We start from the raw sequence: 56,307 nt of genomic DNA, 5'->3' as shown, positions 1-56,307 counted from the left end.
CCGGGCGAGATCCGCGCGAAAGCCGGGCGGAACCGTGCCGAGATCCTCGGCAATGACGATCGCGTTCGCCCGCTGCGCCTCGATCGCGACGATGCGCTTCAGATGCGCGCCGGGCATGGTGAGATAGGCGCCTTCCGCCGCCGTCACGCCTTCGGGAATGACCCACAGGCGATCGAGGCCGAGCGCGTGATCGATACGGATCCCGCCGGCGTGCGCGAGTGTAGCACGGATCGTCTCGATGAAGGCGGTGAAGCTGGTGCGCGCGAGCGCGAAGGGATCGAGCGCGGTGATGCCCCAGTTCTGCCCCTGCGGGCCGAGCGGATCGGGCGGCGCGCCGATCGTCAGCCCCGACAGCAACTCGTCGCGGCGAGACCAGGCGTGGCTGCCGTCCGCGATCATGCCGACGGCAAGATCGGCTATGAGGCCGATCGGCATGCCCGATAGCGCGCGCTGCTGCGCCTCGGCGAGGCCGTCGTCGGCGAGCCACTGCAGAAAAGCGTGAAAGTCGATCGCGTCGCGATGGCTGCCTGCGAAGTCGGCGACCGCCGGGCCAGCAGGATCGTGGTAGGCGCTCGGCCAGCCGCGCCAGCCGCCGCCGAAATGCGCGTGGAGCGCCTCGAACAGCGCGTGTCGATCGAGTGCCGTCGCGCGCGGCGTGCGATAGGTCTCGACCGCCGTGCGAACGTCGTCGGATCGTGTGTCGAACGCGCGGCGCAGATCGGCGAGTCGATCGGGAATGGCCCGATGCCAGTCGATCAGCGGATCGATGTGATCGACGGGCGGTGCGGCGCCGAGGCGGGGCGCGTCGGCGAACAGCGTGTTGTGGAACAGGCGCGAGGAAGGCGAATAGGGGCTGTACGCACCGCTGCCGTGGGTGAGGATCGCGTGCGTCGGGCTGATTGCGACTGCGGATGCGCCGGCACACGCGAAGGCCGATGCCGCCTCCCCGAGCGTGCCGAAATCGCCGAACGCCGTTTGCGAGCCGCCTCGAAGTGAGGGGATCTGTACGGCCACGCCCCAGCCGCGGCCGGGCGGTTGCGGACAGCGGGGGGGCGCGATCGCGAGCGTCATCGTTCGGCCGGCGATCTCAAGGCAATGGTAGCCGGTGTCGGAGATCGGCGGCATCAACGCGTTGTCGATCGTCAGCTCGCGCGTCGATCCCGCTTCGAGGCGCAAGACCGCCTTGCCTGATGCCCATGCGGGCAGTGCCATGGCATTGCCCGTCTCGGCGGAAAGGAAGGGCTGGTCGGGCGGGGCCGGATCGAGACAGGCGGCGATCGCCTCCAGGACCTCATTGTCGACGCGGTGGGCGCGGCCGTTCGCATCGGTCCAGTCGCGTTGTAGGCCGACCGCCTGCACAGTGTCGGCGGGGGCGGTCACGATTCGAGCCAGGCGGCGAAGCGCGCGCCATCGGTGTAGATCAGTTCGCCCTCGATCGCGGGCAGCGTCGGCGTGTCGGACAGGTCGATCGCGATACCTAGGAAAGTGCCGTTACCCAGGCGCCAGTGCGCGACGACCGAAGCGTCGCCGGTCGCTTCCGCGCCGATCGCGCGCACGTCGCGAAGATGCGGGACGATCCTGTCTCGGCGGATGCCGAGCAGGTTGCGATAGAGCGCGCGCCAGCTTTCCGCGTCGGCGCCGGGCAGGGGACGGGATTGCTCGAACGTCGCGAGGTCGTTCGGGTCGGGGATCGTCTCGCGCGCCTGCTCGTCGGCGAAGGCAGCAAATTTGGCGAATTCGCGGCGACGGCCTTCGCGAACGGCGTCGGCGAGATCGTCGTGGAAGTCGGTGAAGAAGAGAAACGGCGTTTCGCTGCCGTCCTCCTCGCCCATGAAGAGCAGCGGGATCTGCGGGCTCAGCAGAAGTAGCGCAGTAGCGGCGCGGAGTTTGGCGGGGTCTGTCAGCAGCTTTAGGCGCTCGCCTAAAGCCCGGTTGCCGACCTGGTCGTGGTTCTGGAGGAAGCTGACGAAGCGCGTCGGCGGCAGGTGCGCGCTTGGGGTGCCGCGGGGCTTGCCGTCGTGGTTGGGCGAGGGATCGCCCTGGTAGACGAAGCCCTGCGACAGGCAGCGGGCGAGGCGCTCTGCAGGGCGGTCGGCAAAGTCGCCGTAATAGGCGTTGGTCTCGCCGGTGAGGAGAACGTGAAGGACGTTGTGGAAGTCGTCGTTCCATTGCGCGTCGTACGCGTCGGGGCGGAGCCGGCTGGCGTCGTTCGCCTCGTTTTCGAGGACAAGGTGGGTGTGGCGATCGGGGAGGGCGGCGCGGATTTCGGCGGCCATCGTGTCGAGGAACGCGGGATTGTTGATTGCGTGGACGGCGTCGAAGCGGAGGCCGTCGAAGCGGTAGTCGCGCAGCCACATCAGAGCGTTGTCGATGAAGAAGCGGGCGACGGGGGGCTCGTCGACGGCGACCGCGCCGCCCCAAGGGGTGGCGACATCGCGGTGGAAGAAGCGGTCGGCATAAAGGCCGAGGTAGTTACCGTCGGGGCCGAAGTGATTGTACACCACGTCTAGGAAAACGCTGAGGCCGAGCTCGTGCGCGGCGTCTATGAGGGCGCGCAGCTCGTCGGGGGAGCCGTAGGCCTCGTGCACGGCGTAAGGGAGCACGCCGTCATAGCCCCAGCCGCGGTCGCCGGCGAAGGCGTTGATCGGCATGAGTTCAATCGCGGTGACGCCTAACGCGGCGAAGGCGGGAAGGCGCTGGGTAATACCGCTGAAGCCGCCGAGCGTGCCGGCGTGGAGCTCCATAATGACCATCTCGTGCCACGGGCGGCCGCGCCAGTCGGGGGCGCGCCATTGATAGTTGTCGTCGGAAACGATGCTCCAGCCGTGAACCCCGCCTTGCTGGCGGCGCGAGGCTGGATCGGGGACGGCGGTGTCGCCGATGCGGAAGCGGTAGCGGGTGCCCGGTCCGACCGGGAGGGTGATTTGCCACCAGCCGTTTTCAGTGGGGATTAGTGGGGCGGTCGTATAATTCACTGTGCCCCGGCCTGTGCCGGGATGCAGGTTGGGGGTGTCGATCTCGATTGCCACCGCATCCGCATTGGGCGCCCAGAGGTTGAAGCGGATGGTGTCGTCTTCTAGCGGCTCGGGGCCCCAGGCGTTCAGACCTCCCACGCGCTGGTCCACTTCAGGAGGACGGCGCCTTGGGGGGCGACTTCGTATTCGTTTTCGATGTCGATCTCGCCCTGATCGGGTCTGGCGCTGTCGATCAGGACGGTGCGGCGGGTGTCGGGCCTCGGGAGGTGGAAGGTGATCGGAGCCTCGCTCGCGTTGAGGAGGAGCGAGACGGCCTCTACCTCGCCGGCCTCGTTCACCGCGGCGCGGCGCATCATCAGCGCGCGGCCTTCGGGGTTCTGCCAGTCCTCTTCGCTCAGCCGCTCGCCGCGCTCGTCCCACCATTCGACGTCGTTGACGCCGTGGCCCGGGGAATCCTGACCGTAGAGGAAGGTGGGCGCGCGCAGGACGGGGTAGCGACGGCGCAGCTCGGTCAGGCGGGCGGTGAAGTCGATCTGCTGCTGGCCTTCGGGCGAGGCCGCGGCCTGCCAGTCGAGCCAGCTGATCTCGTTATCCTGGCAATAAGCGTTGTTGTTGCCACCCTGTGTGCGCCCGAACTCGTCGCCGGCGGTAAGCATCGGGGTGCCGAGTGAGGCGAGCAGCGTTGTCATCATCGACCGCATCACGCGGCCGCGGGCGTCGTTGATCGCGGGATCGTCGGTGGGGCCTTCGGCGCCCCAGTTGCGCGAATGATTGTTGTCGTGGCCATCGCGATTGTCCTCGCCATTGGCCTCGTTGTGGCGATCTTCGTACATCACCGTGTCGGCGAGGGTGAAGCCGTCGTGCGCGACAAGGAAGTTGACGCTGGCCCAGGGACGGCGCGCGCGGCGATCGAACAGGTCGCCTGAGCCCGACAGGCGCGCGGCGAGATCACCGCGCTTGCCGGCGTCGCCCTTCCAATAGCTTCGCACCGTGTCGCGATATTTGTCATTCCACTCGGCGAAACCGGGCGGGAAGTTGCCGAGCTGATAGCCGCCGGGGCCGACGTCCCACGGCTCGGCGATGAGCTTCAACTGGCTGAGCACGGGATCCTGGCGGACGACGTCGAAGAAGGCGGCGCCGGGATCGAAGCCGGTCGCCTCACGGCCGAGGGTGAGGCCGAGATCGAAGCGGAAGCCGTCGATGCCGAAGCTGGTGGCCCAATAGCGCAAGGAATCCGCGACCATCTGAATCACGCGCGCCTTGCTCATGTTGAGCGTGTTGCCGGTGCCGGTGTCGTTGATCGTGTAGCGCGGGTTGTCGGCGACGAGCCGGTAGTAGCTGGCGTTGTCGAGGCCTCGCCAGGAGAGAGTTGGGCCTTTCTCCGAGCCTTCGCAGGTGTGGTTGTAGACCACGTCCATTATGACTTCGATGCCGGCCTTGTGGAGGCGGTGGACAGCGCGGCGCAGCTCGTCCTGGTGCTCGCTCGCCATATACGCCTGTTCGGGGGCGAAGAAGCCGAGCGTGTTGTAGCCCCAGTAATTGCGCAGGCCCTTTTCCTGCAGGAAGCGATCCTGCGTGAAGGTCTGAATCGGGAGCAGCTCGATCGCGGTGACGCCGATGCGCTGGAGGTGGCGGATGACGGCAGGGTGGCCGAGCGCAGCGTAGGTGCCGCGTTCGCGCGCGGGGACTTCCTCCATCAGCTTGGTGAGGCCCTTGGTGTGCGCCTCGTAGATCACCGTTTCGGACCACGGCGTATTGGGGCGGCGATCGCGCGACCAGTCCCAATGATCGTCGACTACGACGCTCTTGGGCATGGCAGGGGCGCTGTCGCGCTTGTCGAATGAAAGGTCGTCGCGGCGGTGGCCGATACGATAGCCGTGAAGCGCGTCGGTCCATTTGATCTGGCCCTGGAGCTTGCGGGCATAAGGATCGAGGAGGAGCTTATTGGGATTGAAGCGGTGACCGGCCTCCGGCTCGTAGCGGCCGTGCGCGCGATAGCCGTAGACCAAGCCAGGCTCGACGTCGGGTAAGTAGCCGTGGAATACCTCGTCGGTGCATTCGGGCAGCCAGAAGCGCTGAAGCTCGCGCTTGCCCGCGGGATCGAACAAGCACAGCTCGATCGCATCGGCATTGGCGGAGAAGACGGCGAAGTTGACGCCTAAGCCGTCGAAAGTGGCGCCGAGCGGGTAGGGCGCGCCAGGCTGGAGCCGGTCGGCAAAGTGGCTCACGCCTGATCCATGGCAAACAGGTAGCGATGACGATCGTTCACGACGGCTTCCCCCTTGGCAGTCGAGGCGGTTAACTCGCGGCGATCGATTTCGTCGCACCGGTCGTATGCGACGACGCGACGGGGGGGGCGACAGGGGTATGATGACGAAGAGATATGACGCGATCATCGTCGGCGGTGGGCACAATGGACTCGTCTGCGCCTTTTATCTCGCGCGTGCCGGCCTGTCGGTGCGCGTGCTCGAGCGGCGGCACGTCGTAGGCGGCGCGGCGGTGACCGAGGCGTTCCACCCCGGCTTCCGCAATTCGACCGCGAGCTACACCGTCAGCCTGCTGCGCCCCAAGGTGATTGCCGACATGCGGCTGCACGAGCGCGGCTATCGCGTGGTAGAGCGGACGATCTCGAACTTCCTCCCCTTCGCCGACGATTATCTGATGCTCGGCGGCGGCGCAGGGCGCACGCAGGCGGCGTTCGCGCGGTTCAACGCCCGCGATGCCGCCGCGCTGCCGGCGTACGAGGCGGCGCTGGAGCGCGTCGCGAGCGTGATGCGCACGCTCGCGCTGAAGGCGCCGCCCAATGCCGGCGGCGGGTTGCCGGCGCTGATCGCCGCGGCGGGGCAGGGGCGCCTCATCGCCAAGCTGCCGCTCGAGACGCAGCGCGACGTGATCGACCTTTTCGCCAAATCGGCGCGCGAGTTCCTCGACGGATGGTTCGAGGACGATCGTATCAAGGCGGCGTTCGCGTTCGACGCGGTGGTAGGAAATTACGCGGGCGTGTCGACTCCCGGCAGCGCGTACGTTCTGCTGCACCACGTGTTCGGCGAGGTGAACGGCAAATACGGCGCATGGGGCCATTCGATCGGCGGCATGGGCGCGATCACGCAGGCGATGGCGGCTGCGTGCGTCGAGGAAGGCGTCGAAATCACGTGCGACGCGCCGGTCGCGCGCGTGCTGGTCGACGGCGGGCGGGCGGCGGGGGTACGGCTGGAGAGCGGTGAGGAGATCGCGGGCGGTATCGTCGCGGCGAACGTCGGGCCGGCATTGCTCTATCGCCAGATGGTGGAGCCGAGCGATCTCGACGCCGATTTCCGGCGGCGTATCGCCGGGTACAAGACGGGATCGGGCACGTTCCGCATGAACGTCGCGCTGAGCGAGTTGCCCGACTTTACCGTTCTGCCGGGCAAGGCGCTGGCTGGGCATCATACCGCGGGCATCGTGATCGCGCCGGGGATGGACTATATCGATCGCGCCTATGACGACGCGCGCGTCCACGGCTGGTCGCGCAAGCCAATCGTCGAGATCAAGATCCCTTCAACGCTGGACGACAGCCTAGCCCCGCGCGGTATGCACGTCGCGAGCCTGTTCTGCCAGCAGTTCGCGCCCGAGCTGCCGGATGGAAGTAGCTGGGACGTTCATCGCGAGGCGGTGGCGGACCTCATCATCGACACGGTCACCGACCACGCACCCAATTTCTGGGCGAGCGTGATCGCGCGGCAGATCCACTCGCCGCTCGATCTCGAGCGCAAGTTCGGGCTCGTCGGCGGCGACATCTTCCATGGGCGGATGAGCCTCGACCAATTATGGGCGGCGCGCCCGGTGCTGGGGCACGGCGACTATCGATCGCCGATCCGCGGGCTGTACATGTGCGGATCGGGCACCCATCCGGGCGGCGGCGTGACGGGCGCGCCGGGCCACAATGCCGCGCATGCGATCCTCGCCGATCGCTTACGCATCCGGCGGTGGCTGCGCCGGCGCTAGGGAGCCGGTGCGGCGGCGGGACGTTTGCCTTTGCGATTGCATCGCGTTCCGCGATCGCCACGCAAGGTGCCGCCCGATGACCGACAACAGCCGCCCGCTTCGCCTCGGGTTTCCCGTGAAGGTGATGGGCCGGCCCGATCTCAAATCGCAGGACACGCGCCGCTGGCAGAAGAACCCGCACCTCAAATGCTCGCTCGAGCTGCTCGACGCGGTGCTCGATTATCTCAGGGCCGAGAAGCTCGACATGTATCGCCTGTCGTCGGACATCGCGCCTTACGCGACGCATCCCGACATGCCGCAGTTCCACAATATGGTGACGGAAAGCGACGCCGAGCTGCGCGCCTTCGGTGTGAAGGCGAAGGAATACGACATCCGCCTGTCGTTCCACCCGTCGCAGTACGTGCTGCTCAACGCGCCCAATCCGGAGCTGACGCGCAAGAGCATCTGGGATCTGTCGAGCCAGGCGGAGATGCTCGACCGGATGGAGCTCGACGACGAGGCGGTGATGATCACCCACGTCGGCGGGGTGTACGACGATCATGCGGCGAGCCGCGCGCGCTGGATCGAGGGGTGGGAGCAGTGCCCCGAGCACGTGCGGCGGCGGCTGGTGCTGGAGAATGACGACATCCGGTTCTCCGCCGCCGACGCACTGTGGATCCACGAGCGCACCGGCGTGCGGCTGGTGTTCGATTACCAGCATTTCTGGTGCCTCAACCCCGAGCGGCTCGACATGCGCGACACGCTCGAGCGGTTCCTGGCGACGTGGCCGGCGGGGGTGCGGCCGAAAATCCACTTCTCGTCGCCGCGCACCGAATTACGCGAAGTGAAGCAGAAGATCACGCCCAAGCAGCGCGCGGCGGCGAAGGCGGGTAAAGCGCGCAAGAGCGATGAGATCCTGAAGGCACCGGTCAAGGCGGCGGCGCGGATCAAGACCGTGCTGCGCCCGCCGATCTGGACCGGCCACGCCGATTTCACCAATCCGTTCGAGTTCGCGACCTTCATGCGGATGGCGGAGGGGCTGTTCTTCGACGTGATGCTGGAGGGCAAGTCGAAGGATCTAAGCCTGCTGCGGCTGCGGCCCGACCTGCTGCGCTTCGCGCCGGACGTCGCAGCGCGCTTCGGCATCACCGCGGCGGACGCGGCGGCGCTCGCCGCGGACGAAGCGATGCTCGAGGATGGCGCGGACGCGGAGGACGAGCCCGATGTCGACGAGGGACTGCTCGCCGCTGAATGAGGCGGCTGGTGTGTCATATTTGTAAGGCACTCGATTGCCAGCACGGCGCGCGATCGCGTAGGGCGGCGCATCCATCGATCGAAAGGGTGCCCACTTGCGTCTCGCCATCGCTCTGCTTCTGTCCGTACCCGCGCTAACTCTCACCGTTCCCGTCTCCGGCGCGCAGGCACCGGCCGTCGCCAAGCCTGCCGTACCGGCGAACGCCGAAGGCGCGAAGCTGCGCAAGATCTTCGCCGACAGTGACGAGGCGTCGCTGAAGCGCAATCCGCTCAACGCGATCTTCCGCGGCGACCTGCGCTACGCCGACCGACTGAGCCCGTATCTGACGCCTGAATATGACGCGGCCGAGCGGCAGGCGCTGGTCGACAATCTCGCCGCGCTTCGCACCATCGATCGCGCCAAGCTGTCGCCCGTCGACCAGATCGCTTATGACGTGTTCAAGACTGACAATGAGCGCGAGCTGCGCGGCTATGCGCCCGCGATCAAGCGGATCGCCGACCTGCTGCCGATCAACCACTTCCAGGGATTTCAGACCTTCTATCCCGAATTCGCCTCGGGGCAGGGCGCGGCGCCGTTCAAGACGGTGGCGGACTATGACAACAACCTGAAGCGCAACGTCGAATACGGCCGTGTCGTCGATCGCATGATCGCCCGCGCGCGCGAGGGCATGGCGCAGGGCATCACCGCGCCCAAGCTGGTGGTGCGCAACGTCGTCGGGCAGCTCGATCATCTGCTTGCCGAACCGGTCGAGAAATCGCTGTTCTACGCGCCGGTGCTGAAGTTCCCCGATGCCGTGCCCGCGGCGGATCGCACGCGGCTGACCGCGGCCTATGCGGCGCAGGTGCGCGACGTGCTTGATCCGGCGCACCGCCGTTTGCGCGATTTCCTGCAGACCGAATATCTGCCGAAGGCGCGCGACACCGTGGGGCTGTCCGCGCTGCCGGGCGGGGCGGCGCTGTACGATTACGCGATCGAGGCGAGCACGACGCTGCCGCTGAAGGCGGAGGAGGTGCACCAGCTCGGCCTGTCCGAAGTCAAGCGCATCCTGGGCGAGATGGAGGCGCAGAAGACGCGCGCCGGCTTCAAGGGCACGCTGCCTGAGTTCTTCACCTATCTGCGCACCGACAAACGCTTCCAGCCCAAGACCGCAGCGGAAGTCGCCGCGGGCTATCAGGCGATCGGCAAGCGCGTCGACGCGCGGGTGCGCGAGCAGTTCGCGCTGATCCCCAAGACGCCGCTCGAGATCCGTGCGGTACCGCCGTTCAAGGAGAAGACCGACGCGGCTGGATCGTACCAGTCGGGCACACCCGACGGATCGCGGCCGGGCGTGTTCTACTACAACACCTACGACCTGCCGAACCGGTACCTGTGGGGCATGGAGACGCTGTACCTGCACGAGGCGGTGCCCGGGCACCACTTCCAGATCAGCCTGGCGCAGGAGAACGAGAGCTTGCCCGCGTTCATGCGCTTCGGCGGCAACACCGCCTTCGTCGAGGGCTGGGCGCTGTACGCCGAGTCACTCTATCCCGAGCTCGGCGTCGAGACCGATCCGTATCAGCGGATGGGCGGGCTGAGCGACGAGATGCTGCGCGCGATGCGGCTGGTGGTCGATACCGGACTTCACGCCAAGGGGTGGGGACGCGACCAGGCGATCCGCTACATGCTCGACAATTCGCCGATGCCGGAGAGCGACGCGACCGCCGAGGTCGAGCGCTACATCGCCATTCCCGGGCAAGCGCTGGCGTACAAGATCGGACAGCTGACGATCCTGCGGCTGAAGAAGCAGGCGCGCGACACGCTGGCGGCGCGCTTCGATCCGCGTGCCTTCCACGCCGCGGTGCTCGATACCGGCGCGCTGCCGATGCCGGTGCTCGAGAAGAAGCTCGCCGACTGGACCGCGGCGCAGCGCTGACGCCGGCAGCCGCCGCCCCGGCGCGTCGAGGCGCGCCGGGGCGGGCGATCAGTCTAGCGCGAGCAGTTTGTCTATCGTGACGGGCAGCGAGCGGACGCGCTTGCCCGTCGCATGATAGATGGCGTTGGCGACCGCGGCGGCGGTGCCGACGATGCCGATCTCGCCCAGCCCCTTGACGCCGAGCGGCGATACTTCCTCGTCGACTTCCTTGACGAAGATCACGTCGATGTCCGCGATGTCGGCGTGCGCGGGCACGTGATATTCGGCGAGATTGTGGTTCATCCACTTGCCGAGCGTCTTGTCGGCGAGTGTCTCCTCGTGCAGCGCCATGCCGATCCCCATGACGACGCCGCCCAGGATCTGGCTGCGCGCCGTCTTGGGATTGATGATCCGGCCCGCGGCGACGGCGTTGACGACGCGCGTTACGCGGACCTGATCGAGCTCCTCGTCGACGCGCACCTCGACGAAGACCGCGCTGTGCGTGTTGCGCGACTTGCGCATCATCGATGCCATGTCGGAGAGGCCGGGTTTCGCCGTTTCCTCGACTTCAATCGCGTCGAGGCCGGCCGCCTGCATTATCTCGGCGATGCCGACGCTACTGTGGATATCGTTCTTCAGCCCGATGCGGCCGTCCTCGAAGATCAGATCCTCGATCGAATTGGCGCCATGCAGCGGCTTGCCGTCGAGCTTGTTTGCCGCATCAAGCAGCTTCTTCGCGACCCCCTGGCAGGCGAGCTGCACCGCCGCGCCGGCCGACGCCGCGACCCACGAGCCGCCCTGCACCGGGGCAGCGGGCAGATCGCTATCGCCGAGCCGCGCGGTGATATCACCGACTGGGATGCCCAGCGTGTCGGCGGCGACCTGCGTCATCATCGTGTACGTGCCGGTGCCGATATCCGACGTGGCGCAGGAAACGACGAGCTTACCATTGGGCGTCAGCCTCGCCGACGCACTGTGCTTGGTGAATTGCGCGTCCCACATGCCGGTGGCGACGCCCCAGCCGATCAGCTCACGCCCCTCCTTCATCGAGCGCGGCTCCGGCGAGCGCTTGTCCCAACCGAAGCGCGCGGCGCCTTCGTGATACGCCTCGCGCAGCGCCTTCGACGTATAGGGCGTCTCGTTCATCGCATCGATGTCGGAATAGTTGACGAGGCGCATCTCAAGCGGATCGACGTTTGCGGCATAGGCCATCTCGTCGATCGCGATCTCGAACAGCGCCATGCCCGTCGCCGCGCCGGGCGCGCGCATGTCCGCCGACGTATAGGTGTCGCGCGGGGCGATCGCATATTCGCCGCTGGCGTTGGGGCAGGCGTAGTTCATCATGCCCCAGGTGACGATATCCTCCATGTTGTTCTCGAACCGCGAGGTGGAGGTGGTGGCCGAGTGGATCATCGCCGTCAGCTGGCCGCCGTCTTCCGCGCCAAGCTTGATATCGTAGACGCATTCGGGACGATGGCCGTGGGTGAACATCTGCTGGCGCGTCATCACGACACGTACCGAGCGTTCGAGATGGATCGCGGCCATCGTGGCCAGCTGCACCTGCCATTGCGGGCGCAGCCCCGAACCGAAGCCGCCGCCGACATAGGCGTTGACAACGCGCACATTCTTTTCGCCGAGCTTGAACGCGCTGGCGAGATAGGCCTGCGTATTCTGCGACCCTTGAACCTTGTCGTACACGGTGATCGTGCCGTCGCCGTGCCATTCGACCGTACTGGCGTGCATCTCCATCGGATTGTGATGCTCGGGCGCGAGCTGGTAGCGCCCCTCGGTGCGCTTCGACGCCGACGCATAGGCCTCGTCGGCGTCGCCGCGGTTCTTAGGCGGGTGGAAGGTGTTGCGACGATTGAGCTTCGAGGGAAGAAACCGCTCGGCGAGCGACGTCTCGAAATCGATGTTGTGCGGCTTTTCCTCGTAACTGACGCGCACGAGACCGGCGGCAAAGCGCGCGGCCTCGAACGTCTCCGCGACGACAAGCGCGACGGGCTGGCCGGCGAACTGGATCTCGTCGTCGGCGAAGGCGCGGAACGGATCGCCGGGAATGCTGAGCTCGTCACGCCAGCTGCGATCGAGCCACGCCTGCTTTGGGCGGTTCCGGTGGGTGACGATGTCGAGGACGCCGGGCACGCTGCGCGCTTCGTCCTCGTCGATCGCGGTGATCCGGCCGCGTGCGATGCGGCTGACGACTGCGACGCCGTAGAGCAGATCGGGAACGTGATATTCGGCGGCATATTTGGCGCGGCCGGTGACCTTGTCGGGGCCGTCGACACGGCTGAGCGGGGTGCCGATGCCGATCTTGGTGCCGATCGTTGCTGGTGCGTTCATGGGGCGGCTCCTCAGGCGATGCGCTTGTCGGTCTGCGATTGCGGCGTGCCCGCGGCGGCTTGGCCGAGCGCGCGGACGATTGCCTTGCGGGCGAGCGGGATTTTGAAGTCGTTGTCGCCCTGGCCGACTGCGCCCTCGGTGATCGCGCGCGCGGCGGTCGCGAACGCCTCGACGCCGGGCGCCTCGCCGATCAGCAGATCCTCCGCCGGTGCATTGCGCCACGGCTTGTGCGCAACGCCGCCTAGCGCGACGCGTACGTCAGCGATCTTGCCCTCTTCCAGCCGCATCGCCACCGCGACCGAGACAAGCGCGAAGGCGTAGGACAGCCGGTCACGCACTTTGAGGTAGGTATAATTGGTGGTGAAATGCTCGGCCGGCAGGTCGATCGCGGTGACGAGTTCGCCGGTTTTGAGCGTGTTGTCGCGCCACGGCTCGTCGCCAGGCAGCCGGTGATATTCCCCTATCGGGATGACGCGTTCGCCCGCGATCCCGGTAACGCGCACCTCGGCATCGAGCGCGGCGAGGGCCACCGCCATGTCCGAGGGGTGCGTGGCGATGCACTTGTCCGACGCGCCGAGGATCGCGTGGATCCGGTTGACGCCGCCGATCGCGCCGCAGCGCTCCTCGCGGTTGCGCTTCGTGCACGGCGTGTCGACGTCGTAAAAATAATAGCAGCGCGTGCGCTGGTTGATGTTGCCGCCGTTGGTGGCCGCGTTGCGCAGCTGCGGCGACGCACCCGCGAGGATCGCGGAGGCGAGCAGCGGATAATGCTGCTGGACGATCGGGTGGTAGGCTGTGTCATTGTTCGTCGCGAGCGCGCCGAGCCGCAGTCCGCCGCCATCGATCTCCGTGATGTCACCCAGCGGCAGGCGGTTGATGTCGACGACCTCCAGCGGCCGTGCGACGTTCTCCTTCATCAGATCGACGAGGTTGGTCCCGCCGGCAAGGAAGGCGGCGTGGCGCTCACTGCCCGCGGCGACCGCGGCGTCGATGGCGTCGGGGCGCTTGTAGTCGAAGCGGATCATCGTGCATCACCCTTGCCGAGTACGTCGAGCACTGCGTCGGCGATATTTGTGTAGGCCCCGCAGCGACAGATGTTGCCGCTCATCTGTTCGCGTACCTCCTCGCGCGTCGTGGCGCGTCCTTCCTTGATCAGCGCGACGCCCGAGCAGATCTGGCCGGGCGTGCAATAGCCGCACTGGAAGGCGTCGTGATCGATGAACGCCTGTTGCAGCGGATGAAGATCGGCGCCGTCCGCCAGCCCCTCGATCGTCGTGATGCTGCTGCCGTCGAGCGTGACCGCGAGCTTGAGGCACGCATTGATCCGGTTGCCGTCGACCAGCACGGTGCACGCGCCGCACTGGCCGTGATCGCAGCCCTTCTTGCTGCCGGTGAGATCGAGCGTGTCGCGCAGCAGATCGAGCAGCGTGACCCACGGCTCGATCGTCAGCTCGCGCTGGTCGCCATTGATCGTCAGCGTCACCGGCACCGTGCCGATCGGCGTTGCCGCGACCCTGGCCGCGGCCGCGCGCTCGAGCGTAACAGCTTCGTTCATCGGGGGAATCTCCTTCATGCCCGGGCGGCAGGCGGTTCGAAGGATCAAACCGTTGTCCGCCGGCGACGTTCCCGACGGCTGCCGCCGGAGCCAAAGAACGGGGCGCGAGTTGGAGGAAGCATCGCGTAGGCTAGAAGGATCGAGGAACATGCGGCGAATCGACCAGAGATCGGGCATGTTGCGCCGGTGACGAACCGGCGATGGCCGTCACGGCTGTGGATCGTTCGGCACGGCCAGAGCGCAGGCAATGTCGCGCGCGACGCGGCCGATCGCGATGCGCTGGACCGGATCGCCCTCACCGGCCGCGATGTCGATGTGCCGTTGAGTACATTGGGGGAGCGGCAGGCGCTCGCGCTCGGCCAGTGGTTTGCGGCGATGCCGGAAGCCGAACGGCCCGACGCGCTGCTGGTATCGCCCTATGCGCGCGCGATCCGTACTGCCGAGCTGATCCGGTCGGCCGGCGGCGTCGATGCGGACGAGCCGCTGTGCATCGACGAGCGGTTGCGCGAGAAGGAGTTCGGCATCCTCGACGGGCTGACGACGCAAGGCATCCGCAACCTGATGCCCGATCAGGCCGAGTTCCGGCGGCTGCTGGGCAAATTCTATCATCGCCCGCCGGGCGGCGAGAGCTGGTGCGACGTGATCCTGCGGCTGCGCGCGGTGATCGACACGGTGGCGCTCCACTATGCCGGGCGGCGGGTGCTGATCGTCGCGCATCAGGTCGTGGTGCTGTGCCTGCGGTACATTCTCGAGAAGCTCGACGAGAGCGAGATCCTGGCGATCGATCGCGCGGGTAACGTCGCCAATTGTTCGGTCACCGACTACGCTTTCGTCGCCGATCGCCACACCGGCGGGCTGAAGCTGCAGCGCTACAATTTCGTCATTCCCGGTGACGGCGCGGGCGTTCCGGTGACCGCCGCGCCCGATACGCCGGTTGCGGTGCACGGATGAGCCGCGTGGAATCGATTGACGCGCGCTGGCGGCAGGCGAATCCATTGCCGACGATCGGCGGTGGCAGCGACAAGGACGCACGCGGCCTGACGCTGGTGGTCGGCGGATCGGCGCTGACGCCGGGCGTGACGCGGCTGACCGCCGAGGCCGCGTTTCGTGCGGGATCGGGCAAGGTGCGCATCGGCACGCTCGCCAGCGTCGCCGCGGGCGTTGGCATCGCGCTGCCCGAAGCCGGGATGATCGCCCTTGCGGAGCAGGATGGCGAGATCGGTGAGGCGGCCACCACCGTGCTGCGCCCACATATCGAGCGATGCCGCGCGCTGGTGATCGGGTGCGGTATGCGGCGCCGGCCCGAAGTCGCCGTGCTGCTCGCCGCGTCGCTCGCGTCGCTTGGCGAGCAGGCGGTGGCGGTAGTCGACGCGGGGATGCTTGGCGTGGTCGGCGAGGCGGCGGCGGCGGTGAAGCGCCTGCGTGGTCGAGCGATTCTGACGCCGCACCCGGGCGAGCTAGCGGGGCTGCTCGGCGTGGCGAAGGACGCTGTTACCGACGATCCGGTCGGCGCAGCGGCCGACGCGAGCGCACGCTTCGGTGCAACGGTCGTGCTGAAGGCGGCGCGCACGGTGCTCGCCGCTGACGGGCACGCACAGCTCGATCATTGGAGCGATTCGCCGGGGCTAGGCACCGCGGGCTCTGGCGACGTTCTGGCGGGCATCATCGGCGGGCTCGCCGCGCGCGGTGCCGCGCCACTCGTCGCCGCCGGTTGGGGCGTGTGGTTGCATGGCCGGGCGGGCGCTGCCGCCGCGGCTCAGATTGGCCCGGTCGGTTTCATCGCGCGCGAGCTTGCCGGCTTCGTGCCCGCGATCATGGCGGCCCAATCGCAGCGATAGCAGCAGGTACGCGCGGCGCGAGCGTACCGCGCGAGCCGCACCGTCAGGCGAGTATGCGGACGGGCACGCCCTTCGCCGCCGGTGTCTTCGATTCCTCGTCGTGGTACCACAGGGGCATCAACGGGTTGGTTTCCGGATAGTAAGCACCGATGCAGCCGCGCGGCAGCAGATAGGGCGTGATGACGAGCCCGCCGACCTGGCGCGTCTCGCCATCCTCCGCATCGCTGGCGAGCGTCACCGTCTGCCCCTCCGCGAGGCCTGCGGCGGCGATGTCTTCGGGGTTCATCAGCACGACGTCGCGCGTGCCCTCGATTCCGCGCAGGCGATCGGAGAAGCCGTAGATCGTAGTATTGAACTGATCGTTCGAGCGTAAAGTCATCAACCGCCAGCGCCCCGGCGCATCGCCAATGCCCATCGCCGACAGCGTCTTGGGAACGGTGAAGTCGGCCTTGCCGCTCTGCGTCTTCCATACGCGTTCGCGCGCCGAATTGCCGCGATAAAAACCACCGGGAGTGAAGACGCGCGCGTTGAAATCGCGGAACTGCTCTGGATACGTTTCCTCGATCAGATCGCGCACGATGCCATAGTCGGCAGTCCAATCGTCCCACTTCGCCTTGGGATTGGGCGGCAGCGTCGCCTTGGCGAGCCCGCAGACGATTGCCATCTCGGATTTCAAATGCTCGCTCGCCGGCGTGATGTTGCCGAGCGAGCCGTGGATGCACGACAGCGAATCCTCCATCGTCACCGCCTGCGCGCCCGTCACCTGCATGTCCTGCTCCGACCGGCCGAGGCAGGGGAGGAGGTAGGCGACCTCGCCGTTGATCAGATGGCTGCGATTGAGCTTGGTCGCGATCTGCACGGTGAGGCGCATCCGCGTCCACGCCGCCTCCATCTTCTCCGTCTCTGGGATCGCGCGGACGAAATTGCCGCCGAGGCTGAGGAACGCCTTGACCTCGCCCGAGAGGATCTTCTCGCACGCCGCAACGGTGTTCAGCCCCTCCTCGCGCGGCGGCTCGAAGCCGAACTGCTCGGCGAACTTGTCGAGCGGAACGAGCTCGGGCTTCTCCGAGATACCGACGGTGCGCTGGCCCTGAACGTTGGAGTGGCCGCGGATCGGCGAGACGCCCGCGCCGTCGCGCCCGATATTGCCCTTGAGCAGTGCGAAATTGACGAGCGTCGCGAGGTTCTCGAACCCGTGGACGTGCTGCGTCAGCCCCATGCCGTACATGAAGATCGTGCGTGGCGCGGCGATATAGACGTCCGCCGCCTGCTCGATGTCCGCGCGCGCGAGCCCGCTCTCACGCTCGATCTCGTCCCACGACAGCGCTTCGGCGTGCTCTTTGACCGCTTCGAAGCCGGCGGTGTGCTGCGCAATGAAATCGACGTCGAGGATGTGGCGCTTCTCCTCGCGCCAGCTGCGTTCCTCCATCGCGAGGACGTGCTTCACCATGCCGGTGATCGCCGCGATATCGCCGCCGGTCTTCACCTGCAGGTACAGTGAGGAAATGTCGGTGTGCTTCGGCGTCAGCATCTCGACCGGGCTCTGCGGGTTCTTGAACCGCTCCAGCCCCGTCTCGCGGATCGGGTTGAAGGTGACGATCTTGCATCCGCGCTTCACCGCTTCCTGCAGCGGGTGGAGCAGGCGCGGCGCGTTGGTGCCGGTGTTGTGCCCGAAGAAGAAGATCGCGTCGCACAGCTCGAAATCGTCGAGGACGCAGGTGCCTACGGGCGAGCCGATCACCTTTTTCAGCCCGACCGACGTCGTTTCGTGGCACATGTTCGAACTGTCGGGCAGGTTGTTGTGCCCGTACATGCGGGCGTAGAGCGCCCATAGGTAGCTCGTCTCGAGGCTGGCGCGGCCCGAGGCGTAGAAGACGGTCGACTTCGGATCGAGCGCCTTCAGCTCCGCGCCGATCGCGGTGAACGCCTCGTCCCAGCTGCATTCGACGTAGCGATCGCTCGCCGGATCGTAGCGCATCGGATGGGTTAGCCGCCCCTCCTGTTCGAGATCATAGTCGCGCCATTGCTTGAGCTCGGTGACGGTGTGCTTGGCGAAGAATCCGGGCGTGCAGCGCTTGGTGGTATTCTCCCACAACGTTGCCTTCGCTCCGTTCTCGCAAAATTCGAACGCGTGCGGCTTGGCCGGTTTGCCCCACGCACATGATACGCACATGAACCCGCCGGGCTTGTTCTGGCGCCGCAGCGTGTCGAGCACGGCCGGACGGGGGCGTTCACGCGCGAACGTCTCCACCATGCCGCGCATCGATCCCCAGCCGCCGGCCGAGCCGGAATAGTGAACGGTTTCGCTCTCGTCGGTCACGTGCTTTCCTTCTGGCTTCCGGCCGTGATCCGCCGACATGCAGACCGCCCCGCCAGCCTAACGCTCGTGACGCGCAAATGGATCATCGTCGGATTGCTTGGTACGCTGGCGGCACTGCCGGACGACGCGGCGAGGAAAAGGACGAGCGATGGACGACGAGACGCCGCCGGCGGACAGCAAGCTGACGCGATCGAAGCAGCGCTGGGCGAGCGAGCGCAAGTTCATCACCGACGCGCCTGCGCGCGCCGGCGACGAGCGCCTGCCGCCAGGCCAGCATCTGGTGAAGGACTGGCCGATCCTCGATCTCGGGCGAAAGCCCGACGTGCCGGTCGAGCGCTGGCGTTTGACGATCAAGGGCATGGTCGCGCGGCCGGTGACGCTCGACTGGGCGGCGTTTCTCGCGCTGCCGCAGGCGCACATCGTGTCCGACATCCACTGCGTGACGACGTGGTCGCGCTACGACAACGAGTGGGTGGGCGTCACGACGCGCGACCTGATCGATCTCGTCGAGCCGCGCGACGAGGCGCGGTTCGTCATGCTGCACGGTTCGGATGGCTATACTACGAACGTGCCGCTCGCCGACTTCGCCGCGGCCGACGCGCTGATCGCGCATCGCTGGGCGGGCAAGCCGATCACGCCCGACCATGGCGGGCCGGCGCGCGCGGTGATCCCGCATCTCTATTTCTGGAAAAGCGCCAAGTGGATCAGCGGCATCGAGTTCATCGGCGCCGACCGGCCCGGCTTCTGGGAGGTCAACGGCTATCACATGCGCGGCGATCCGTGGGCCGAGGAACGCTATCGCTGATCCCCGGCCCGGATCGGATCACGCGTTCGGGGTGATGAGGTACTTCTCGCCCGTCGCACGCTTACCATAGGCGGCAATGATCGCGGGATCGATCGCCTGGTCGAGGGTGATGCGCTGCGTGTACTTGCTGGCGAAGGTGGTCTTGAGTTCGCGTGCGACGCGGTCGCGCAGCCCCGCCGCCTCGGCTGCGCCGATATCTTCGAGGAAATAGGTCAGCAGCCAGCCGCCCATCCGCCAGCGCATGCCGAAGCTGCGCGTCAGTTCGGTCGGCGCGGTCGAGAGGCCGCCGTAGACGTAGACCTGCTTCATCTGGCGCGAGCCATAGGGGCCGTCGGCCTTTTGCGAGCGCAGCGCCGCCTGCTCCATCGCCGCAAGGATCTGGCCCGCGAGCTTGCCACCGCCGACCGCGTCGAACGCGAGATACGCACCCGTCGCCGCGATCGCGTCGATCAGCTTGGCCATGAAATCGTCCGCCGTCATGTCGACGACATGCTCGGCGCCGAGATCGCGCAGGATCTGCGCCTGCGCCTCGCTGCGCACAATGTTGACCAGCGGCACGCCATCCGCGGCGCACAGCTTGACGAGCATTTGCCCCAGGTTCGACGCGGCGGCGGTGTGGACGAGGCCCGAATAGCCCTCGCGCTTCATCGTGCCGACCATGCCGAGCGCGGTGAGCGGATTGACGTAGGACGAGGCGCCTTCCTCCGCGCTGGTTCCCTCGGGCACGATCATGCACGCGGCGGCGGGCACCTTGCGATACTGCGCGTAGAAGCCGCCGCCGGCGAGCGCGACCGTCTTGCCGAGCAGGGCCTGCGCGGCATCGGACGAGCCCGCCGCGACGACGGTGCCGGCGCCTTCGTTACCGACGGGAAGGTCGATCCCCGCACGTGCTGATAGCGCGCGCTGCACCGCGGGGGCGAGCGGGGCGGCGGTGCTGCCGTCGTCCTGCCGGGTGTAGCCCGCCGGGTCGGTGAGCGCGAGCAGCACGGCGAGATCGGACGGGTTGATCGGTGTCGCCTCGACGCGAACGAGCACCTCGTCGTCGCCGGGAACGGGCAGCGGCACGTCCTGGATCGACAGGCGAGCCTCACCGTCCTTCGTCACGGTGGATACGAGGCGGCGGTGGGTGGCGGGCAGATCGGTCATGGTCGCTCCTTTGATCGGTGATGCCTTGTTCACAACCGCATGCCCCGTGTCGAGCAATGTCGACACGGGCGTGCGAAGGGCAGGCTGTGGCGGAATGCGATGGGGGCAGAGCGGGCTCAGGCGAGCATCAACCCCTTCATGTCACCAGCCTCGCGCCACGCCTTGATCGTCGCGAAGAAGGCGTTGGGCCCCTTGCCGTAGCTGGAGAAGCTCGCCGCCTTGGGGCTAAGCTGCCCCTCGCCGTTGTAATAACCCGGCGTGCAATCCTCGAGGAACTTGCGGCGATCGAGCACCGCGGATAGGATTTCCTGCGTCCACGCCTCCTCGGCTTCCTCCGTCGGCTCGACGCGCGATTTCTGCGTGGCGAGTGCGTGGCCGATGATGTGTGCGGCATGGCCCGCCTGCTCGAGCAGCGCGTGCGGGTAATTGGCGGTGAAGCCCGACTGGACGACCGAGAAGATGAACATGTTGGGAAAGCCGTTGACCGTCATCCCGTGCAGCGTCTTGCCGCCTTCGGCCCATTTCTCCTCGAGCGTCCGGCCGCCGACGCCGTGGACGTCGTAGCCCGCTCGCCGCGCGTAGCTCGTTCCGACTTCGAAGCCCGTCGCGAAGATCAGGCAGTCGAGCTTATACTCCTTGCCCGCGACGACAACGCCGTCGCGCGTGATCCGCTCGACACCCTGACCGCCGGTGTCGACCAGCGACACGTTGGGGCGATTGAACGTCGGCAGGTAATCGTCGTGGAAGCAGGGGCGCTTGCAGAACTGATTGTACCACGGCTTGAGCGCGTCAGCGGTCGCCTTATCGGTGACGACCTCGTCGACGCGCGCACGGATCGATTCCATCTTCTGGAAATCGGCGAGCTGGACGAGCTCGTCGGGGTTCTGCGCCCCGCTGCGCGCCGCCTTCATCCGCGCGATCATGCCTAGGTTGCGGATGATGTCGGTCCACCCGTCGTTGACCAGATCCTCCTCGGCCCAACCGCCCGAGACGAGCGTGTTGAAATTCTCCATCCGGTGCTGGTGCCAGCCGGGGGTGAGCGCCTGCGCCCATTGCGGATCGGTCGGCCGATCGCCGCGCACGTCGATCGAGGAAGGCGTGCGCTGGAAGACGAGCAGCTCCTTCGCCGCCGCGCCGAGATGCGGCACGCACTGCACCGCGGTCGCCCCGGTGCCGATGATGCCGACCACCTTGTCGCCGAGCCGGTCGAGCCCGCCGTTCTGATCACCGCCGGTATAGTCGTAATCCCAGCGGCTGGTGTGGAAGGTGTGGCCCTCGAACTGTTCGATTCCCGGAATGCCGGGCAGCTTCGGGCGGTGCAGCGGGCCGTTCGCCATGACGACGAAGCGCGCGCGGATCGCATCGCCGCGATTGGTCGAGATCGTCCAGCGGCGGCTGTCCTCGTCCCACCGCATGTCGGTGACTTCGGTCTGGAACAGCACGTCGCGGTACAGATCGTAGGTCTCGGCGATGCGCCGCGAATAGGCGCGGATCTCGGGACCTTGGCTGTACTTGCGCTCAGGAACGAAACCCGTCTGTTCGAGCAGCGGCAGATAGACATAGCTCTCGATATCGCACGCCGCACCGGGATAGCGGTTCCAATACCAGGTACCGCCGAACTCGCCGCCCTTCTCGATGATGCGCACGTCAGCGATGCCCGCCTCGCGCAGCTTAGCGCCGGCGAGCAGCCCGCCGAACCCGCCGCCGATCACCACGACGTCCTTTTCGTCCGCCAGCGGAGTCCGATCGATCGGTTGCTCGAGATAGGGGTCCTCAAGATAATGGGCGAACTTGCCCGTCATCTCGAGATACTGCTCGTTCGCATCGGCGCGCAGCCGCTTGTCGCGCTCGGCGAGATATTTGGCCTTGAGCGCTGCCGGATCGAAATCCAGCGTCATGTCGGGCGCGTCGTGCACCCCCTGCGACTCGAGTGTCATCCTGCCTCTCCGTTCCTATCTTTGGAACGCATTATGGCTCGGCCGCCGGCGGAGAGGTAGCGAAAGTTGCGTAGAGTAGCGCGCCCGCCGCGGTCAGCGCTCCAGCCGACCGTCGCCGATCGCGCTTGCTTCGAACGCGAACAGCGTATCGGGATCGGGCACGACGACCTCTCCCGCGACCTTGGCGGGGGCAAGCTCATGAAGCAGATGCTGAATGATCGCGCGGCGCGCGCGCTTCTTGTGGTCGGCGCGCACGCATACCCACGGCGCCTGCGGCGTGCTCGTCCGCGTCAGCATCGTGTCGCGCGCGACGGTATAATCGTCCCACTTGTCCTGCGCGACGGCATCGAGCGCGGAGATCTTGAGCGCCTTGAGCGGATCGTCGCGGCGCGACTCGAGCCGGTCGGCCTGCTCGCCCCGCGAGATGTCGAGCCACAGCTTCACGAGTTTGATGCCGTCGCCCACCAGCATCGCCTCGAACCTGGGCACGTCTTCGAGGAAGCGTTCCTGCTGCTCGGGCGTCGAGAAGCCGTTGACCACCTCGACACCGGCGCGATTGTACCAGCTACGGTTGAAGACCACGAGCTCGCCCGCCGACGGCAGATGCGCGACGTAGCGCTGGAAGTACCACTGCGTCCGCTCGTGCGCACTTGGCTTGGGAAGCGCAACGACGCGCGTTTGCCGGACCGCTAAATGGCGGGTGAGGGTGCGGATCGCGCCGTCCTTGCCCGCGGTATCGCGCCCTTCGAGTACGACGACGGCGCGCTCGCCGCTCTCGGCCGACCATTGCTGATAGCGGACGAGCGCGACCTGAAGGTCGTGATCCTCCTCGGCGTGATCCTTGCCCAACCGCTCAGACCAGCTCGATCGCGACCGCCGTCGCCTCGCCGCCGCCGATGCACAGGCTGGCGACCCCGCGCTTCTTGCCGTGCGTCTTCAGCGCGGCGACGAGCGTGGTGATGATGCGTGCGCCCGACGCGCCGATCGGGTGGCCGAGCGCGGTCGCGCCGCCGTGAACGTTGATCTTGTCGTGTGGGATGCCGAGATCGCGCATCGCGAACATCGCGACGCAGGCGAACGCCTCGTTGATTTCGAACAGGTCGACATCGTCGATCGACCAGCCGGCCTTTTTCAGCAGCTTCTCGATCGCGCCGACCGGGGCGGTAGTGAAGGCCGCGGGCTCCTGCGCGTGGGCGGCGTGTGCGACGATCCGAGCGACGGGCGTTTGCCCCTTCGCCTCGGCGATGCTGGCACGCGTCAATACCAGCGCGGCGGCACCGTCGGAGATCGACGAGCTGGTCGCAGCGGTGATGGTGCCGTCCTTGGCGAACGCAGGCTTCAGCGTCGGGATCTTGTCGGGCATGCCGCGGCCGGGCTGCTCGTCGGTATCGACCACCACGTCGCCCTTACGCGTTGCGACGGTAACAGGGACGATCTCGCCGGCAAAGGCACCCGACGCGATCGCGGACTGCGCGCGACGCAGCGATTCGATCGAGTAATCGTCCTGCGCCTGCCGCGTCAGCTGATAGTCGTTGGCGGTATCCTGCGCGAAGGTGCCCATCGCGCGGCCAGCCTCGTACGCGTCCTCGAGCCCGTCGAGGAACATATGATCGTAGGCGGTATCATGGCCGATCCGCGCGCCTGAGCGGTGCTTCTTGAGGATGTACGGCGCGTTGGTCATGCTCTCCATCCCACCGGCGACGACGATATCGACCGATCCCGCGGCGAGCGCCTCGGCCCCCATGATGACGGTCTGCATGCCAGACCCACAAACCTTGTTGACCGTCGTCGCCTGTACCGATTTGGGCAGTCCGGCTTTGATCGCCGCTTGACGCGCGGGGGCCTGGCCGAGCCCCGCGGGCAGCACGCAGCCCATGTAGATCCGTTCGATATCGCTGCCGTCGACGCCCGCCCGCTCGACCGCCGCCTTCACCGCCGTCGCGCCGAGATCGGTCGCGGAAACGTCGGCGAGCGCGCCCTGCATCCCGCCCATCGGGGTGCGCGCGTACGAAAGAATCACGACCGGATCGGTGGCCATTGTAATGCTGCTCCGCAAAAATCTAATGGCCAGAGTGTAAGACTGATCGGGCGCAATTACAAAGGTGGCGCCGCTGTGTAGGAAAGTGAATGGACAGCCTTACCGACGTGCTGAAATGGAGCGCCTCGATCAGCGGCATGATCGCCGCATTCATGGTTTCGCTCGATCTGGGGCGGCGCGTGACTGGGTGGGGCTTCGTCCTATTCGTCGGATCCTCAATCTGCTGGATCAGCGGGGCGGCTCTGACCGGTGACTGGGCGCTCGGCACGCAGAATGTCGTGCTGTTCGCGATCAACCTGTTCGGCGTATATCGCTATCTGATACGAAAGACGGGTGTCTGATCTTTTCTGGCCCGTCGTTCTCGGCTTTCTGGGTGCGATTGTCGGCAGCTTTCTCGCGACTGTCGCGCTGCGCTGGCCGGCAAACCGCTCCGCGCTGCGAGGGCGGTCCGCGTGTGACGCGTGCGGACAGGGAATTACGACGTATCATCTAATCCCTTTGGTCAGTTGCATGTTGCTTCGCGGCAGAGCAGCATGCTGCGGTGCGAAGATCTCAGGCCTGCACTGGCAGGTGGAGCTCGGATGCGCGGTGGCAGGTATGCTCGCCGGCTTCGTGACACCCGGTCCGGCGGGACTTGCGGTGGCGGCGTTCGGCTGGCTGCTCGTGCTCGTCGTCGCGCTGGACGCAACCGAGATGTGGATTCCAGACGCGCTAACCGGCGCGATCGCGATCAGCGGCGTGCTCACCGCGACGATCCTGCCGCCGCCGCTGAGTGAGCGATTGATCGGCGGCGCGGCCGGGTTCGGTGCGCTGTGGGGAATCGGCTTCGCCTATCGGCGGCTGCGCGGGCAGGAAGGACTGGGCGGTGCCGATCCTAAGTTGTACGGCGGCATCGGTCTGTGGCTCGGCTGGCGGATGCTGCCGCCGGTGCTGCTCTTCGCAGCGCTGATCGGGCTCGGGATCGTCGCGTGGCGGACGGCGACGGGGCGGTCGGTCGCGCACGACGATGCCGTGCCGTTCGGTGCGTACCTCGCACTCGCGGCTTACCCGGCGCTGCTGCTCGTGATAGGAATGGGGGCATGATCGCGCTTCTTCTCGCGCTCGCGGCTCCTGAGCCGCCCAAGCCGCCGGCGTCGATCGACGGCCTGCCGATCGCCGCGCTGCCGCGCCAGGCGCTGCCGGCAAGCGGGTGCGCGGCCTATCTGTTCAGCACGGGGACAACGCGCTCGCTGGTCGCGATGGCGACCGCGGCGGCGGGATCGCTGCAACTCGCGCTCGACGGCAAGCCGACGAGCTTCGCGCTGGCGACGCAGCGCGGCGCGGCAGGTTTCGGCTTCGGAACGACGACCGAGTATCGCGGCGGCGACGTGATTGCGACGCTCGACCTGACGATTGCGACGCGGCGCGACGTGACGCAGGGCGCGGTGATCGACGCGGGCACGTTGCGGATCGATCGGACGGGCAAGGACACGATCGTCCTGCCGGTAGCGGGGCTGATCGGCTGCGCGGCCTGAGCGGGGCGACGAACACGAGGGGAGTGGCGGCATGAAGGACGTATTGGCGGCGCAGCGCGAGAACTTCATGACGGCGCTGCCCGAGCCATTGTCGGTGCGCAAGGATCGGCTGAAACGCGCTGCCGCGATGATCCGCGACCATGCCGATCGCTTCTGCGACGCCCTGAGCGAGGATTTCGGGCATCGCAGCCGCGAGCAATCGATGATGACCGATATCGCCGGGTCGATCGGCCCGATCGATCATGCGCTGAAGAACCTCGACCGGTGGTCGCGGACGGAGAAGCGATCGGTGCAGTTCCCGCTCGGGCTGCTCGGCGCCAAAGCGTGGGTCGAGTATCAGCCGAAGGGCGTGATCGGCGTGATCGCGCCGTGGAACTTCCCGGTGAACCTCGTCATGTCGCCGCTCGCGGGCGTGTTCGCGGCGGGCAATCGCGCAATGGTGAAGACGAGCGAATATACGCCGGTGACCGCCGCATTGTTCGAGGAGATCGTCGGCCGGTACTTCGATCCGGTCGAGCTTGCCTTCGTTTCGGGCGGACCGGAGGTGGGGCAGGCGTTCGCCGCGCTGCCGTTCGACCATCTGCTGTTCACGGGTGCCACCGGGATCGGCCGCCACATCCTGCACGCGGCGGCGGACAATCTGACGCCAGTGACGTTGGAACTCGGCGGCAAATCGCCGGTGATCGTCGGTAAGGGCGCCGACGTGAAGCAGACCAGCGAGCGCATAGCGATCGGCAAGATGCTCAACGCCGGCCAGATCTGCCTCGCGCCCGATTACGTGCTGGTGCCATCGGAGCAGGAGGAGGCGGTCGTCGACGGGCTGAAGGCCGCGGCGAGCGCGATGTATCCGAAGCTGCTGGCCAACCCCGACTATACCAGCGTGGTCAACGATCGGCATTTCCAGCGCCTCCACGACTGGATTGAGGATGCGCGTGCGAAGGGCGCGCGGGTCGAGGTGGTCAATCCGGCGAACGAGGATTTCAGCAGCACCAACAGCCGCAAGATGCCGCTGCATATCGTGCGCGACGTGACCGACGACATGACGCTGATGCAGGAGGAGATCTTCGGCCCGGTGCTGCCGGTGCGGTGCTACGACGGGATCGACGGCGCAATCGCCGAGGTCAATCGGCGCGATCGGCCACTAGGCCTCTATTATTTCGGCAGCGACGAGGGCGAACGGCGCCGCGTACTCGACCGGACGATATCGGGCGGGGTGACGCTCGACGATGTCGTGTTCCACGTGTCGATGGAGGATCTGCCGTTCGGCGGCGTCGGGCCATCGGGCATGGGTGCCTATCATGGCTATGACGGCTTCCGCACGTTCAGCCATGCGAAGGCGGTGTACAAGCAGGCGCGGATCGACGTTGCCAAACTCGCCGGATTGAAGCCGCCGTACGGCGCCGCGACGCGTAAGGCGGTAGCGCGGCAGATCGGCTAGGCTGTCGATCGGCGGTCGGGCCCGGCGCGGCGTGATCCGTGCCGGCCCCGTTTCGCCGCAGGCGATCAGTGCGCCGCGGCGATTTCCTCCTTCAGGCGCAGCTTCTGCTTCTTAAGGTCCGCGATCAGCAGGTCGTCGGGATGCGGCCGGTGATTCTCGGCCGCGATGCGCTGATCGAGCACGGCATGCTTGGCTTCGAGTGCCGAAAGATGCGCGGTCTGCATAACAGATGTCTCCGTGTGCCTGTTGCGGGGGTAGGGACTACAACACGCCCGGACGTAAAAGTCCTCATCGAAATTGCGCGTCCTGCGACCGGTCGATGACGGGATGAGACGTCTTGCAGGCGGAACGACTTTTCGCCTTGCGCGGTTCGTCGTTCTGCTATTGGCGATCGTGGGCAGAACGGGTGGTTTCGCGGGGGCCTGGGGAGGGCCCGGACGGGGCTGCGGGGGAGCATCGGTGGACGACAGTCAGATCATCGCGCGGCTCGCTGCGCTGCGACTAGAGCATCGCGATCTCGATTCGGCGATCGCAGCGCTGGCCGGCGAGGCGGCGGGCGACCAGATGCAGCTCGCCCGGTTGAAGAAGCGCAAGCTGCGGCTGCGCGACGAAATTGCCGCGCTCGAGGATCATCTGATCCCGGACATCATCGCGTGAGTATCGCTTTGGGACGCGGCATGGTTACGGTGCTGCTTTGTACCCGTCGCGCCGATCGGGGAAGCGTGTAACACGATGGCCATGCCTGTGCGCCCGCTCGCTGACTCGCCGGTTCACCGCCGCCTGATCGACGCCCTGTACGTCGAGGCGATGGTGCTCGCGGACGACGCGCGCGGCTATTTCGACGAGGGCGGGCGCGTCGAGCGCGAGGCGCTGGCGCCGATGGCGCGTGTGACGTTCAGCTGCGAGTCGCTCAAGGTCACGACGCGGCTGATGCACGTCATCGCCTGGCTGCTGACGCAGCGCGCGGTATTGGCGGGTGAGCTTAGGCCGCGCGACGCGCTCGATCCCTCGCGGCGGCTGGGCGAGCAGCCGGTGTCGGAGGCGGCGTCGGTGCGCGAGCTGCCCGAACAAGCGCGCGCGATGGTCGCCGCGAGCATCGATCTCCACCGCCGCGTCGCGCGGCTCGACGCGGCGCAGGTGCTCGGCACGCCGGAAGAGAGCCCGGCGCGGCAGATGATGCAGCGGCTCGCGATGGCGTTCTGAAGCCTTGTGCCCGGCGCCGGTCGGGCGGCGAGCCCTTAGGCTTCCTCAAGCGCGGCGGTCGCCTCCAGCCAGCGCGCCTCGGCCGCCTCGATCCGCTCGGTCAGCGCCGACCGGCGCTTCATCAGATCGCTCATCGCCAGCTTGGCGAGCGCGCCGCTGGCACTGGCGGGATCAAACATCGCGCGCTCGATCGCCGAGCGATCGGCGTTGAGCGACGCGATCTCGCCCTCCATCTCCTTGGCGACCTTGCGCCACGCCTTCTCGCTCTCGCGCTTCTCGGCGGCGGCCTTGCGATCCTTGGCGGCTTCCTTGCGCGCCGCCTTGCCTTCGCCCTTCGGCTCCTTGGCGAGGACCAGCGCGACGTAATCGTCGAGGCTGCCGTCGAACTCGCGCGCCGTGCCGTCGTCGACCAGCACGAGGCGATCGGCGGTCAGCTCGACCATGTGGCGATCGTGGCTGACGATCAGCACCGCGCCCTTATAGTCGTTGAGCGCCTGGACCAGCGCCTCGCGCGCGTCGACGTCGAGGTGGTTGGTAGGCTCGTCGAGGATCAGGAGGTGCGGCGCCTCGCGCGTGATCAGCGCGAGCGCGAGCCGCGCCTTCTCTCCGCCCGACATCTTGCCGACCTTGGCGGTCGCGCGATCGCCCGAGAAGCCAAAGCGGCCGAGCTGCGCGCGCACCGCGGCGGGGGTGGCGCCCTTCATCACCCGCGTCATGTGCGCGAGCGGGGTATCGTCCGCCTCGAGTTCCTCCACCTGATATTGCGTGAAATAGCCGACGCGCATCCGGCCGGTGGCCGCCATGCCGCCTTCCATCGGCGCGAGCTGCGCCGCGATCAACCGCGCGAACGTCGTCTTGCCGTTGCCGTTGCGCCCGAGCAGCGCGATGCGATCGTCGGGATCCATCCGCAGGTTGAGCTTGCGCAGGATCGGCGTGTCGCCGTAGCCGACGCTGGCGTGATCGAGCGTGACGAGCGGCGGCCGCAGCGGCTCAGGATCGGGGAAACCGAACGACAGCGTCGGATCGTTGGCGAGCTCCGCGATCGGCTGCATCTTGGCGAGCATCTTGGCGCGGCTCTGCGCCTGCTTGGCGGTGGACGCGCGCGCCGAGTTGCGCGCGACGTAGTCCTGCAGCTTGGCGCGCTGCGCGTCCTGGTTCGCCTTGGCGGCGGCGAGCTGCGCCATCCGTTCGGCGCGCTGCCGCTCGAACGAATCATAGCCGCCGGCGTACAGCGTCGTCTTGCCGCCCTGCAGGTGCAGGATGTGATCGACGACGTTGTTGAGGAAATCACGCTCGTGGCTGACGACAACGATCGTCGCCCGGTACGCGCGCAGGAAATCCTCCAGCCACATCACCGCTTCGAGATCGAGGTGGTTCGACGGTTCGTCGAGCAGCAGCAGATCGGGCTGCGAGAACAGCAGCGCGGCGAGCGCGACGCGCATCTTCCAGCCGCCCGAGAAACTGTCGAGCGGACGGTTCTGCGCGTCCTCGTCGAACCCGAGGCCGAGCAGGATCTGCGACGCGCGAGCGGGCGCAGTATAGGCGTCGATCGCGATCAGCCGCTCGTAGATGTCGCCGAGCTTCTCCGGATCGGCCTCGGTCTCGCTCTGCTCCATCAGCCGCGCGCGTTCGGTGTCCGCGGCAAGCACGGTGTCGAACGGGGTCGCATCGCCCGCCGGCGCCTCCTGAGCGATATAGCCGATGCGTGCGCCGCGCGGCATGTCGATCGACCCGCCGTCGGGCTCGATCTGGCCGGCGATCACCTTCACCATCGTCGACTTGCCCGCGCCGTTACGGCCAATCAGCCCGACGCGACTGCCCGGCGGCAGCGAGGCCGACGCGCCGTCGAGGATCGCGCGCCCACCCAGGCGCACGGTGATGCCGTTGATCGTAAGCATGCGCGCGCCGTTAGCATCTATTGCAGCGCGGCGAAATGGAGCGCGCAGCGGCCGTCGCAGACACATTGCGTCACAAACCCGTCGCAATCAGCGCCTAGCAGCGGCGGCGGGAGATGGCGGGGGTCATCCAGCAATCGATTCGCCGAGCCGGGGCAGGAGAGCCGCGGCGCAACGGCGGCACGCGCCCCGGCCAACGTTTCTTTCTCTAGGGGGTTATACCGTGTCGCTGACGATCGCTCGCCGTGCTCTGCTTCTTTCCGCAACCGCGATGCTCGCGCTGCCGACGCTTGCGGGCGCGCAGGCATCCGGCCCTGCCGATCCGGCGCAGGCGAGCCAGGGCGGTGAGACGGCGGGCGCATCCGATGGGCTCGACGACATCGTCGTCACCGCGGAGCGCCGCGAGGCGAACCAGCAGTCGGTGCCGATCTCCTTGAGTGCGGTGCGCGGCGACACGCTGCGCGACTTTCAGTCGGGCGGCGAGGGCATCCTGGCGCTGGCCGGGCGCGTACCGGGGCTATACGCCGAGACGACGACCGGGCGCATCTTTCCGCGCTTCTACATCCGCGGCCTCGGCAACGTCGATTTCTACCTCGGCGCCTCGCAGCCGGTCTCGATCATCCAGGACGATATCGTGCTCGAGCATGTCGTGCTGAAGTCGAACCCGATCTACGACGTCGCGCAGGTCGAGGTGCTGCGCGGGCCGCAGGGCTCGCTGTTCGGACGCAACACCACCGCAGGCATCGTCAAGTTCGATACGGTGCGCCCGTCGATGGACTTCCAGACGCGCGGCTCGGTTTCGTGGGGCACGTACAACACCGTGTCGGCCGATGCCGGCGTCGGCGGGCCGATCGTGGCCGACAAGGTCGCGTTCCGCGTCTCGGGCCTGTACCAGCGGCGCGACGACTGGATCAGCAACCTCTACGCCGGCGCGAGCTTCGACGGAACGCGCGGCGGCAAGGACGTGATGGGCGGCTTCGAGGATCGCAACGCGCGGCTCCAGCTGCTCTTCACGCCGACCGAGATGCTGTCGATCAACCTGTCGGGCCACGTGCGGGACTATGACGGCACGTCGACCGTCTTCTATCGCGGGGCGCTGCCGCTGGGCAGCAACAACCCGACCAAGGCGCGCTCCGTCACCAACCAGGACGAGGCGATGAACAACCCGCAGGGCTATACGACCTACGGTGCGTCGGCCAACGTCGCGTGGGATTTCGGCGGCGTGACGCTGACGTCGATCACCGGCTACGAGACGACTGAAGGGTATAGCCGCGGCGATACCGACGGCGGCGCTGCGGTGGCGTTTCCGTTCAACGGCGTGCCCAATGGCTACGGTCAGAGCCAGGGCAACATCCGCGATCTCGACCAATGGACGCAGGAGCTGCGCCTCGCCAGCAGCGGCGACACCGCATTCAAGTGGCAGGTCGGCGGCTTCTATTTCGACAATCGCGACACGACCGAATTCTACCAGCGGCGCTTCTTCCTGACCGCGCCGTTCGTCGCGACCAATCCCAACACCAACAATCCCGACAATTGGGTGCGGCTGCGTGACGTCAACACGTCGTGGGCGGTGTTCGGGCAGGCGAGCTATGCCGTGACCGACCGGCTGACGCTGACTGCGGGCACGCGCTACACCGAGGATCGCAAGCGCACGACGCTGGTGAAGCCGGCGATGACCGGCGCGACGGTGAACTTCCCGGCCGGCGCGGCCCGCGACGTGCGGCTCGTCGGCAAGGAGCCGAGCTGGGATCTGTCGGCGCTGTACCAGGTAACGCCCGAGGTGAACGTCTATGCCCGCGTCGCGCGCGGTTTCCGCGGGCCGACGATCCAGGGCCGCTCGGCGGTGTTCGGCAGTGCCTTCACCACCGCCGATTCGGAGACGATCATGTCGTACGAGCTCGGCTTCAAGAGCGAGCCGACGCGCAACCTGCGCGTCAACGCCGCGGCGTTCCACTGGCGCGTCGACGACATCCAGCTGAACGGCAACGACGCCGACGGTAACGGCGTGCTGTTCAACGCCGACAAGGCGGATGCCTGGGGCGTCGAGGGCGAAATCGAGTGGCGGCCGATCCGCAACATCAGCTTCTCGCTCGGTGGCAACGTGCTCAAGACCAAGATCAAGGACGACCGCGTCTTCGCGCAAGTCTGCGCGCTCAACGGCCGTGTCACGTGCACCGTGCTCGACCCCACCGTGACGCGGACGATCTTCGGCGCGCCCGCGGTGCTGGCACAGGTCGACGGCAACCCGCTGCCCAACGCGCCCAAGTGGCAGCTCAATGCCGGTATCCGCTACGACATTCCGGTCGTCGATCGCGGCAACTTCTTCGTGTCGACCGACTTCAACGCGCAGGGTTACACCAATTTCGTCCTGTACCGGACGCGCGAATTCTACGCCGACGGCAATTTCGAGCTGGGGCTGAAGGCGGGCTTCACCGATCCCGACGACCGCTACGAGATCGCCGTGTTCGCACGCAACGTGACCAACGAGCGCAACCTGAAGGGCGTGATCGAGAACTACAATGCCGCGGTCTACAACGAGCCGCGCATCGTCGGCGTCTCCTTCTCTGCCAAGACGCGGTAACGAGCGGCACGGAGCGGACGGGCGGAGCAGGAAGGGGCTCGCACCGTCCGGCCCGCCGATCGGCTTTTAGGAGGCGGCGTCGACGCGGCCTTAACGCTTGGCGTGCGAATTGTGGCGGATGCACGTCGCACGATCATCGGCGATCATCCGCGAAATAGCGGCAACCGTAGGCAAGCTGGCGCTTGCCGCGGGCGTTTTCGTCGCGATCATCGCCGGTTATTTCTTCTTCATCAGCTGGCAGCACGGCCATTCGCCGCTGCCGGGGCGGATCGCGGCCGGGGGCCGCTGCACCGTGTGGCTCGTCGGCAGCTCGTCGCTGCATCGCTGGGACAGCGCCGAGCGCGATCTCGCCGGCTGGACGGTCTACAATCGCGGAATCGAGGGCGCGCGCCTGCCCGAACTCGCGCTTCGGCTCGGCAGAACGGGGGGTGAGCCCGCACCCGCGGCGATCGTGCTGTACGCCGGTGAGAATGACATCGCAGACGGGACCGATCCGGCAGCGGTGTCCAGGGGGCTCGTCGGTCTGGCGAAGGCGCTGCGCGCTCGAGCGCCGGACAGCATGCTGCTGATCGTGTCGATGAAGCCGAGCCCGACACGCTGGCTCAATCGCCCGGCGCAACTCGCCGTCGATGCCGCAATGCGCCGGTTTGCTGCCAGCCAACCGCGCACCGCGTTCGTTCCAGCCGGCGAGCAACTCCTGGTAGGTGCACGTCCCGGCAACTTCTATCACGAAGACGGGATCCACTTGGTCGAAGAAGGGTATCGGCGATGGTCAAGGCCGATCGCGACTGGTCTGCGTCAAGTACATGATAAGGATTGCAATTAATCAATACGTGAGACCTTAGCTGCTATACGGGCCGCTTAGGGGGAGCGATGAACAGCAGCGAGGGGCGGATCGTCGGGCTCGACGCGTGGCGCGCGATGCTGATGCTTGGCGGGCTGTTCGTTCACTGCTCGGTCGCGCTCGAGCACACGCACGTCTTCTACGTCGTGGAGATGGTCTCACAGGCGTTCCGCATGGGCGTCTTCTTCGCGCTTTCAGGATATCTCTCGGCTTTGACGCTGCGGCTGGTGCCAAGCGACGTCTGGCTCTCGCGGCGGTTACGGCAACTCGGCTATCCGACCATGACTGGCGTATTGTTGTTGTCGCCCGCAATGTGGTGGTTGCTGACCAGCGACCAAAGCTTTCGAGGCTCGATCCCGCTACCGTTCGAATGGTGGCATCTGTGGTTTCTATGGGGTTTGCTGCTGGCGTCGGCGCTGCTGCGGTTGCTCGACCGGAATGCCGCCATCTGGCGGTCCATCCTCGCCATCGGGGAGCGGATGGCGCCGCCCGCGCTGATGCTGGCAACGGCGGTGCTGACCGCCGTGATGTTCGCGCTCACGCCGCCAGTGATGTTCGCACTCCTGTCGCCACGGCTGGTGCAGGCCTATGCCAACGTCCAACTAATCTTCGGCTATCTGCCCACCTTCCTGTTCGGCGTTCTTGCTGCCAGATCGGAGCACATTCGGCTCGGCCTGCTACGCTCATCGCGATTGGCGGCGGCTATATTGGCGGTGATCGCCGTCTGCTATGTCTTAACGGGCGCAGGGCTGCTCGACGAGGGCGAGCCATACGTCCGCTTCATCGGCGCCGCGCTGTGCCCACCGCTGGTGTTCGCGATCGTGTTACGGACCGCGTCGACGATCCGCCGGGTACCGCGTATCGTGCAGGGGCTGACCGATGCTTCCTATACGATCTATCTGCTGCATCTGCCGCTCGCCGTGCTGATCAACACGCGGCTCTATCCGCCGACGCTGCACCCGAATTTACGCTATGCGGTGACGATCCTGCTGGCTGGCGGCCTTTCGTGGCTCGCGCATGTTCTGATCGTCAGGCGTCTCCGCGTTGCCGCGCTGCTGCTGAACGGGAGGACCGATGGGCGGGTATCCGGGGGGCGCGCAGAGGTGCCGATCGTCGACCCCTCCGCCGCCCCCGTGGGGGATGGACTAGCTGCTGCCGCCTAGTGGACGAAGCGCGCGACGACGTCGCGGTAGCTGCGGCTCACCTTCACCTGCGCGCCTGAGTCGAGCACCAGAAAACATTCGCCGTTGGTGTGCGGCTTAACCTGGCGCACCTGATCGAGATTGACGATCGTCGAGCGGTGGACGCGCTGGAAGCGCCTGGGATCGAGCCGCTTCTCGAGATCCTTCATCGTCTCGCGCAGGATCAGCGTGTTGTCCGCCGTCTTGATGCACATATAGTCGCCCGCCGCCTCGACGATCTCGATCGTGTCGACGTCGACGCGGAAGATCTGCCCGCGATCCTTGACGTTGATGAGCTTCTCGAACCTGCCGACGTTGACCGGTTCGCCGCCAACGTCGGCGATCTCTGCCGCCGCTTCGGGTGCATGCTCGGCGAGCGCCTCCTTGAGCTTCTCTGCCTCTCCGACGCTCGACTTTTCCGACATGCGCTGGCGCACGCGCTCGAGCGTGTCGGCGAGCCGCGCCTCCTCGACGGGCTTCATCAGATAATCGACCGCCTGCGCCTCGAACGCGCGCAACGCATGATCGGAATAGGCGGTGACGAAGACGAACAACGGCGGTTCGACTTCCATCAGCCCCTGGACGACCGAGAAGCCGTCGAACCCGGGCATCTGAATGTCGAGAAACACGAGATCGGGCTTGTGGGTCTTGATCGCGCTGATCGCCTCGCGCCCGTTCTGGCACTTGGCGACGATCTCGACGTCGTCGTGCGGCTGCAACCGGAGCTCGAGGCCCTGGATCGCGAGCGGCTCGTCGTCGACGAGAATAGTGCGGATGGTCATGGTAACGTCATTCTCCGATACGATGCCGCCCGGCCGTGACGATCGGCCGGACTGGTCACCTCAACGCTTCTGCCCCCTGTTCCTCTTCATTCCGTTTGAACCGGGATCTCGATCTCCACGCCAAAGCCCCCTGTCGGCATGGCGCGGATCTCGAAGCGATGATCCGTCCCGAAAGACTGAACCAGTCGCTCCCTGATATTGGCGATGCCTACGCCGGTTGAAAGGCTTGGCCGGTTCCGCGTCGGCTGCAACCCCGGCCCGGTATCCGATACGCCGATCCGCACGCGATCGCCGACGAGCCGCGCGGTGACGCAGATCTCCGCCCCATCTTCCTTCGGCGTGACGGCATATTTGATCGCATTCTCGACCAGCGGCTGGAGCAGCAGCGAGGGGAGGCGGGCTTTCTCCGCGTTCGGATCAATCTCGAACTTGGGCCGCAGCCGATCCTCGAACCGCATCTTCTCGATCTCGAGATACAGCTTCAGCGTCTCGACCTCCTGCGCGACCGTGACGTGCGCGGTGGGCTCGTTGGCGAGCGTGTAGCGCAGGAAGCTCGACAGCCGGCTCAGCATCGCATTGGCACGCTCGGTCTGCTTGAGCAGCACAAGCGTTGAGATCGAATTGAGCGTGTTGAACAGGAAGTGCGGGTTGAGCTGGTAGCGCAGCATCGCGAGCTGCGCCGATGACGCCTGCGTTTCGAGATGCTGCATCTGATCGATCTGCTCCTCGACGATCAGATAAAAATTGATCCCGAAATAGAGCGCCGACCAGCCGGCGAGCACGGTGAAGTTGAGGAACAGCGCGCCGATCAGCAGCTTCACGTCGACGCCGGGCGCCGCGAGCTTTATGAAGCTGAACGAGAAGGTGTCGAGCAGCGCGTAAACGAAGGTGGCGGCGCCGAGCGTCATCACCGTCAGGATGATCGCGGTGATCCGCGGCAACCCGCGATAATAGCCGTACAGCGTCGAGAGCAGCAGCGTGATGCAATAGCCGACGATCGTCTCAACGATGTTGGTGACGACGCCCTGTAGCGTGAAGCCGTTCGAGATCGACGATACCGTGCGCAGCACTAGGTAGCCGGTCCAACCCGCCGCCTGAAGGATCCAGAAGGCGCGTGCCTTGTCCTCAAAGAACGGGCGCACGGCGAGGTTGCTCGGCCGGATCGAGGCCGGTGCAGCAGAAGGGGCGGGGAGCGTCGTCGCCATGCCCGGCGCTATAGGCGGGGCGGGCGCGGCACGCAAAACAAAGGCCGCCGTCCCGTTGGGGGACGGCGGCCCAATAAGCGCGGAAAGTGACCGGCGCTTAGAAGGTGAAGCGCGCGCCGACGCGGATCGAGTACAGCGACTGGCGCGTGTAGATCTGGTCGCTCGGCGTCGTGGCCGGCGCGCTGTAACGATACTGCGCGCATGCCTGCGTGGTGTTGGCAGCCGCCGCCGTGCCCGGCGCCGTGCCGGTCGCGACCGCGGTCTGTAGGCACTGCACGCGCACTGCCGGGATCGTGTAAGGGAACTGATACTCGCGGACCTGGCCCCAGTTCTTGTTGATCAGGTTCGTGATGTTCTCGATATCGGCGAAGAGCTCGACCCGGCTATCGCCGATGAAGGTCGGGATTTCCTGACCGATGTGCAGATCGAAGCGCGTGAACCACTTCGAGTTGAACGCGTTGCGCGGCGCAACCTTGCCGCGATACTTGTTCAGCTTCGTCGAGTTGATGAGGTTGTCGAGATAGGTCTGCGTCGCGGCGCTGTCGTACGACACCAGCGCATCGGTGGTCGAAGTCGGCACGTAGAGCAGGTAGCGCGAGCTGTTGCCGTTGGTGCCGAACACGCCCGAGCGGCCGTTCGACAGATCCTGCATCGTGTAGCTGTACGGGCGACCGATGCGGGTTTCACCGAACAGGGTGAAGTTGGTCTTGTAGTCGCCGAAGAAGGCGTGGTCGAAGCTCAGGTTGTACTTCAGGTTGTGGCGGACCTGATCGTTCGAAATGCCGTAGGCAGCGCCATTGGCATCGAAGAACGCGCCGTTGCCGTAGTTCGACGAGGCGGTCGACGAGGTCGCCGGTGCCTGATCCTTCACGTCCTGATACGAGTAACTGACGAACGCCTTCAGGCCGAAGTCGAAGTCCTTCCCGATGCGCGCCACGCCGATGTAGCTGCGGCCGCGCTTGGTGTTGGTGAGCAGCAGGTCTTGGTTGGTGTCGCCGAGGTTGCCGGTGCCGGCTGCCGAGGTGTAGCGGATGCGGCCATCGGGGGTGCGCAGCGCGGTCGGCACGACGCGCAGGTCGGTGAAGAACACCTGATTGCGCACCTCCGACCACAGGAAGTCGGCGCCGAAGTGCCAGCCGTCACCGAAGGTGCCGCCCCAGTTCGGATCCCAATCCGCCGACAGCGTGCCGCGCCACTGCGACGGCACCTTGAAGTTCGGATCGAGCGCGTTGGTCGGCGACAGCTGGCTGACCGAGGCGTTGGTGAGGACCGCATTGGCCTGCGCCGGGATGGTCGCACCGTTGACGTTGGTAAGGATCGCCTGACCCGCCGTCGTCGCTGCCGCGCCGGTGAGGCCCGGCACGGTGTAGCCACCGCCGTTGAGCTGACGCACGTCGATCGCGTTGGTCAGGAAACCGGTGTTCGAGAAGCTGTTCGACACATAGACGTCGGGCGAGCCGCCCGAAAAGATGCCGATGCCGCCGCGCAGCGACACGTCCGATACCGGCTTGAAATCGAAGCCGACGCGCGGCTGGAACACGCCGCGGCCCGAAATGTACGAGGTGTTCGGGAAGGCATAGCGAGTAAGGAACGCCGAGTTCAGCGCCGGACGGCTGTCACCACCGAACAGATCATAGCGCGCGCCGTACGACAGCGTCAGCATGTCGCTGATCGACCACGTGTCCTGGATACCGAAGGTGTACGACTGGTAGCGGAAGCGCGCCGCACCCTCCGCCGGATCGAGGCTGGGCACTGCGTTGCCGTAGCGGAAGCGCTGTGCGTTGCCGGCCTGGAAGTCGGCGAGCGAGTCGAAGTAATAGTCGCCCGCGGTGCGCTGCACGAAGAGGTTGAAGATCTTCGTGTCGGAGAATTCGCCAAAGATGCGCAGGTCGTGGTTGTTGCGCGTCAGGCGGGCCTGCAGCAGGCCGCCGTAGGTGCGGCTGGTGAGCTCATTCGACTGGCGCGAGACGTCCGGGCCGAACGAGACGTTGCCGAAGCCCGACTGGCAGGTGCCGGCGAGATCGTTGTTTGTCGCCGTGCCGCTGCCACGATCCGAGGTCGGTGCGGTGCAAACCTGCATCTGCGCGAAGCCGCGCCCGAGGATCGGATCCTGGCCGCGCTTGTAATCCTTGTAGAAGCCGCGGACTTCGGTCGAGAAGTCGTCGGTCCAGTCGCTGTTGAGCTGGAACACGCCGGTGTGCAGGCGGTTCGAGCCGACGTAGCCGTTCGATTCGAGGCCGATGCCCGGCGTGCCGGTGGTGAAGGTGTTCTGGTTAAACTGGATCGAATCCTTGGTGTACAGATACGTCACCGAGGCGCGCTGCGTGTCCGACAAATTGGCGTCAATACGCGCAACAAGGCGGTCGTCGCGATCCTTCGCATTGTTGAGGATGCCACCCGTCTCGTAGCCGTAGCGCGACTGTGCGATCTGCTGGATCGTCGCAACGTCGGCGTCTTTGATGTTCGGAACGACGGTGCCTGCGTTGTTGCCGATCGTGCCTTCGGGGATCGGGGTGTTGGCGCGGATGCGCTCACCGGCGACCATGAAGAACAGCTTGTCCTGAATGATCGGGCCCGAGATCTGTGCGCCGTAGTTCTCGTACTTGAAATCAGGCAGCGTCACGCGGCCGGTCGGCACGCCCGGGCCAGCCTTGGTCTCCTTACCCGTCAGCCCGTCCTCGGAATAGGCGTAGAAGCCCGTGCCGTGGAAGCTGTTGGTGCCCGACTTCAGGATCGCGTTGATCGCGCCACCCTGGAAATTGCCCTCGCGCACGTCATACGGCGCGACCTTGGTCTGGAACTGGCCGATCGCGTCGAACGGCACCGGCGAGCGGCGGGTGGGCAGGCCATCGGGGTTGAGGCCGAAATTGTCGGTGACGGGCACGCCGTCGACCGAGAAGCGGTTGAAGCGCGCGTTCTGGCCGGCGAAGCTGACGGCGCGGCCGCCCGAGGGGCTGTCATCGAGGCGCGCGAACGGATCGCGGCGCATCAGATCGCGCACGTCGCGGTTGACCGAGGCGACGCTGGCAATGTCGGCGGCCGTCAGCACGTTGGCCGGACCCTGGCTGACAGTGCGCGCATTGGCGACGCGCGATGCGGTGACGACGATGTCGCCGCCAGGCGTCTCGGCGCTTTCCGCCTGGAGCTCGATCGGCAGATCATAGGCCTGCGCGACGACGGTGAAGATGTCGGTGACGGTAACCTGGGGATAGCCCGGCGCCGCGACAGTGACGGAGAAGGGGCCGCCGACGCGTAGGCCCGATGCGTTGAACGAGCCGTTGGCATCGGTCGTCGCGTTGGTCGTCGTGCCCGACGGCACGTTGACGACCGTGACCGTGGCTCCCGCAACCGGCGCGCCGCCGGCCGTCACGTTGCCGCGGATCACCGAGGTGGTTTCCTGTGCCATCGCCCCAGCCGGCGCGATGAGCGCGACCGCAGCCACGCCCAAGAACAGGTTATGTCGCATCTGATGTCTTCCCCTTGAGAGCTTCAGCTCTGAACGCCGGCATCCAAACCGTACGCTGCGCCCGTGCGCCTGCAATATTTCGCTTCGGTTACAGCCGCGAGGGGATTCACGGCGGAACCAAAATCGCTTTCGCTGCGTTGCAAAAAGGCATCAGGTCTGTCCTAGATCGACGATGCCCGCAGCCACATACGTCGTCAGGCGGAAGCTGCGACGATCGCCTGCCACCCCGCTTCGTCGATTACGCGAATGCCGAGATCGGCCGCTTTCTTCGCCTTCGATCCCGCGCCGGGACCGGCAATGACGAGATCGGTTTTCGCTGAGACCGACCCGGCGACGCGGGCGCCGAGCGATTCGGCCTGCGCTTTCGCCTCGTCGCGGCTCATCGTCTCGAGCGTACCGGTGAACACCACCGTTTTGCCCGATACCTCCGACGAGCGTGTCTCGTGCACCACGTCGGCGGGCGCGATCTCGGTCAAGAGGTCGGCAACGGCGGCGTCGTTGCGTTCCTCGGCGAAGAAGTCGATCAGCGCCAGCGCAACTTCGGGCCCGACCTGCTTGGTATCGACGATCGCCGCGAGCTCCTTGGCGGTCCGCGCGAGCAGCTTGTCGTCGCTCTCGCCGATCGCCTGCAGCATGGCGTCGCGCCCGGCGGTGCCGGCGTCGATCATTGCACGGAACGCGGCCCAGCTGGTCCAGCGCCGCGCGAGATCGCGGGCGGTGACCTCGCCGACATGGCGGATGCCAAGCGCGAACAGGAAGCGATCGAGCGGCGGCGCGCGCTTGGCATCGATCGCGGCGATGAGGTTGCGCGCCGACACGTCGGCCCAGCGTTCGCGTGCGAGCAGCGTCTCGGTGGTCAGTCGGAAGATATCCGCCGGACGCGCGATCAGCCCGTCGGCGTAGAAGTTCTCGATATTGGTGATGCCGAGACCCTCGATGTCGAGCGCGTGGCGCGAGGCGAAATGGCGCAACCGCTCGACCGCTTGCGCCGGGCAGACGAGCCCGCCCGAGCAGCGCCAATCGACCTCGCCGACCTCGCGCACCGCCTCCGATCCGCATTCGGGGCAGTGCGTCGGGAAGTGCCACGCGTCACGCGGCGTGTCGCGGGTGAGGTTCTCGACGATCTGCGGGATGACATCGCCGGCGCGCTGGAGCACGACACGGTCGCCCGGCCGCACGCCGAGCCGCTCGATCTCGTCGGCATTGTGCAGTGTCGCGTTGCGCACCACCACGCCGCCGACGGTGACGGGTTCGAGCTTCGCGACGGGGGTGAGCTTACCGGTGCGGCCGACCTGGATGTCGATCGCGTTGAGCGTCGTCTGCGCGCGCTCGGCGGGAAACTTGTGCGCGATCGCCCAGCGCGGCGCCCGCGCAACGAAGCCGAGCCGTTCCTGCCAATCGAGCCGATCGACCTTGTAGACGACGCCGTCGATATCGAACGGCAGATCGGCGCGTGCCGCCTCGATCGCGCGATAGGTGGCAAGCGCATCGTCGAGCGAGGCAGCGCGCGTGAAATCCTGTGCCACGGGAAAGCCCCAGCTGCGGATCGCCGCGACCAGCGCCGCCTGCGTATCGCCGGGAATCGCGCTCGCCTCGCCCAGGCCGTGGGCGAGGAAGCGCAGCGGCCGCCCGGCGGTGACGGCCGGGTCCTTCTGGCGCAGCGATCCCGCCGCGGCATTGCGCGGATTGGCGAACTGTCGCGCCTCCTTGCCGGTGCCCGCTGCCTCGTCAGCGAGGCGGGCGTTGAGTGCGGCGAAGTCGGCCTTCGCCATGTACACTTCACCGCGCACTTCGAACACGTCGGGCGCGTCGGCGGGCAGCGTCGCGGGAATGTCGGCGATCATGCGCACGTTGGCGGTCACGTCCTCGCCGGTCGTGCCATCGCCGCGCGTCAGCGCCTGGACCAGCTCGCGGTTCTCGTAGCGCAGCGAGCAGGACAGGCCATCGATCTTCGGCTCGGCCGTTAGCGCGACGGCTTCGTCGTCGGGGAGGCGCAGGAAGCGGCGGACGCGGGCGACGAACTCCTCCACCTCGGCATCGGAGAAGGCGTTGTCGAGGCTGGTCATCGGCCGGGCGTGCGCGACCTTGGCGAGGTGCGCGGCGGGTGCGGCACCGATGTGACGCGACGGGCTGTCGGCGCGGACGAGGTGCGGAAACGCCTGCTCGAGCGCGGCGTTGCGGCGGACGAGCGCGTCATAGTCGGCGTCCGAGATCTCGGGCGCGTCGTCGGTGTGGTAGAGGCGGTTGTGGTGCGCGATCGTGCCGGCGAGTGCTTCGAGCTCGGCGGCGGCGGCGGAATCGTCGGCAGGCAGATCGGTCGTCATGCGCGACCTCTATCCCGTTCGCCCCGGGATTGTCGAAGGGCGAACGGGAGGTTGGGACTGGGCGTTAGGGCTGCTCGCCCACCGGGGCGGGGAACTCGCCCATCTCCGGACCGCCATCGGCCTCGCGACCGTTCTGCAGGTTCGACTTGTGGATGCCGTACACGAAATACAGCACCACGCCGCCGAGCATGTACCACAGGAAGAACACCAGCACGTTCCACGGCACGGTGGTGATAAGATACGCGCACGAGGCGATGCCGAGGATCGGCAGCACCGGATAGAAGGGCACGGAGAAGCCGCGCGGCAGCTCGGGCGCCGACCGCCGCAGGTAGATCACCGACAGGCACACGATCGCGAACGCCGCCAGCGTGCCGACCGACGTCATGTCGCCCAGCACGTTGATGTCGAAGAAGCCCGCCGCGACGGCGGTGATGACGCCGACGAGCAGCGTGTTGATGTACGGCGTCTTGAACTTCGGGTGGACGGTGGCGAAGACGCGCGGCAGCAACCCGTCGCGCGCCATGGTGTAGAAGATGCGCGTCTGGCCGTACATCAGTACCAGCACGACGGAGGTGAGGCCGACGATCGCGCCGATCTTGATGATCTTGGCGAGCCAGCCCCATTGCGGGCCGAAATTGTCGACCACGACGGCGACGGGATCGGGGACGTTGAGCGCGCCGTAGGGCACGAGCAGCGTCATGATCGCGGCGACGAGCATGTAGATGACGGTGCAGACGACGAGGCTGCCGATGATGCCGAAGGGCATGTCCTTCTGCGGGTTCTTGGCTTCCTGGCCAGCGGTGGAGACCGCTTCGAAACCGATATAGGCGAAGAAGACGATCGAGGCGGCGCGCATGATGCCGTCGACCCCGAACTTGCCGTCGCCCTGGTTCGGCGGAATGAACGGCGTCCAGTTCTTCGCGACGAGCTCACCCAGGTTCGACAGCACGATCAGGCCACCGACGGCGATGAACGCGACGAGCACGCTGACCTTGATCGCGACGATGATGTTGTTGACCTTGGCCGATTCCGACACGCCGCGCACCAGCAGCAGCGCGAGCGCGATGCAGATCAGGAAGGCGGGCAGGTTGAAGATGGTGGTGACGGGTTGCCCGTCGACCAGCACCGCGACGCCGTCGAGCACCAGCGGATAGCCCGACGGCCCGGTGAACTGCGGCGGGATGACGATCCCGATGTCGGCCAGTAGGCTGACGACATAGCCGCCCCAGCCGACTGCAACGACCGATGCGGCGAGGCCGTATTCGAGCAGCAGCAGCGCGCCCATGATCCAGGCGACGAATTCGCCGAGCGTGGTGTAGCCGTAGGTGTAGGCCGAGCCCGAGACGGGCAGGGTGGACGACAGTTCGGCGTAGCACAGCCCGGCAAAGGCGCAGACGATGCCCGCGACGACGAACGACAGCAGCACCGCCGGACCGGCGTGGAGCGCGGCGGCGCTGCCCGTCCGCACGAAGATACCGGCGCCGATGATGCAGCCGACACCCAGCAGCAGCAGGTTCCACTTGCCGAGCGTACGCTTCAGCTCACTGCTGGCGGATTCGCGTTGTACCTGCGCGATCGACTTGCGCGCCATCATGCGCGAGAGGATCCCGCCTGCGGGTCGTGTTGCCATAATTCTCCCTTGGCCGCTCCCCGGCGACCTTGATGCTTTATTGCGCGAGCCTAGCGGGCAATCGCTCCGGCGCAATCCCCGAGCCGGGTTTGAGCCGTACGACGGCCGCCGATGTGCGACATTTCGGTGACGGATCGGCGCCTCAGGCGAGGATCGGCGCGATCAGCCGCGCCCGTCGTTCTGCGCCAGCATCGGCCCAAGCGGGCGGCCGGCGAGGATGTGGACGTGGAGGTGTGGCACCTCCTGGTGGCTGTGGGGACCAGTGTTGGCGAGTAGGCGATAGCCCGGTTCGACAAGCCCCGCCGTGCGCGCGACATGGCCAACCGCGCGGACGAAGCCGGCGATCTCCGCGTCGCTCGCGCGCGCAGAGAAATCGTCCCAGCTGACATAGGCACCCTTCGGAATGACGAGGATGTGCGTCGGCGACCAGGGCGCGATATCGTGGAAGGCGAGCGCGTGCTCGTCTTCATATACCGTCTTCGACGGGATCTCTCCGCGCAGGATGCGCGCGAAGATGTTCTGATCGTCGTACGGCTGCGTGGCATCGACGGGCATCGGCGGTCCTTTGATCCTTACTCGGGGCGGAAGGAGAGCGGGCGGCCGGCCTTCTCGTCATGCCCCGACTGACCCTCGCGACGTTCGAGTTCGCGGCGGATGTCGTCGAGGCCGAGACCGGCGTCGGCGAGCAGGACGAGGAGGTGGAAGATGAGGTCCGCGGCCTCGGGCACGATCTTCGCATCGTCACCCGAGCAGGCGGCGATCACCGTCTCGACGGCTTCCTCGCCGAGCTTCTGCGCGATCTTGTGCCGTCCCTGGAAGAACAGGCTGGCGGTGTAGGAGCGTACCGCGGGCGTATCCTTGCGCGCGCGGATCGTGGCTTGGAGGCGGTCCAGCGTGTCTTCGGCCATGGGGCGGGGGTGGCGGCTGGCGCGGCGAAGGTCAACCTCTGCGGCGCGCATCCCGGCGAGCGCGGTTGCGGAGCGCGCGCCGCGTCAGCCACACCGCGAGCGCGGCGGCGACGAACAGCGCCGCGTCCGACAGCTCGGGACCAGTGCGCGCCGTCGCGACGCCCGAATGGCCGTTGTCGGCATAGGCGGGCCAGGCGAGTAGGAGGGGCAGCACCAGAAGCTTCAACAAGGGGCGCGTCCTTTTCCGTAGCGACCCTCGAGATAGCCGCACGGCGTAAACGATCAGTGAGCGCGCACGGGTACGCCGGCGTTCGCCAGCGCGCGATGCGCGTCGGCGATCGTCGCCTCCCCGAAGTGGAAGATCGAGGCGGCAAGCACCGCGGAGGCGTGGCCTTCGACGATCCCGGCGACGAGATGGTCGAGGCTACCGACGCCGCCCGACGCGACGACGGGCACGCCGGTGCGATCGGCGATCGCGCGGACGAGATCGAGATCGTAGCCGTCGCGGGTGCCGTCGCGATCCATCGAGGTCAGCAGGATCTCACCCGCGCCGAGATCAGCGAGGCGGAGCGCGTGTGCGACGGCATCGATCCCGGTGGCGCGACGGCCGCCGTGGGTAAACACCTCCCACCCATCGCCGACGCGGCGCGCATCAACGCTGGCGACGCAGCACTGGCTGCCGAACCGCTCGGCGATGTCGGCGACGACTTCGGGACGCGCGACCGCGGCGGAGTTGACCGCGACCTTGTCCGCTCCGGCGAGCAGCAGCGCGCGCGCATCTTCCGCCGAGCGCACACCGCCGCCGACCGTCAGCGGCATGAAGCAAACCGCCGCGGTGCGCCGGACGACGTCCAGGATCGTGTCGCGCCCCTCGTGGCTGGCGCTGATATCGAGGAAGCAAAGCTCGTCGGCGCCGGCGGCGTCATAGGCACGCGCCTGCTCGACGGGATCGCCCGCATCGACGAGGTCGACGAAGTTCACGCCTTTGACCACGCGGCCGCCCGCAACGTCGAGGCACGGGATCACCCGCGCGCGAACGCTCACGCCGCCGCCGCCACGCTAAGCGCTGCCGCGAGGTCAAGTCGACCGTCGTATAGCGCCCGCCCGGTGATGACACCTTCGATCCCGTTACGGTTATGCAGCGCAAGTACATGGATTTCGGCGATACCTTTGACGCCACCGCTGGCGATGACCGGTATCGACACGGCGCGCGCCAGATCGACCGTTGCCTCGACGTTGCAGCCTTTGAGCAGGCCATCGCGGCCGACATCGGTGAACAGCAGCGCGGCGACGCCGGCATCCTCGAAGCGGCGGGCGAGATCGACCGCGCTGGTGGTCGAGACGTCCGCCCAGCCCTTGGTCGCGACCATGCCGTCGCGCGCGTCGACCGCGACGACGATGCCGCCGGGGAATGCCGCGGCCATGTCTCGCACGAACTGCGGGTTCTCGAGCGCCGCGGTGCCGATCACGACGCGCGCGACGCCAGCGCCGAACCACTGCTCGACGCTCTGCGGCGTGCGGATCCCGCCGCCGAGCTGGACGTGACCAGGAAAACGGCTGACGATCGCGCGCACCGCATCGCCATTGCGGCTCTCGCCGGCGAAGGCGCCGTCGAGATCGACGACGTGAAGGTGACCGGCGCCCGCCTCGGCGAACAGCATCGCCTGTGCGGCCGGATCGTCCCCGTAAACGGTGGCGCGATCCATGTCGCCTTCGGCAAGGCGCACGACTTGGCCGCCCTTCAGATCGATCGCGGGAAACACGATGAGGCTCACGGCTGCCACTCCAGGAAGCGGGCGAGAAGATCGAGGCCGTAGCGCTGGCTCTTCTCGGGGTGGAACTGGACGCCAACGATATTGTCGCGGCCGATCGCAGCGGTGACCGGGCCGGCGTGGTCGGTGCGCGCGATCACATCCCCACCTTCGCCATCGCCCTCGCCCTCGAAAGCATAGCTGTGCAGGAAATACGCCTCGCCGCGCGCGATCAGCGGATGATCGACAAGCGGGACGACGTCGTTCCAGCCCATGTGCGGCACCTTGGCGTCGCTGCCGGCAGGATCGACGCGTCGCACGCTGCCGGCGATCCAGCCGAGCCCGCGATGCTGGCCCAACTCCTCGCCGCGCTCGGCGAGCAACTGCATGCCTACGCAGATGCCAAGGAACGGCGTGCGCTCGTCGAGGACGCGGCGGCGTAGCGCGGCCTCGAGTCCATTGACCGCGCGAAGGTTGGCGGCACACGCGCCGAACGCCCCGACGCCGGGCAGCACAATGCGATCGGCCCCCGCGATCACAGCCGGGTCCGCTGTCACGACGATGTCGACGGCGCCGGCGGCACGCAGCGCATTCTCGACCGAGTGAAGATTACCCGATTGGATGTCGACCAATGCCAGCGTCATAGAACGCCCTTGGTAGAGGGGATCGCGTCCGCCTTGCGCGGATCGATCTCGACCGCCTGACGCAGCGCGCGGGCGAGCCCCTTGAACGCGCTCTCGGCGATATGGTGGTTGTTCTCGCCGTGCAGCGTCTCGACATGCAGCGTGATTCCAGCGGCTTGCGCGAAGCTGTGGAACCAGTGCTTGAACATCTCGGTATCCATTTCGCCGAGCCGCTTCTGGCTGAACTCGGTCTTCCAGACGAGCCACGGGCGGCCCGAGATGTCGAGCGCGACGCGCGTCAGCGTCTCGTCCATCGGCGACAGCGCATCGCCGTAGCGGCGAATGCCGCGCTTGTCGCCGAGCGCGCGGGCGATCGCCTCGCCGATCGCGATGCCGGTATCCTCGATCGTATGATGCTGATCGATATGCAGATCGCCCTTGGTTTCGACGTCGAGATCGATCAGCGAGTGGCGCGACAGCTGTTCGAGCATGTGATCGAAGAAGCCGACGCCGGTCGACACGCGATAAGCCCCGGTGCCGTCGAGGTTCACGGTGACGGCGATCCTGGTCTCGCTGGTATCGCGGCGGATGGTGGCGGTGCGCATCGGCGGGCACATAGCGAAGCGGGTATTTCATGCAATCTTGACCGCGCGCGGCACACCGTTACCCATGGCGCGGATGGACGATCATTCAATCGATAGCCTGATTCCGTACGACGAGATCGTGCAGGAGGCGCTGCGCGCCGTGGTCGGCCGTGTGCTCGGGTCGGTCGCCGAGGGCGGCGCGCTGCCCGGCGAGCATCATTTTTACATCACCTTTAAGACGCAGGCGTCGGGCGTCGACATTCCGCAGCGGCTGATCGAACGCTTTCCGGACGAGATGACGATAGTGCTGCAGAACCGCTACTGGGATCTGACCGTCGACGATCAGCGCTTCTCCGTTGGCCTCAGCTTCAACCAGGTGCCCTCGAAGCTCGTCATTCCCTACTCGGCGATCACAGGCTTCCACGATCCGTCGGTCAATTTCGAGCTGCGCTTCCAGGCGCAGGAGGGGCCCGGTGACGGCCCCGGGCCGCACGATTCGGCGGAGAATGACGGGACGCCGAGCCAGCCGGCCGAGGACGGCTCGAACGTCGTCAGCGTGGATTTTAAGCGCAAGAAGTAGTGCTCATTCCGATCGCGGCGCGGTCGCGAACCGTTCGCCGTCGCGGGCGTCGACCATTTACTCGGATGCGTCGCATCCCCAGCTAGTCGGCATGACCGACACGCGCACCGAAACCGACTCGATCGGCCCGATCGACGTTCCCGCCGCCGCTTATTGGGGCGCGCAGACGCAGCGTTCGATCGAGAATTTCCCGTTCCCGCCCGCCGAGCGGATGCCGATCGGCATCGTTCACGCGCTCGCGCTGGTGAAGCAGGCTGCGGCGCGGGTGAATCGTCGGCATGGGCTGGACGACGCGAAGGCGGCGGCGATCGAGGCGGCCGCGGCGGAGGTCGCGGCGGGGATGCTCGACGATCATTTCCCGCTCGTCATCTGGCAGACGGGCAGCGGCACGCAGAGCAACATGAACGTCAACGAGGTGATTGCGGGGCGCGCCAACGAGGCGCTGACGGGAACGCGCGGCGGCAAGGTACCCGTCCATCCCAACGACGACGTCAACCGCGGGCAATCATCGAACGATTCGTTTCCCACCGCGCTGCACATCGCGGCGACGCTCGCCGTCCGCCAGCGCCTGCTGCCCGCGCTCGATCGGCTGCACGCCGCGCTCGATGCGAAGGCGCAGGCGTGGAGCGACATTGTCAAGATCGGCCGCACCCATCTGCAGGATGCGACGCCGCTGACGCTGGGGCAGGAATTCTCGGGCTATGCCAACCAGCTCGATCGCTGCCGCCGACGGATCGAGCCGGCGGTGGAGCAGGGTACGCAGCGCGTGGCGCAGGGGGGCACCGCGGTCGGCACCGGGCTCAATGCACCGCCCAAGTTCGCGCGCGACTTCTGCGCCGAGCTGTCGGCGATCACCGGCGTGCCGTTCGCCGCGGCGGAGAACGCGTTCGAGGCGCTCGCTTCCAACGATCCGCTGGTCGATCTTTCGGGGACGCTCAATACGCTGGCGGTGGCGCTGACCAAGATCGCCAACGACGTGCGGCTACTCGGCTCGGGCCCGCGCTGCGGCATCGGCGAACTGGTGCTGCCGGCGAACGAGCCGGGCAGCTCGATCATGCCGGGCAAGGTCAATCCTACGCAGGTCGAGATGCTGACCATGGTGGCGGCGCAGGTGATCGGCAATCACGCCGCGATTACCGTCGGCGGGTTGCAGGGTCATCTCGAACTTAACGTGTTCAAGCCGATGATCGGCGCGGCGGTGCTGCGCTCGATCGACCTTCTGGCGGTGGCGATGAAGAGCTTTGCCGTGCGCTGCATCGATGGGCTGGAGGCAGACGAGCGGCGCATCGCCGACCTGCTTGATCGATCGCTGATGCTCGTCACCGCACTCGCGCCCGAAATCGGCTACGACAATGCCGCCAAGATTGCCAAGCACGCACATGCCGAGGGGCTGACGCTGCGCGAGGCGGGGGTAGCGCTCGGCCTCGTCGACGAACCGACGTTCGACCGCGTGGTGCGCCCCGAGGCGATGCTCGGAACCTGAACTGCTGCGACTTGTTGAGCCGACGCAACGAAAGGAACATACCCATGCTTCGCAGCATCATCGGCGGCCTCATCGGCAAGGAAATGACCGAGCGTCGCGGTCGCGGCGGCCTGAAAGGTGCGGCGATCGGCATGCTCGCGGCGCGCGCAGCAACCCGTACCGGCCCGCTGGGCCTGATCCTGGGCGGCGGCTATCTCGCCAAGAAGATGTACGATCGCCACAAGGCGTCGCAGACGGTGGCGGGCCGCACGTCGCGCTATTGAGACGCTCGCTGAGGCAACAGTTGCCTTGACGCTTCGACCATGCGCGCGGCACTAGCGCGCATGGTCGCCTCCACCCCGTCCGATCCGCACGGCATGCGCCGCCGCGGCGTGCTGTTCGTTCTGTCCTCGCCGTCCGGGGCAGGCAAATCGACGATCGCGAAGAAGTTGCTCGCCGCCGAAGACGAGTTGTCGATGTCGGTCAGCTACACGACGCGGCCGATCCGGCCGGGCGAGGTGGATGGCCGTGACTATCATTTCGTCTCGCTCGAGCGGTTCCGCGAGATGGTCGCGAATCACGAGTTCCTCGAGTGGGCGCACGTCTTCGACAATCGCTACGGCACCCCCAAGTCCGACGTATTCCACACGTTGAGCGAGGGCCGCGACATCCTGTTCGACATCGACTGGCAGGGCGCCCAGCAGCTGCACCAGCTGGCCGGCGGCGATGTCGTGCGCGTGTTCATCCTGCCGCCGTCGATGGCGGTCCTGCGCGACCGGCTGGAGAAGCGCGCGACCGACAGCATGCAGGTGATCGACGCGCGGATGGCACGCGCGGCGAACGAGGTAAGCCACTGGGACGGCTACGACTATGTACTGGTCAATGACGATCTCGACCAGTGTTTCGCGCACGTACGCACGATCCTGGCGGCGGAACGGCTCAAGCGTTCGCGGCAGACCGGCATCATCGGCTTCATCCGTAGCCTGCTGAAGTAGCGGGCCTAGCCGAGCAGCGACAGGAAGCGCACCGCGGCGTCGAAATCGCGCCGCCGCGCGGCAAGCGCCGCGCTCGCCTCCGCGTCCTCGCCCCATTGTTCGGCCTGCCAAGTCTCGTCCACCGTCACCGCGTGCCACAGCGTGTCGGGATCGATCGCGCCCTCGGAAAGCATTAGCGATCCGACCAGCGTGCCGGTGATGGTGACGATAGGTTGGAGCGCAACCAGCGCGAAGGCATCGCGGCTGACGACCGCCTCGTGCAGCCGGGCGATCGTCGCCGCAGGCTGCGGCTGGTGCATGATGCCGCCGACGCGGACGAAGTGGACGTCGTAGCGGCGCTCCGCCCAGTCGAGCAGCGGATCCCAAGCCGCCGCCTCGCGCGCGACGAGTTCGGCGGGCGATTCGGCGCGATAGGCGAGCAGATCGCTTTCGGCGTAGGCAGCGATGCCACGCGCGAAGGCGGCAGGATCGGGCGCGACTCGGTCGATCGCAGCATTGGCGAGGCCCGTGAGCGGCATCGCGCGCGGATCGATCGTGTCGGTGACGGCACGCCACTCGTCCGCGACCGCCGCGGCAAGCGCTGGGGTTGGCAGCGCGAGCGGCACGCGCCCTGGCGTGCGCACGGGGCGGTCGTCGAGGCGAACGACGCGGTCGGCATCGATCGTCACCGCTTGCCAGAAGCGCTTCATTCGATCGGGCTCCGCCAGCGATGGGCGAGCGCGCGCGGCACGATCGCCATCGTCCACAGCGCGACGACGACGATCGCGCCGCCGAGCAGCTTGCGCGACAATTCATCGCCATTCGCGAGTAGCACGACGCCGAGGACCGCGACGCTCGCGGCGATGAGGCGGACGAGCACCAGCGCGAGCCAGCGCGGTCGGGCGGGATCAGAGGTCATCACGCGCGATATGCCGTGTCCGGCTGCGGTGCGCCAGCCACGACAAAGTGATGCCGAAACGGGGCCAAATGCCCGTCAACCTCTTGGTTACGCATCGGAGATATGGTTTACGGCAGTGAATAGCGAGAGCGGCCCGGGGGGGCAGGCCTCCAGAAACCAGATGGTTCGGAGAACGGAACGGCAATGGCTGGCGCAGCGGTGTTTGTGTACGGTTTGTTGGTGAGCTTCATCTTCTCGGGCGCGTCGCGCAACGCGAAACTCCGCCGCCCGAATCCGCCAATGATGCAATATCTCGGCTACGTCCTGTGCGGGCTCACCGCCGGCGGATCGATGGCGCTGTTCGCCCATGCCGTTGGCGATACGCTGGGCGTATCGCTGCTACCGCTGGCGTTCTGACTCTGCGGCGCCGCGCCCGCGGCGCTCGCCGCGACGGCCCTTGCGCACCTGCTTGGCGTGCGCGCGCGCCTTTGCCTTCTGCACGTCACGCGTGATTGGCGGCTTGCCGTCGGGCGGTAGGCGATCGGCGGCGGCTTCCTCGAACCCAAGGCTGGCTAGGCTCTCGGCGAAATGCTGCGGCAGCGGTGCGGTGACGTCGACCACCCCGTCGTCGGGATGATCGACGCGGATGCGGCGCGCATGCAGGTGCATCTTGCGGCTGATCCCGCCGGTCAGAAACGCGGCCGCGCCGCCGTATTTGCCGTCACCGACGATCGGATGGCCGATTGCCGCCATGTGGACGCGCAGCTGGTGCGTGCGGCCGGTGAACGGCTGCAGCTCGACCCAGGCGGTACGATTGCCGGCGCGCTCGATCACGCGATAGCGGCTGCGCGAGGGTAGCCCATTCTCCTCGTCGACGTGCATCTTCTCGCCGCCGGTGCCGGGCTGCTTCGCGATCGGCAGATCGACCGTCCCGTCCTCGATCGAAGGCACGCCGACGACCAGCGCCCAATAGACCTTCTTTGCGCTGCGGCTGGAGAATGCCTTGGAGAAGAAACCCGCCGCGCGCGCGCTGCGCGCGATCAGCAGCGCGCCCGAGGTATCCTTGTCGAGCCGGTGAACGAGCTTGGGCCGCCCCTCCGCCTCGAACTGAAGCGCGTCGAGCAGACCGTCCACGTGCGCGGTCGTCTTGGTGCCGCCCTGGGTGGCGAGACCGGGCGGCTTGTTGATGACGATCGCCGCGGGATCGCGGTGAATCACCATGTCGCGCGCAAAATCGATCTCGTCGTCGCTGAGCGGCGGGCGGACGCGCTTCGGCTTCTCGTCGATGCGCGGGGCCTCTTCGGGCGGCAGGCGAAGCGTCTGTCCCGCAACGACACGGTCGCCCGGGCCGACGCGCGCGCCGTCGAGGCGCAGCTGGCCGGTGCGTGCCCATTTAGCGACGGTGGTGAAGCTCGTCTCAGGCAGGTGCCGCTTGCACCAGCGGTCGATGCGGATGCCATCGTCGTCCGAAGCGACGGTGAACTGGCGAACCGTGTCGGTCATGCGAAGCTCCGGGCGAGACCGAGCCCGGCGGCGAGCGCGGCGACCGCGCCGACCACCGAGAGGAGGACGTAGCCGAGCGCGGCGATCCATGCCCCACGCTCGATCATCAGCACCGTGTCGAGCGAGAAGGCCGAGAAGGTGGTGAAGCCGCCGAGCAGCCCAGTGCCGAGGAACAGGCGGGCCGCCTCACCCGACGGCAGGCGGGCGAGCACGCCGGCGAGCACGCCCATCAGCAGCCCGCCGAGGAGGTTGACGAACAGCGTACCCCATGGCCACGCCGGGCCGAACGCGGATAGGGCAAGCCGGCCGGCGAGATGCCGCAAAGCCGCGCCGATCGTGCCGCCCGCCATCACCAGAAACATCGAATTCATGGCGCTCGCCCTAGAGCCTCATGCGCCGGGGCGAAAGGTGTCAGGCGCCGGCGTCGGCCATAAGGTCGACGTCGCTGCCGCCGTCCTTGCGCGGCTTCACCGTCAGCAGGAAGGCGCCGCCGCTCTTGGTGCCGCCGAGGACATGCTCGCCGCCGCGCAGCGCGTGCTCGGCGCGATAGCCGCCGTCGGACGCCTTGGTAAAATACCAGTCGAGCAGGCGCTGGGGCGGCGCGGCGCTGGCGAAGCTCACGACGCGCAGCGCGCAGCCGTCGCCGTCGGCGCCCGCCGCTTCGGCAACGCGCGCATCGGGATAGAGCGGCACGCCGGCGGGGAGCCGGTTCGCCCACGCGGCCGAATAGGCGACGCTGCCCGCGCAATTTGCCGTGCCGCCGCGCGCCGCCGCCTGCGCGCCGCGGCTCAGCACCTGGCGCGCGATCGCGCACTGCTTGCATTCGCCCGGCGGCGGGGCAGAGCGCACGTCGTCCTTCTCGCCCTTCATCGCCGCGCTCGCGATCCCGTCGGGCGGCACCGCGCCGCTCTCGGGCTGCATGGGAGGGCGGACGGTGTCGGCATTCGCCTGCTGCACCAGCGCCGGATCGACCATGATCTGATCCTTGAGCGCGCTCTGCAGCACCGGATCGTTCGCGCTCGCGGCGCCGTTCACCTGCGCCAGCGCATTGTCGAGATCGGCGATCGACGCCTCTTCGTCCGGCGCCTTGCCGCAGCTTGCGACGAGTGCGAGCGCGAGCAGCGGCACCGCGCGAACCAGCCCGATCATCTTCTATCCCCCGGATTCACTTGCGAGCGTTCCATGCAACGCCAGCCGTTAAGGAAGCGTGCGCCGCCGTGCGCCGCCATCGCGACGTGGCGATATGTGTCTCACTGTTGCAATACACCGGGCGCTGACCCATGTTGGTGGCATGTTGAACATCGCTTCGATCCTGATCGGTCTCATCACGCTGGCAGCGGGGCTGATCGCCTTCGTGCCGCTGCTCGGTTGGCTCAACTGGCTGGTCATCCCGATCGGCATCGTCGGGGCAGCGGTGGGCGCGCTCTCGACATCGAACGCGGGTCGCAACCTCAACCTCGTGCTGATCGTGATCTTCACGCTGCGACTGATGCTGGGTGGCGGGATCATCTAATCGGTCGATCCCGGGCCGCGTCTTCCCGTAACGTATCGCGCGTTTCGGCCCGTCGGCAATTCGCTTACGCTACGGCAAACAGCGATTCGACAGGAGAGACAGAATGCGGCCGATCCCCGAGGTAACCGCGCGGCTCGACGGGGCGGGCGCGATCGTCACCGGCGCGGCGAGTGGCATGGGGCGGGCGACTGCGATCCTGCTCGCGCGTGCGGGCGCGGCGGTCGCAGTGACAGACGTGTCGCGAGGTGCCGCACAGGCGGTGGTCGACGAAATCGCGGGCGAGGGGCTGCGTGCACAGGCCTGGGCGCTCGACGTCGGCGATGCGGCAGCGATCGCCCGGGTCGTTGAAGAAAGCGCCGCGGCGTTCGGCGACCTGTCGGTGATCGTCAACAACGCGGGCATTTCGGCCAATCTGCCGCTCGACGGCGCTGGCTACGACGAGCAGTGGGATCGGCACATCTCGGTGCTGCTGACCGCGCACCAACGCCTGATCCGTGCCGCGCTGCCGCACCTGCGCCGTGCCGCACACCCGCGCATCGTCAACATCGCGTCGACCGAGGGGCTGGGCGCGACATCGGGGTTCAGCGCCTATTCGGCGGCGAAAGCGGGAGTGATCGGGCTAACGCGCAGCCTGGCGGTGGAGCTCGGCAAATCGGGCATCACCGTCAACTGCATCTGCCCCGGTCCGATCGAGACCGGAATGACGCAGGGCATCCCGGACGAGGCGAAGCACGTCTACGCTGCGCGCCGCACCGCGCTGCGCCGCTACGGCCTGCCCGAGGAGGTGGCGTTCATGACGGCGAGCCTGTGCGCGCCGGCTGCGGCCTTCGTCACGGGCGCGATCATTCCGGTCGACGGCGGGCTGGTCGCGCGCAACGCCTGACCGCAGCGCGAACTGCGCCGCTCGGTGTTGCGCAGCTCAGCCCTGCGTCGCGGCCTTCGCGGCCTGTTCGACGCGGTCGCGCTGCGCCAGCATCAGCGTCGAGCTCGCCTTGGCGAGGACCTTGCCGCTCTCGTCGAGAAGGCGTCCTTCGAAAAAGCAGGTGCTGCGTCCGCGCCGCTCGACCCAGCCTTCGGCAATGACGAGGCCCGGGCGTGCGGGCGCGAAATAGCTGACTTTGAGTTCGAGGGTCATCGGCGACACGTCGGGTCCGCCCATCGCGATCGCCGCGTGCGCCATCGCCGCATCGATCCAGCCGCTGACGAAGCCGCCCTGCACGACGCCGCCCGAGTGGCACATGTGCATGCCGGCGCGATATTCGAGCCGTGCGCGGCCCGCGGGGTCCATCTCGACAATGCGGACGAGCCCGAGCGTCCGGCTCAATTCGTGGATCTCCGGGTCGCCCTCGCTCACGTCCTGCTCTCCTGCCGTCTTTTTTCCG

Annotated in this window: 53 protein-coding genes (1 of these 53 only partly in view); 22 read left to right on the top strand and 31 right to left on the bottom strand. The window is 67.1% G+C overall.

Annotated features, from left to right (window positions below; translation table 11 throughout):
- The 3 genes in view from malQ to glgX are tightly spaced (each overlapping or abutting the next) and all read right to left on the bottom strand, a layout consistent with a single transcriptional unit that may run on beyond the window.
- Positions 1 to 1,380, bottom strand: partial view of a 4-alpha-glucanotransferase gene (gene malQ / locus B7L05_RS11280; protein ID WP_218776007.1) — the 5' portion only. It extends 492 nt beyond the left edge of the window; 1,380 of the gene's 1,872 nt are visible here — the first part of the coding sequence; the start codon lies at positions 1,378 to 1,380; the stop codon falls past the left edge of the window.
- Entirely contained in the window at positions 1,377 to 3,125 is a 1,749-nt protein-coding gene (gene treZ, locus B7L05_RS11275; RefSeq protein WP_256926702.1) for a malto-oligosyltrehalose trehalohydrolase, read from the bottom strand. Before treZ ends, malQ begins: the two co-directional genes overlap by 4 nt.
- Positions 3,101 to 5,203: a glycogen debranching protein GlgX gene (gene glgX / locus B7L05_RS11270; protein WP_085810357.1), complete on the bottom strand. Its 2,103-nt coding sequence runs from the start codon at positions 5,201 to 5,203 to the stop codon at positions 3,101 to 3,103. Before glgX ends, treZ begins: the two co-directional genes overlap by 25 nt.
- Before the next feature lie 142 nt (positions 5,204 to 5,345).
- Between glgX and B7L05_RS11265 the strand changes: the two genes are divergently transcribed.
- From B7L05_RS11265 to B7L05_RS11255, 3 genes are all read left to right on the top strand, one after another.
- The gene (locus B7L05_RS11265) at positions 5,346 to 6,959 is read left to right on the top strand and encodes an NAD(P)/FAD-dependent oxidoreductase (RefSeq protein WP_085810556.1); all 1,614 of its coding nucleotides are present in this window, start codon (positions 5,346 to 5,348) and stop codon (positions 6,957 to 6,959) included.
- Between the two features lie 76 nt (positions 6,960 to 7,035).
- Positions 7,036 to 8,193, top strand: a complete 1,158-nt coding sequence (uvsE, locus tag B7L05_RS11260; RefSeq protein ID WP_085810356.1) for a UV DNA damage repair endonuclease UvsE — start codon at positions 7,036 to 7,038, stop codon at positions 8,191 to 8,193.
- Between the two features lie 94 nt (positions 8,194 to 8,287).
- Positions 8,288 to 10,105 (top strand): DUF885 family protein, encoded by a 1,818-nt coding sequence (locus tag B7L05_RS11255; RefSeq protein WP_085810355.1) that lies wholly within the window; start codon positions 8,288 to 8,290, stop codon positions 10,103 to 10,105.
- A gap of 48 nt (positions 10,106 to 10,153) precedes the next feature.
- On the opposite strand, the gene B7L05_RS11250 is transcribed toward B7L05_RS11255, so the two are convergent.
- Genes B7L05_RS11250 through B7L05_RS11240 form a run of 3 tightly spaced genes read right to left on the bottom strand, consistent with a single transcriptional unit; the run spans position 10,154 to position 13,982 of the window.
- Entirely contained in the window at positions 10,154 to 12,427 is a 2,274-nt protein-coding gene (locus B7L05_RS11250; RefSeq protein ID WP_085810354.1) for a xanthine dehydrogenase family protein molybdopterin-binding subunit, read from the bottom strand.
- Positions 12,428 to 12,438: 11 nt separating this feature from the next.
- Positions 12,439 to 13,452 (bottom strand): xanthine dehydrogenase family protein subunit M, encoded by a 1,014-nt coding sequence (locus tag B7L05_RS11245; protein WP_085810353.1) that lies wholly within the window; start codon positions 13,450 to 13,452, stop codon positions 12,439 to 12,441.
- A complete protein-coding gene (locus B7L05_RS11240) occupies positions 13,449 to 13,982 on the bottom strand; it encodes a (2Fe-2S)-binding protein (protein WP_085810555.1) in 534 nt (177 codons plus the stop codon). Before B7L05_RS11240 ends, B7L05_RS11245 begins: the two co-directional genes overlap by 4 nt.
- 186 nt (positions 13,983 to 14,168) lie before the next feature.
- On the opposite strand from B7L05_RS11240, the gene B7L05_RS11235 reads away from it, so the two are divergent.
- Positions 14,169 to 14,933: a histidine phosphatase family protein gene (locus B7L05_RS11235; RefSeq protein WP_256926701.1), complete on the top strand. Its 765-nt coding sequence runs from the start codon at positions 14,169 to 14,171 to the stop codon at positions 14,931 to 14,933.
- 5 nt (positions 14,934 to 14,938) lie between these two features.
- Positions 14,939 to 15,820, top strand: coding sequence for an NAD(P)H-hydrate dehydratase (locus B7L05_RS11230; protein ID WP_179187193.1), 882 nt, complete (start codon positions 14,939 to 14,941; stop codon positions 15,818 to 15,820).
- 43 nt (positions 15,821 to 15,863) lie between these two features.
- Here the strand turns inward: B7L05_RS11230 and B7L05_RS11225 are convergent, their stop codons facing one another.
- Positions 15,864 to 18,179, bottom strand: a complete 2,316-nt coding sequence (locus tag B7L05_RS11225) for an FdhF/YdeP family oxidoreductase (protein ID WP_085810350.1) — start codon at positions 18,177 to 18,179, stop codon at positions 15,864 to 15,866.
- A gap of 109 nt (positions 18,180 to 18,288) precedes the next feature.
- Here B7L05_RS11225 and B7L05_RS11220 point away from each other — a divergent pair, with 109 nt between their 5' ends.
- A complete protein-coding gene (locus tag B7L05_RS11220) occupies positions 18,289 to 18,945 on the top strand; it encodes a sulfite oxidase-like oxidoreductase (RefSeq protein WP_085810349.1) in 657 nt (218 codons plus the stop codon).
- 18 nt (positions 18,946 to 18,963) lie between these two features.
- Here the strand turns inward: B7L05_RS11220 and B7L05_RS11215 are convergent, their stop codons facing one another.
- The 4 genes from B7L05_RS11215 to B7L05_RS11200 form a co-directional block, all read right to left on the bottom strand.
- A complete protein-coding gene (locus tag B7L05_RS11215) occupies positions 18,964 to 20,091 on the bottom strand; it encodes a zinc-binding dehydrogenase (RefSeq protein WP_085810554.1) in 1,128 nt (375 codons plus the stop codon).
- A 116-nt stretch (positions 20,092 to 20,207) separates the two neighbouring features.
- Positions 20,208 to 22,028, bottom strand: coding sequence for an NAD(P)/FAD-dependent oxidoreductase (locus tag B7L05_RS11210; protein ID WP_085810348.1), 1,821 nt, complete (start codon positions 22,026 to 22,028; stop codon positions 20,208 to 20,210).
- A 93-nt stretch (positions 22,029 to 22,121) separates the two neighbouring features.
- The gene (gene ppk2 / locus B7L05_RS11205; RefSeq protein WP_085810347.1) at positions 22,122 to 22,877 is read right to left on the bottom strand and encodes a polyphosphate kinase 2; all 756 of its coding nucleotides are present in this window, start codon (positions 22,875 to 22,877) and stop codon (positions 22,122 to 22,124) included.
- A 4-nt stretch (positions 22,878 to 22,881) separates the two neighbouring features.
- Complete coding sequence (locus B7L05_RS11200) at positions 22,882 to 24,066, bottom strand: acetyl-CoA C-acyltransferase (protein ID WP_085810346.1); 1,185 nt, start codon at positions 24,064 to 24,066, stop codon at positions 22,882 to 22,884.
- Positions 24,067 to 24,155: 89 nt separating this feature from the next.
- Between B7L05_RS11200 and B7L05_RS11195 the strand changes: the two genes are divergently transcribed.
- The 4 genes from B7L05_RS11195 to B7L05_RS11180 are packed head-to-tail and all read left to right on the top strand — an operon-like array spanning position 24,156 to position 27,018.
- Positions 24,156 to 24,407, top strand: a complete 252-nt coding sequence (locus tag B7L05_RS11195) for a hypothetical protein (protein WP_256926700.1) — start codon at positions 24,156 to 24,158, stop codon at positions 24,405 to 24,407.
- Entirely contained in the window at positions 24,400 to 25,149 is a 750-nt protein-coding gene (locus tag B7L05_RS11190; RefSeq protein WP_085810345.1) for an A24 family peptidase, read from the top strand. The genes B7L05_RS11195 and B7L05_RS11190 overlap by 8 nt, the downstream gene beginning before the upstream one ends.
- Positions 25,146 to 25,580, top strand: a complete 435-nt coding sequence (locus B7L05_RS11185; RefSeq protein ID WP_085810344.1) for a hypothetical protein — start codon at positions 25,146 to 25,148, stop codon at positions 25,578 to 25,580. Before B7L05_RS11190 ends, B7L05_RS11185 begins: the two co-directional genes overlap by 4 nt.
- A 31-nt stretch (positions 25,581 to 25,611) precedes the next feature.
- Entirely contained in the window at positions 25,612 to 27,018 is a 1,407-nt protein-coding gene (locus B7L05_RS11180; protein ID WP_085810343.1) for a coniferyl aldehyde dehydrogenase, read from the top strand.
- 65 nt (positions 27,019 to 27,083) lie between these two features.
- Here B7L05_RS11180 and B7L05_RS11175 read toward each other — a convergent pair whose 3' ends face one another.
- Entirely contained in the window at positions 27,084 to 27,242 is a 159-nt protein-coding gene (locus B7L05_RS11175; RefSeq protein ID WP_085810342.1) for a YdcH family protein, read from the bottom strand.
- Between the two features lie 235 nt (positions 27,243 to 27,477).
- Between B7L05_RS11175 and B7L05_RS17690 the strand changes: the two genes are divergently transcribed.
- Both B7L05_RS17690 and B7L05_RS11165 read left to right on the top strand, forming a co-directional pair.
- On the top strand, positions 27,478 to 27,675 hold the full coding sequence (locus tag B7L05_RS17690; RefSeq protein WP_256926699.1) for a DUF465 domain-containing protein: 198 nt from the start codon (positions 27,478 to 27,480) through the stop codon (positions 27,673 to 27,675).
- Between the two features lie 81 nt (positions 27,676 to 27,756).
- Entirely contained in the window at positions 27,757 to 28,221 is a 465-nt protein-coding gene (locus B7L05_RS11165; protein ID WP_179187204.1) for a DUF1465 family protein, read from the top strand.
- Positions 28,222 to 28,256: 35 nt separating this feature from the next.
- Here the strand turns inward: B7L05_RS11165 and B7L05_RS11160 are convergent, their stop codons facing one another.
- On the bottom strand, positions 28,257 to 30,119 hold the full coding sequence (locus B7L05_RS11160) for an ABC-F family ATP-binding cassette domain-containing protein (RefSeq protein ID WP_085810339.1): 1,863 nt from the start codon (positions 30,117 to 30,119) through the stop codon (positions 28,257 to 28,259).
- Between the two features lie 268 nt (positions 30,120 to 30,387).
- Between B7L05_RS11160 and B7L05_RS11155 the strand changes: the two genes are divergently transcribed.
- From B7L05_RS11155 to B7L05_RS11145, 3 genes are all read left to right on the top strand, one after another.
- Positions 30,388 to 32,697 (top strand): TonB-dependent receptor domain-containing protein, encoded by a 2,310-nt coding sequence (locus tag B7L05_RS11155; protein ID WP_085810338.1) that lies wholly within the window; start codon positions 30,388 to 30,390, stop codon positions 32,695 to 32,697.
- A 118-nt stretch (positions 32,698 to 32,815) separates the two neighbouring features.
- Positions 32,816 to 33,523 carry a GDSL-type esterase/lipase family protein gene (locus tag B7L05_RS11150; RefSeq protein ID WP_085810337.1) on the top strand — a complete coding sequence of 236 codons (708 nt, stop codon included), beginning with the start codon at positions 32,816 to 32,818 and terminating at the stop codon, positions 33,521 to 33,523.
- A gap of 47 nt (positions 33,524 to 33,570) precedes the next feature.
- Positions 33,571 to 34,704: an acyltransferase family protein gene (locus tag B7L05_RS11145; RefSeq protein WP_085810336.1), complete on the top strand. Its 1,134-nt coding sequence runs from the start codon at positions 33,571 to 33,573 to the stop codon at positions 34,702 to 34,704.
- Here the strand turns inward: B7L05_RS11145 and B7L05_RS11140 are convergent.
- The 12 genes from B7L05_RS11140 to hisB form a co-directional block, all read right to left on the bottom strand.
- A complete protein-coding gene (locus B7L05_RS11140; RefSeq protein ID WP_085810335.1) occupies positions 34,701 to 35,504 on the bottom strand; it encodes a LytTR family DNA-binding domain-containing protein in 804 nt (267 codons plus the stop codon). The genes B7L05_RS11145 and B7L05_RS11140 overlap by 4 nt on opposite strands.
- A gap of 86 nt (positions 35,505 to 35,590) precedes the next feature.
- Positions 35,591 to 36,709 carry a sensor histidine kinase gene (locus tag B7L05_RS11135; protein WP_085810334.1) on the bottom strand — a complete coding sequence of 373 codons (1,119 nt, stop codon included), beginning with the start codon at positions 36,707 to 36,709 and terminating at the stop codon, positions 35,591 to 35,593.
- A gap of 97 nt (positions 36,710 to 36,806) precedes the next feature.
- Positions 36,807 to 40,175, bottom strand: coding sequence for a carboxypeptidase regulatory-like domain-containing protein (locus B7L05_RS11130; RefSeq protein WP_085810333.1), 3,369 nt, complete (start codon positions 40,173 to 40,175; stop codon positions 36,807 to 36,809).
- A 194-nt stretch (positions 40,176 to 40,369) separates the two neighbouring features.
- Positions 40,370 to 42,499, bottom strand: a complete 2,130-nt coding sequence (gene ligA / locus B7L05_RS11125; protein WP_085810332.1) for an NAD-dependent DNA ligase LigA — start codon at positions 42,497 to 42,499, stop codon at positions 40,370 to 40,372.
- A 64-nt stretch (positions 42,500 to 42,563) separates the two neighbouring features.
- On the bottom strand, positions 42,564 to 44,129 hold the full coding sequence (locus B7L05_RS11120; RefSeq protein ID WP_085810331.1) for an amino acid permease: 1,566 nt from the start codon (positions 44,127 to 44,129) through the stop codon (positions 42,564 to 42,566).
- A gap of 162 nt (positions 44,130 to 44,291) precedes the next feature.
- Entirely contained in the window at positions 44,292 to 44,684 is a 393-nt protein-coding gene (locus B7L05_RS11115; RefSeq protein WP_085810330.1) for a histidine triad nucleotide-binding protein, read from the bottom strand.
- Positions 44,685 to 44,701: 17 nt separating this feature from the next.
- Positions 44,702 to 45,037 (bottom strand): phosphoribosyl-ATP diphosphatase, encoded by a 336-nt coding sequence (locus B7L05_RS11110; RefSeq protein ID WP_085810329.1) that lies wholly within the window; start codon positions 45,035 to 45,037, stop codon positions 44,702 to 44,704.
- Between the two features lie 31 nt (positions 45,038 to 45,068).
- The gene (locus B7L05_RS11105) at positions 45,069 to 45,266 is read right to left on the bottom strand and encodes a hypothetical protein (RefSeq protein WP_256926697.1); all 198 of its coding nucleotides are present in this window, start codon (positions 45,264 to 45,266) and stop codon (positions 45,069 to 45,071) included.
- 53 nt (positions 45,267 to 45,319) lie between these two features.
- Positions 45,320 to 46,081 (bottom strand): imidazole glycerol phosphate synthase subunit HisF, encoded by a 762-nt coding sequence (hisF, locus tag B7L05_RS11100; RefSeq protein ID WP_085810328.1) that lies wholly within the window; start codon positions 46,079 to 46,081, stop codon positions 45,320 to 45,322.
- Positions 46,078 to 46,812 (bottom strand): 1-(5-phosphoribosyl)-5-[(5-phosphoribosylamino)methylideneamino]imidazole-4-carboxamide isomerase, encoded by a 735-nt coding sequence (hisA, locus tag B7L05_RS11095; protein WP_085810551.1) that lies wholly within the window; start codon positions 46,810 to 46,812, stop codon positions 46,078 to 46,080. Before hisA ends, hisF begins: the two co-directional genes overlap by 4 nt.
- Entirely contained in the window at positions 46,809 to 47,432 is a 624-nt protein-coding gene (gene hisH, locus B7L05_RS11090; protein ID WP_085810327.1) for an imidazole glycerol phosphate synthase subunit HisH, read from the bottom strand. The genes hisA and hisH overlap by 4 nt, the downstream gene beginning before the upstream one ends.
- Positions 47,429 to 48,016 carry an imidazoleglycerol-phosphate dehydratase HisB gene (gene hisB, locus B7L05_RS11085; protein ID WP_085810326.1) on the bottom strand — a complete coding sequence of 196 codons (588 nt, stop codon included), beginning with the start codon at positions 48,014 to 48,016 and terminating at the stop codon, positions 47,429 to 47,431. Before hisB ends, hisH begins: the two co-directional genes overlap by 4 nt.
- Before the next feature lie 73 nt (positions 48,017 to 48,089).
- Here hisB and B7L05_RS11080 point away from each other — a divergent pair, with 73 nt between their 5' ends.
- The 4 genes from B7L05_RS11080 to gmk all read left to right on the top strand — a co-directional run bounded on the left by B7L05_RS11080 (position 48,090) and on the right by gmk (position 51,032).
- On the top strand, positions 48,090 to 48,575 hold the full coding sequence (locus tag B7L05_RS11080; RefSeq protein ID WP_085810325.1) for an SspB family protein: 486 nt from the start codon (positions 48,090 to 48,092) through the stop codon (positions 48,573 to 48,575).
- A 91-nt stretch (positions 48,576 to 48,666) separates the two neighbouring features.
- The gene (gene fumC, locus B7L05_RS11075) at positions 48,667 to 50,058 is read left to right on the top strand and encodes a class II fumarate hydratase (RefSeq protein WP_085810324.1); all 1,392 of its coding nucleotides are present in this window, start codon (positions 48,667 to 48,669) and stop codon (positions 50,056 to 50,058) included.
- A gap of 44 nt (positions 50,059 to 50,102) precedes the next feature.
- On the top strand, positions 50,103 to 50,321 hold the full coding sequence (locus tag B7L05_RS11070) for a hypothetical protein (protein ID WP_085810323.1): 219 nt from the start codon (positions 50,103 to 50,105) through the stop codon (positions 50,319 to 50,321).
- 39 nt (positions 50,322 to 50,360) lie between these two features.
- Positions 50,361 to 51,032: a guanylate kinase gene (gene gmk, locus B7L05_RS11065; protein WP_256926696.1), complete on the top strand. Its 672-nt coding sequence runs from the start codon at positions 50,361 to 50,363 to the stop codon at positions 51,030 to 51,032.
- 5 nt (positions 51,033 to 51,037) lie between these two features.
- Here gmk and B7L05_RS11060 read toward each other — a convergent pair whose 3' ends face one another.
- Together B7L05_RS11060 and B7L05_RS11055 are read right to left on the bottom strand one after the other, a co-directional pair.
- On the bottom strand, positions 51,038 to 51,721 hold the full coding sequence (locus B7L05_RS11060) for an ATP12 family chaperone protein (protein WP_085810322.1): 684 nt from the start codon (positions 51,719 to 51,721) through the stop codon (positions 51,038 to 51,040).
- Positions 51,718 to 51,930: a hypothetical protein gene (locus B7L05_RS11055; protein ID WP_085810321.1), complete on the bottom strand. Its 213-nt coding sequence runs from the start codon at positions 51,928 to 51,930 to the stop codon at positions 51,718 to 51,720. Before B7L05_RS11055 ends, B7L05_RS11060 begins: the two co-directional genes overlap by 4 nt.
- 219 nt (positions 51,931 to 52,149) lie before the next feature.
- Between B7L05_RS11055 and B7L05_RS11050 the strand changes: the two genes are divergently transcribed.
- Positions 52,150 to 52,326 carry a hypothetical protein gene (locus B7L05_RS11050; protein ID WP_375601257.1) on the top strand — a complete coding sequence of 59 codons (177 nt, stop codon included), beginning with the start codon at positions 52,150 to 52,152 and terminating at the stop codon, positions 52,324 to 52,326.
- Here B7L05_RS11050 and B7L05_RS11045 read toward each other — a convergent pair.
- Genes B7L05_RS11045 through B7L05_RS11035 form a run of 3 tightly spaced genes read right to left on the bottom strand, consistent with a single transcriptional unit; the run spans position 52,309 to position 54,561 of the window.
- On the bottom strand, positions 52,309 to 53,412 hold the full coding sequence (locus tag B7L05_RS11045; protein ID WP_085810319.1) for an RluA family pseudouridine synthase: 1,104 nt from the start codon (positions 53,410 to 53,412) through the stop codon (positions 52,309 to 52,311). The genes B7L05_RS11050 and B7L05_RS11045 overlap by 18 nt on opposite strands.
- The gene (crcB, locus tag B7L05_RS11040) at positions 53,409 to 53,783 is read right to left on the bottom strand and encodes a fluoride efflux transporter CrcB (RefSeq protein ID WP_085810318.1); all 375 of its coding nucleotides are present in this window, start codon (positions 53,781 to 53,783) and stop codon (positions 53,409 to 53,411) included. Before crcB ends, B7L05_RS11045 begins: the two co-directional genes overlap by 4 nt.
- A 40-nt stretch (positions 53,784 to 53,823) precedes the next feature.
- Positions 53,824 to 54,561, bottom strand: coding sequence for a hypothetical protein (locus B7L05_RS11035; protein WP_085810317.1), 738 nt, complete (start codon positions 54,559 to 54,561; stop codon positions 53,824 to 53,826).
- A gap of 142 nt (positions 54,562 to 54,703) precedes the next feature.
- Between B7L05_RS11035 and B7L05_RS11030 the strand changes: the two genes are divergently transcribed.
- Positions 54,704 to 54,925: a hypothetical protein gene (locus B7L05_RS11030; RefSeq protein ID WP_085810316.1), complete on the top strand. Its 222-nt coding sequence runs from the start codon at positions 54,704 to 54,706 to the stop codon at positions 54,923 to 54,925.
- Positions 54,926 to 55,028: 103 nt separating this feature from the next.
- On the top strand, positions 55,029 to 55,808 hold the full coding sequence (locus tag B7L05_RS11025) for an SDR family NAD(P)-dependent oxidoreductase (RefSeq protein WP_085810315.1): 780 nt from the start codon (positions 55,029 to 55,031) through the stop codon (positions 55,806 to 55,808).
- Between the two features lie 36 nt (positions 55,809 to 55,844).
- On the opposite strand, the gene B7L05_RS11020 is transcribed toward B7L05_RS11025, so the two are convergent.
- Complete coding sequence (locus B7L05_RS11020; protein WP_256926695.1) at positions 55,845 to 56,279, bottom strand: PaaI family thioesterase; 435 nt, start codon at positions 56,277 to 56,279, stop codon at positions 55,845 to 55,847.
- Positions 56,280 to 56,307 lie beyond the last annotated feature (28 nt).

The organism is Sphingomonas sp. TZW2008, assembly GCF_002117915.1.
GTDB lineage: Bacteria > Pseudomonadota > Alphaproteobacteria > Sphingomonadales > Sphingomonadaceae > Sphingomonas.
The sequence above is the reverse complement of the archived record's forward strand: the minus strand, read 5'-3'. Positions and strand labels throughout refer to the sequence as shown.

Bases quoted from the DNA above. Each gene is read 5' to 3' on its own strand.
- B7L05_RS11265 (WP_085810556.1), top strand. From the start codon at position 5,346: ATGACGAAGAGATATGACGCGATCATCGTCGGCGGTGGGCACAATGGA.
- uvsE (WP_085810356.1), top strand. From the start codon at position 7,036: ATGACCGACAACAGCCGCCCGCTTCGCCTCGGGTTTCCCGTGAAGGTG.
- B7L05_RS11250 (WP_085810354.1), bottom strand. From the start codon at position 12,427: ATGAACGCACCAGCAACGATCGGCACCAAGATCGGCATCGGCACCCCG.
- B7L05_RS11245 (WP_085810353.1), bottom strand. From the start codon at position 13,452: ATGATCCGCTTCGACTACAAGCGCCCCGACGCCATCGACGCCGCGGTC.
- B7L05_RS11240 (WP_085810555.1), bottom strand. From the start codon at position 13,982: ATGAACGAAGCTGTTACGCTCGAGCGCGCGGCCGCGGCCAGGGTCGCG.
- B7L05_RS11225 (WP_085810350.1), bottom strand. From the start codon at position 18,179: ATGTCGGCGGATCACGGCCGGAAGCCAGAAGGAAAGCACGTGACCGAC.
- B7L05_RS11220 (WP_085810349.1), top strand. From the start codon at position 18,289: ATGGACGACGAGACGCCGCCGGCGGACAGCAAGCTGACGCGATCGAAG.
- B7L05_RS11215 (WP_085810554.1), bottom strand. From the start codon at position 20,091: ATGACCGATCTGCCCGCCACCCACCGCCGCCTCGTATCCACCGTGACG.
- B7L05_RS11210 (WP_085810348.1), bottom strand. From the start codon at position 22,028: ATGACACTCGAGTCGCAGGGGGTGCACGACGCGCCCGACATGACGCTG.
- B7L05_RS11200 (WP_085810346.1), bottom strand. From the start codon at position 24,066: ATGGCCACCGATCCGGTCGTGATTCTTTCGTACGCGCGCACCCCGATG.
- B7L05_RS11195 (WP_256926700.1), top strand. From the start codon at position 24,156: ATGGACAGCCTTACCGACGTGCTGAAATGGAGCGCCTCGATCAGCGGC.
- B7L05_RS11185 (WP_085810344.1), top strand. From the start codon at position 25,146: ATGATCGCGCTTCTTCTCGCGCTCGCGGCTCCTGAGCCGCCCAAGCCG.
- B7L05_RS11180 (WP_085810343.1), top strand. From the start codon at position 25,612: ATGAAGGACGTATTGGCGGCGCAGCGCGAGAACTTCATGACGGCGCTG.
- B7L05_RS11175 (WP_085810342.1), bottom strand. From the start codon at position 27,242: ATGCAGACCGCGCATCTTTCGGCACTCGAAGCCAAGCATGCCGTGCTC.
- B7L05_RS11165 (WP_179187204.1), top strand. From the start codon at position 27,757: ATGCCTGTGCGCCCGCTCGCTGACTCGCCGGTTCACCGCCGCCTGATC.
- B7L05_RS11160 (WP_085810339.1), bottom strand. From the start codon at position 30,119: ATGCTTACGATCAACGGCATCACCGTGCGCCTGGGTGGGCGCGCGATC.
- B7L05_RS11155 (WP_085810338.1), top strand. From the start codon at position 30,388: ATGCTCGCGCTGCCGACGCTTGCGGGCGCGCAGGCATCCGGCCCTGCC.
- B7L05_RS11150 (WP_085810337.1), top strand. From the start codon at position 32,816: ATGCACGTCGCACGATCATCGGCGATCATCCGCGAAATAGCGGCAACC.
- B7L05_RS11145 (WP_085810336.1), top strand. From the start codon at position 33,571: ATGAACAGCAGCGAGGGGCGGATCGTCGGGCTCGACGCGTGGCGCGCG.
- B7L05_RS11140 (WP_085810335.1), bottom strand. From the start codon at position 35,504: ATGACCATCCGCACTATTCTCGTCGACGACGAGCCGCTCGCGATCCAG.
- B7L05_RS11135 (WP_085810334.1), bottom strand. From the start codon at position 36,709: ATGGCGACGACGCTCCCCGCCCCTTCTGCTGCACCGGCCTCGATCCGG.
- B7L05_RS11130 (WP_085810333.1), bottom strand. From the start codon at position 40,175: ATGCGACATAACCTGTTCTTGGGCGTGGCTGCGGTCGCGCTCATCGCG.
- ligA (WP_085810332.1), bottom strand. From the start codon at position 42,499: ATGACGACCGATCTGCCTGCCGACGATTCCGCCGCCGCCGCCGAGCTC.
- B7L05_RS11120 (WP_085810331.1), bottom strand. From the start codon at position 44,129: ATGGCAACACGACCCGCAGGCGGGATCCTCTCGCGCATGATGGCGCGC.
- B7L05_RS11115 (WP_085810330.1), bottom strand. From the start codon at position 44,684: ATGCCCGTCGATGCCACGCAGCCGTACGACGATCAGAACATCTTCGCG.
- B7L05_RS11110 (WP_085810329.1), bottom strand. From the start codon at position 45,037: ATGGCCGAAGACACGCTGGACCGCCTCCAAGCCACGATCCGCGCGCGC.
- hisH (WP_085810327.1), bottom strand. From the start codon at position 47,432: ATGACGCTGGCATTGGTCGACATCCAATCGGGTAATCTTCACTCGGTC.
- hisB (WP_085810326.1), bottom strand. From the start codon at position 48,016: ATGCGCACCGCCACCATCCGCCGCGATACCAGCGAGACCAGGATCGCC.
- B7L05_RS11080 (WP_085810325.1), top strand. From the start codon at position 48,090: ATGGACGATCATTCAATCGATAGCCTGATTCCGTACGACGAGATCGTG.
- fumC (WP_085810324.1), top strand. From the start codon at position 48,667: ATGACCGACACGCGCACCGAAACCGACTCGATCGGCCCGATCGACGTT.
- B7L05_RS11070 (WP_085810323.1), top strand. From the start codon at position 50,103: ATGCTTCGCAGCATCATCGGCGGCCTCATCGGCAAGGAAATGACCGAG.
- gmk (WP_256926696.1), top strand. From the start codon at position 50,361: ATGCGCGCGGCACTAGCGCGCATGGTCGCCTCCACCCCGTCCGATCCG.
- B7L05_RS11060 (WP_085810322.1), bottom strand. From the start codon at position 51,721: ATGAAGCGCTTCTGGCAAGCGGTGACGATCGATGCCGACCGCGTCGTT.
- B7L05_RS11055 (WP_085810321.1), bottom strand. From the start codon at position 51,930: ATGACCTCTGATCCCGCCCGACCGCGCTGGCTCGCGCTGGTGCTCGTC.
- B7L05_RS11045 (WP_085810319.1), bottom strand. From the start codon at position 53,412: ATGACCGACACGGTTCGCCAGTTCACCGTCGCTTCGGACGACGATGGC.
- crcB (WP_085810318.1), bottom strand. From the start codon at position 53,783: ATGAATTCGATGTTTCTGGTGATGGCGGGCGGCACGATCGGCGCGGCT.
- B7L05_RS11035 (WP_085810317.1), bottom strand. From the start codon at position 54,561: ATGATCGGGCTGGTTCGCGCGGTGCCGCTGCTCGCGCTCGCACTCGTC.
- B7L05_RS11030 (WP_085810316.1), top strand. From the start codon at position 54,704: ATGTTGAACATCGCTTCGATCCTGATCGGTCTCATCACGCTGGCAGCG.
- B7L05_RS11025 (WP_085810315.1), top strand. From the start codon at position 55,029: ATGCGGCCGATCCCCGAGGTAACCGCGCGGCTCGACGGGGCGGGCGCG.